Raw genomic sequence first — 48,581 nt, 5'->3', positions numbered from 1 at the left:
CCATGGAAAGCACAGAGCATGGGCTGGCCGCCACCCCCGCGCTCGCCCTATGCGCCGCCGCATTGCGCGCAAGAGCGGAGGCTGGGGATGAGTGAAGTCCAGCCAACACCCCGCCACTTCCATAGCTGGGCCGAAGAGGATGGTGATGTGCTTTGGTATCGTCATCCGATCAGCGAGCCGCCTTATTTCGGTTCGCCGGTCTGTCTCGGCCGGACGATGCTGGTGGAGATCTACATCGGTCGCGAGCAGTTCGAATTTCCGGCGCAGCAGACTGGTGGTTGGCCGTTTGACGAGGATGATGAGCAGTATCTTTGGTGGATACCGGCCCCGAACGGCAACGCTGTACAAGCTGCGATCGACGCCGCTTTGAAAGGGGAGGGGTGAGATGGGCGTCCCAGCGCGCTTCAAGCAGTCGGACATCAAGCGAGCCGCCGCGGGGATGCGTGCTGCTGGCTTTGAGCAAATCCGTGTCGAGATAGACCCGAATGGAAAAATCGTGATCCTGACCGAGCAGACGATTCGGCGCAGGGATGGCGAGGGATGGGAAGACCTAGAGTGACGAAGGGGCTACCCCCATTTGTGACCGAGTTTCGTGACCGGCATGGCAAGGTTCGCTTGCGGTTCCGTCGCACAGGATTCCCGTCCAAATATATCAGCCACCCAGTCGGTAGCGATGATTTCTGGAAAGAATATCTCGCCCTCAAGAATGGCGAGAAGCTCACTGTTGGCGTCGATCGGCTCATGCCTGGCACCTTCAATGACCTGATCGCGCAATATTATCGCAGCACGACTTGGGCCAATATCCCGAAGGAAAGCACCCGGCGCGTCTATCGCGGCACCTATGAACGGTTCCGCTCAGAATATGGCGATCGACCAGTAGCCACGATGTCTGCGAAGAATATCGCCCGGCTCATGGAAAAGATGCACGAAACGCCAACAGCCGGCGCGATCTTGCTCAAGCGCCTGCGCCAGCTATTCGATTACGCTATTCTGATGGGCATGCGGAAAGATAACCCGGCCAAGGCCGTCAAGCCGCCCAAATCGAAAGGCACTGGCTTCCACACATGGGAAGAGGAAGAGATCGACGCTTTTGTTGCCCAGCATCCTGTTGGCTCTAAGGCGCACCTTGCCCTCTGCCTTCTGCTATACACCGCGCAACGTCGCTCAGACGTGGTGACGATGGGGCCGCAGCACGTCAAGAACGGCCGCATCCGTGTGAAGCAGATGAAGACCGGGAAAGAGCTTTTCATCCCAATCCACCCGCGCCTATCTTCGGCAATTGCCGCTTGCCCATCCGGCCAGCTTGCATATCTGGTTACTGAGTTCGGGAAGCCTTTCACCGCGAATGGGTTTGGTAACTGGTTCCGCAAGCGCTGCGATGAGGCCGGGCTGGAAAAGTGCGCTGCGCACGGGCTGCGCAAAGCCGCCTCTCGGCGCATGGCAGAGATCGGTATGTCGAACCAGTCGATCAAATCGATAACCGGCCACACGACCGATTCGGAGATATCGCGTTACACGCGCGATGCCGATCAAGTCTTGCTGGCTGACCAGACCATGGCGGCGATGATCCGGGCTGATTTGTCTAACCAAGAAACCGGGTTAGACAAACTTGCTTCGAAAACGCCAGAAAATAAGGGCTAAAAATGGCTTGTGGTGCACCCAAGTGGATTCGAACCACTGGCCTTTGCCTTCGGAGGGCAACGCTCTATCCAGCTGAGCTATGGGTGCATGACGCTGGTCAGGAAGCGCGGTTAGCAAAGTCCTTTGTCCCGCGCCAGCGTCAAATTGGCTTGCACCCAATCTTATTTTGCCGGTTTTTCCATCGGCTGGAATTTGCCAAGGCCGCAACTGGCACCCGGTTGCAGCCCGGGGCCGGCATTCCACAGCACGGTGATGATATCGACCGAGCAAAGCTGCGACATGCTGGTGCGATAGGAAAAGCGCTTTTCAAAGCCCAGGCTGGGGCAACTATTGGGCAGGCTGTTGCGATACACCTTCTTGCCATTCATCACGAAATCGATCGTGCTGTCGTCGCGGACATTGGTCGATTGGATGGAGCGGATCTGGATGCAGTCCACCGGCTTGCCCACGGCGACATAGGGATCGGCAGGTTTGTCCTTGGCGATGGCGGGGAAGGCAATGCAGGCCAGGCCAAGGCCCAGCGCAAAACGGACGGGACGACGAACGATCATGTCTCTCTCCTCATATCGTACCGAATCGACGGCACGCATCGGGGGCTTCCGTCTGTTCATAGCCCGGATCAGCTTAACCGCACGAAAACGGATCTGCGCGTTCAGGCGGCTTTGGATGCCGAGGGGGCTGGTGTCTTCGGCTTGAACCGGCACAGGTCGGGCACGATGCAGCGCCAGCATTCGGGTTTGCGCGCCTTGCACACATAGCGGCCATGCAGGATCAGCCAGTGATGCGCATCGCGGCGGAACGGGCCGGGGACGTGCTTCTCCAGCTTCTCCTCGACCGCCAGCACCGTCTTGCCCGGCGCCAGTCCGGTGCGGTTGCCGACGCGGAAGATATGGGTGTCGACCGCGAACGTCTCCTGCCCGAAGGCGGTGTTGACCACGACATTGGCGGTCTTGCGCCCGACGCCGGGCAGGGTGGTCAGCGTGTCGCGATCCTGCGGCACTTCCCCGCCGAAGTCGCGGACCAGTATCTCGGACAGGCCGATGACATTCTTCGCCTTCGTATTGAACAGGCCGATCGTCTTGATGTGCTGCTTCAACCCTTCTTCGCCCAGATCGACCATCTGCTGCGGCGTCGTCACCTCGCGGAACAGCGCGCGGGTCGCCTTGTTCACGCCGACGTCGGTGGCCTGCGCAGATAGCGTCACTGCCACCAGCAACTGGTAGGGGTTGCCATATTCCAACTCCGTCACCGGCGCTGGATTGGCCTCCGCCAGCCGACTGAAAAAGTCGAAGATCTGGGCCTTGTTCACAGGCCCAGCACGCCCTTCATGTCGTAACGCCCCGCCGGCTGTCCAGCCAGCCAGCGCGCGCCCTTCACCGCGCCGCGCGCGAAGATGACGCGGTTCTCCGCGCGATGACCGATCTCGATCCGCTCGCCTTCCGCCGCGAAGATCACCTGATGATCCCCCGGAACCGATCCGCCACGCAGGGCGGCAAAGCCGATCGCGCCCTTCGCCCGCGCGCCGGTAATGCCGTCGCGCCCGCGCTCGCTATGCTCGGCCAGCTTTATGCCACGTCCGCGCGCCGCCGCTTCGCCCAGCAGCAGGGCGGTGCCTGATGGCGCATCGACCTTGTGCCGGTGGTGCATTTCCACGATCTCAATGTCCCAATCATCGCCCAGACCCGCCGCGGCCTTCTCCACCAGCGCCGCGAGCAGGTTGACGCCCAGCGACGTGTTGCCCGTCTGAAGCACCGGGATCACCCGCGCCGCTTCGTCGATCAGCGCATGATGCACGGCTTCCAGTCCGGTGGTGCCGATCAGGATCGGCTTGCGCGCGGCAATGCAGGCATCCAGATGCGCCGCCAGCGCGCCGGGGACCGAAAAGTCGATCAGCACGTCGCTCGCTTCGGCCAGCGCCAGCGGATCGCTGCCGATCGCGATGCCGGGCGCGATTTCGCCGCCGTCCTTATGATCGGCGCCACCCGCAATCGGCAGGCCCGCTTCGGTCGCCACCTGGGCGATCGCCCGTCCCATGCGGCCCGCCGCGCCGAAAATGCCGATGCTTGTCATGTCCGTCCCGTCATCCTGCTGTGATGACCGGCCGATGCCAGAGCGCACGGCCTTTGTCATCCCTTGGCGCGCGGTCGTTCAAGTCGACCTTCGCAAAGATGTGTAATTTTTTACATCAATTCTAAAAGATAATATCAAGTAATTCCGTAAATTACGTGCCGGAATTATCAATTTTTTAACTATCTTTTACAAGGAACATAATGATTAGTTTGATTATTGGTGGTTTTCGGGGAGCGGTAAGTCAAAGGAGAGAAGTATGACTCATGTTAAAAAGACCGTAGCTATTTGCCTTGTGGCTTTTGGTCTTTCCTTGCCCGGCGCTGCGTTGGCGCAGGGACTTTTGGCGAACCTGCCGGTCAAGATCAGCGTCGGTAACGGCACGCAGCTCACCGGTTCGGACAGTTCGCTGATCGGCGTGGGCGTTCTGACCCCGGAACGCAACAAGACCCCCATCAGCCTGCGCCTGCTGGGCACGGACAAGGCGGCCGGCGTCTATGTGAAGAATGATCTGCTGGGCAAGGACCCGCTGTACATTCTGCTCCAGTCGCCGCTGGATGGTAAGGTCAACAGCCAGTTGCCGAAATGAAGGATCAGGGCGGCGAGCATCCCTCGCCGCCCTGCTTCTAGTGCTCGCGTGGCGCGCCGATCGATTGCAGCACGCTGTCGCGCAATTGCGGATCGCTCAGGTGCCGCGCATTATACAGCCGCAGCTTGGCCGCCGCCTCATCATAGAGGAAGGGCAGAACCGCGAACCGACGACCCTTCGTCACCGGCAGCGCTTCATGCAGCAGCGAACAGGAAAAGACGATCGCCCCGCCGGTCGTCGGCCGATAGGTGCGCGGGCCAAATTCAGGGAAGCGCAGGTCGCCGCCCTCATATTCCTCGGCATTCAGGCCGATCGAGACCGCGAAGCGGCGGTGCGCCGTGCCGAGCGTGCTATTGTCGGTGTGCGGCCGGAAATAGCCGCCCGTCCCGGCATCATAGCAACAGATGATATGCCGCTCGATCCGCGTGGCCGTGAACTGGAAGGCGCGCTGGACCTGCGGCACCAGCCGGCGGTGGATGCGCGCCTGCACCGCATCGCGCAACGCTTGGTCCTCGATCCCGCAATCGGTGCGCCGCTTATGGCGATGATCGACCTTCAGCACCGTGCCGCCGGTCACGGGATCGGTGTTCATATAGCCGCTTTCCTCCAGCCCCTGACTATCGGCATAGGCCATCAGATCGCGGCACAGCGCCGGTTCGAAGATATGGGGCACCGCCAGCACCGGCGCCCAGCCGTCGGTGACCTCGCTCGCGGGCGTCAATGTCTCCATCACGGCGCGGATCTGCGCATGATGGGTCGCCATGTCGGTGATGGGGATGGTTTGGATCACGCGCATGCCCGGATCGAGTATCCATGTCGTCAGGCTGATCGACGGCGATCCATCGGCGCCTTTTCCGGCGCATCCGAACAATTCCGCCATCTTCCGGTCCAGATCCAGGAAGATGCGCAACCCCGGATAACGCTCCTGAAACAGGGATGATTGCTGATCGCGCGGATCGTTGGTGACGATGAAGGCGCAGGCGAATTCATCGTCGAACGGCCCGATATCGTCCTGCATCTGCCGAAAGAAGGATGCGGCGCCGGGCGCGGCCGAACTCGCCAGAAAGGTGACGGCGATATAACGTCCGGCCGCACTGCCAAAGGCATAGCGCGGGTTCGAAAGGCTGCGAACATGAAAGGCGGGAACGGGATCACCGGGTGTCAACATCGAGGATAAGCTCCGAAATGTGCGACCCATTTTCAAGCCATGCTATTGCGCGTCATTCTTTCTTGGCTTGCCCATGGCGTCAAGCATTCGCTTTCGGGTGACTGTTATTCCAGATGGCTTGCGCTAAGCTGCTGAACCATGAGCGAATTGCAGAAAACATCGAAAACGCTTTCCTACTGGCTTCGGCATAGCCCCGAAGCGGCGAACCTGAAAATGGATGGGGAAGGGTGGGTAGCCACGAAAGCGGTTCTGGAGGCATTGAAGGCTGAAGGATTGCCTGACGCATTTGAACATTTGTCGATGGTTGTCATGGGCAGTGATAAGAAACGCTTTGAATTTTCGGCTGACCTGGAATGCATCAGGGCGCGGCAAGGGCATTCGGTAACAGTTGTAGCCGATTGGGAACCTGCTGATCCGCCACCGACGCTGTTTCATGGGACGGTGGATCGCTTTGTGGAATCGATTCTTGTTCAGGGACTTTTACCGCAGGCCCGGCATCATGTGCATTTGTCGCCAGACATAGAAACGGCTCGAAATGTCGGCATTCGTCGAGGCAAGCCAGTCATCCTGCAAGTGAACACCGGAAAACTTGTTGAAGATGGCGCTGCCTTCTTCCTGTCGGGCAATGGTGTATGGCTGACGGCCCATGTCCCGCCATCAGCGCTCCGGCGCATCGATTGAAAGCCGCGCCATGACTGACATCTACAACATCGTCATCCTCACCGGCGCCGGCATTTCCGCTGAAAGCGGCCTCGCCACCTTTCGTGGGCCGGATGGCTTATGGGAGGGGCACCGCGTCGAGGATGTCTGCACGCCCGAAGCGCTCGCGCGCGATCCGGTGCTCGTGCATCGCTTCTATGACGAGCGGCGCGCGAAGCTGGCGCAGGTGCAGCCCAATGCCGCGCATCAGGCGCTGGCCGCGCTCGATGCCGCATGGTCCGGCGAATTGATGATCGTCACGCAGAATGTCGATGACCTGCATGAACGAGCCGGGGCGAGGCGGCTGATCCATATGCATGGCGAACTCAAATCGGCGCTCTGCGCGGGCTGCGGCAAGGCCGTCGGCTGGGCCGATCCGCTGCCGCCCGGCTCGGTCTGTGGCGGATGCGGGCAGCACGCCCTGCGGCCCGACATCGTCTTCTTCGGAGAGATGCCCTATCATATGGAGGCTATCGACGCGGCGATCAGCGATGCGGACCTGTTCGTGTCGATCGGCACGTCGGGCGCGGTCTATCCGGCCGCCGGGTTCGTGCAACTGGCGCGCCATGCCGGGGCGCAGACGCTGGAACTCAATCTCGATCCGTCTGCCGGTAGCAGTTATTTTGATGAAACGCGCCTTGGCCCGGCCAGCGAACTGGTGCCGGCGCTGGTGCGGGATCTGCTCGGCTGATTGCTGCACATGCCCCCTCGCATATCGCGGCGCATATAGTATAGCGCGCGCTTCACGATCCCGCTTTGATCGGAGCAATAGGTGATTACTGTCCAGCGGGTGGCCAAGGCCGCCGGCAAGCATCTGACCAGAACCGCGCTCAAGCTGCGCAAGGCATTGGGCGCGCGCGCCACGCGCGGTTGCCCTGCCTGCGGCCTGACCGTGGTGGGCTTCTTCCGCTATGGCGACAATGGCGAATGGGGCTGCCCGGAATGTGGCGCGTCGCCGCGCGAGCGGCTGATGAACTGGCTGATCGGACAGGGCGTGCTGACCGTCCCGGCGCAGGGTGCGATCCTGCATATGGCGCCGAACGAAGCCAGTCTGGTCAAGCGCTTCTGTGTCGCTGCCGATTATGTCCCGGCCGATCTCGATCCGTCGCGCTACACGGTGCCCCAAATGCACCGCGTAGACCTGATGGAACTCAGCGACACCGATCGTTTCGACCTGTTCTACGCCAGCCATGTGATGGAGCATGTGCCTGACGACATGGTCGTGCTGCGCAACATCCTGCGCGCGCTCAAGCCCGGCGGCGAAGCCTGGCTGATCGTGCCGCTGTGGGACAAGCCGACCGAGGACGGCAGTTTCGACATTCCCCCGCGCGAACGCGAACGGCGCTTCGGCCAGTGGGACCATGTCCGCCAATATGGCCTGGATTTCGCCGATCGCATCCGCGCCGCCGGTTTCGAACTGGAGGAAATCGACGCCGCATCGATCGATCCCGACACCAGCCATTTCTATGCGCTGGACGACCGGCTGTTCCGCGCCCGCAAACCGGCCGAGGCCGCCGCGCGGTGAGCCGCCTTGCACGGATGGAGGGTTCCGCCCGCATCCTGGCCCTGGTGAAACTCGCCAATGTGGGGCTGGTGCTGGTCTGGGGCTTTGCCGTCACCTTCGTCTTCGTGCGGGCGCTGCCGATCGGGGAATTCCAGTCCTTCCTGCTGCTCGTCGCCTTCGGCAATTTCACCATCTCGGCCGAATTCGGCCTGACCAGCATCATCTATGCGCGGCTGCGCCAGCATTGGCTGGGCAATGGTCAGGCGCAGGCGGATGGCGGTTTCCGGCTGGAGGAAATGGGCGTGCTGTTCCTCTTCCTCGGCCTGCTGGTCGCGGGCGGGACGCTGATCCTGATCGGCGCGCTGGCGATGGGCTGGTTGGCGACGGGCATGCCCTTGCTGTTCCTGCTCTTCTTCCTGTCCGCCTGCCTCAATCTGCCGGCGCTGCTCGCCAAGCGGGCGCTGGCGGCGGTGGACGGCAATTTCCTGTGGGAGGCGGTGGATTGCGCCCGGCGCGTCGTGACGATCGGGCTGTTGCTGGCGATATTGGCGGGCCTCGATCCCCGGCTGTCGCTGGCGCTGCAACTGGTCGTGAGCATCATGGTGATCGGCTATGCCATCGTTCATGTCCATCGCCGGCTGGGGATGGAGCGGCGGCATTGGCTGGCCTTCCGCGTTGGCGGCGGGCATGTCCGCGCCCATTATCTGCGCGATATCGGGGCGTCGGCGGCTTTCACCCTGTCGGACATCATCGCCTATAACGCGCCCTATTTCACCATCGCGGCCGCGACCGCCGATCCGCGCCCGATGCTGGTCTTCGATTTCTTCTTCAAGATGTCGCGTTCGCTGTCCATGCTGGTGCGCGCCATGGTGGAGGCCGCGCTGCCCCGCATCACCCGCGCCTATCATGCGGCGGAAACGGCGCGCCTGCGGCAATTGCTGGGCCGGGCGATCGGCGCGGCGATGGTCTTTGCCGTGGGGCTGGCGGCGGTGCTGCTACTGGCGGGCGACCGGCTGTTCACGATCCTGTTCGATGGTCGCGCTACGATCGACCGGGCGGATCTGGCGCTGATTATACTGGCGCTGGCGGCGCTGACCATCTTGTGCGTGTCGGTCTATGTGCAGGCGGCGCTGGGGCGTTTCGGTGCCTTGCTGACCCGGTCGCTACCGTTCCTCGCCGGATCGCTGGCCAGTGCGCCGCTGGCCATGCTGCTCTGGCCGGACCGGTTCGATCTGGCCTTTCTCGCGCTCTACGCGTTTACTTTGGTGGGCGTGGCGGGGCTGCATCTTCTGTCGCTCAGGGGGCTGGTCCGTCGATGAAGGTCGCCATGCTCGATCCGTCGCTCTTTACCGGGCGCTATGACGACAGCCTGTGCGCGGCGCTGGCGGGGCAGGGGGCATCGGTCAGCCTGCTCGGCCGCCCGATGCGCGCGACCGATGCCATCGCGCCGCAGGGCTATGCGTATCACCCGCATTTCTTCCGCCAGAGTGAAGCGCTGCGCGATCGGCTGGGCGAAGGGCGCGCCTTCCGCCTTGCCAAGGCGGCGGAATATGGCCTTGCCTGCGCGCTGGGCGACCTGTCGCCGCTGACCGCCGCCGATCTGGTCCATGTCCAGTGGTTGCCGCTGGCGCCCGCCGACCGACTGATGCTGAACCGGCTGAAGGGCAAGGTGGGGCTGGTCCACACCGTCCATAATGCCGACGCCTATCATGCCGATGCGGGCTTGCAGGGGCGCGGCTATCGCGCGCTGCTCGATATGTTCGACGCGCTCATCGTCCATGGCGACACGACCCGCGCCGCGCTGGTGGGGCAGGGCGTCGATCCCGCGCGCATCCATGTGACGCCGCATCCCCCGATGCGCCTTGCCAGCGCATCCTCGCAAGACCTTGCTGCCATCACCCTGCCAGCCCTGCCGCGCCTGCTCTTCTTCGGCACGATCCGCCCCTATAAGGGCGTCGACCTGCTGATCGAAGCCTGCTTGCACCTCTGGCGCGCGGGCCATGGCTTCGAACTGGTGCTGGCGGGCAAGCCCTTCATGGACGTCGCGCCCCTGATCGACAGCGTGACGCAGGCGGGCTTTGCCGATCGCCTGATCACCGATTTCGGCTTCCTGACCGAAGGCCGGCTGGACGCGCATATGGCCCGCGCCGACATGCTGGTCTTCCCCTATCGCCACATCGATTCGAGCGGCGCCTTCCTGTCGGCGCTGCACCATGGCAAGGCGATGGTCACGTCGGACGCGGGCATGTTCGGGCAGTTGCCGGACGGAGTTGCGGTGCGCGCGCCGGCGGGAAATGCACCCGCCCTTGCCCAGGCCCTCTTGCCGCTGATCGAAAGCAGGGCCATCAGGCAGGAATATGGCGCCCGCGCGCGGGCTTATGGCGAAGAAATGGGGTCTTGGAAGGATATGGCGGTGGCGACGATCGGCATTTACGAAACCGTGCTGGCCGGGCGCGCATGAACCGCTATCTGCGCGAACTGGCCGACCGCAAGCTGGCGCTGCGCCTCGCTCTGGCGGGCCGCGTCCACCAATATCCCGAAGTGCAGGCGCTCCGCCGCTTCCTGTCGACCTTCGCGGTTGATTGCCTGTTCGATGTCGGCGCCAATCGCGGCCAATATGCGACCATGTTGCGCAAGGATGTGGGCTATAAGGGCCTGATCCTGTCCTTCGAACCGAACCCGGACGTGTTCGCGCTGTTGCAGAAGGCCGCTGCGTCCGACCGCAACTGGCATGTCTTCAACATGGCGCTGTCCGATTTCGATGGCACCGCCAGCTTTAACATCATGGCCGCCGACCAGTTCAGCTCGCTGAAAAAGCCATCGGGCGAACAGGACGCCATCTTCGCCGATCGCAACAAGGTGACGAAGACGGTGGAGATGCAATGCCGCCGCCTCGACACCATGCTCCCCGAACTGGTCGCGCAATATGGCTTTGCCCGGCCATTTCTGAAGATGGACACGCAGGGCCATGACCTGTCGGTCTGCGAAGGCGCGGGTGACGTGCTGGGCAGGATGCTGGGCGTGCAGACGGAACTGGGCGTGCGTCCCATTTACGAAGGCGGCACCGGCTATCGCGCGATGATCGACTGGCTGGAGGCACGCGCCTTCCTGCCGTCCGCCTTCTTCGCCAATAATAAAGGGCATTTCCCGCTGCTCGTCGAAATGGACGGCATCTTCGTCAACCGGGCGCTGGTCGAAGAGTGAGGATGATGTCCGCCGTCGGCTCCGTTCAGGCGCGCCGCCTGTTTCTGGCGGGGGCGATCGGCCTGGCCCTGTGGCTGGGGGTGACATTCGTCTGGCACGTGACCTATCGGCAGGGCGTCAGTCTGGCCGTCATCCTGTTGCTGGATCAGGATTTTCCAGCGCTCATGGGGTCGCTGCTGCTACTGGCGCTGGCAGCGCCCTGGGCGGAAGGGAAGGGCTTTTCGCTTCCCCGGCCCACCGCGCGTATCGTCGTGCCGCTGATCGTCCTGCTGGGCCTTGCCGCCTGGGCCGGCCATTATGCGCTGTTTCAGGATTATGCGATCAGCCGGGATGAGGAAGTCGCCCGCTTCGCCGCGGCCTATATGCGCGAAGGCCTGTTCGCCCGGCCGATCCCGATCGAATGGGAGCCCTATCGCCGGGCGATCATGCCCGAATTTTTCTCGCCCTTCGGCGCGGCTGACTATTGGACCGCCGCCTATCTGCCGGTGAACAGCGCCATTCAGGCGATTTTCTGGCAGTTGGGCGATCCCAACCTGGCCGGGCCCGTCCTGCTGATGGCCGGGCTGTTCGCGCTGTGGCGCGTGGCGTTGCGCCTGATGCCGGATCGGCCGGACGCGGTATGGCTGACGGTGCTGCTGGGCATGTCCTCCAGCCAGCTCTGGGTCACGGCGATGACGCCCTATGCCATGACCGGCCATTTCGCGCTCAACATGGTCTGGCTGGCGCTGGTGCTGCGCGGCGGTGTGGCCGGCCATCTGAGCGCCGGCGTCGTCGCGCTGGTCGCGGCGGGGCTGCACCAATGGCATTTCCCGCCGATCTTCATCGCGCCCTTCATTTTGTGGATGTTGCTGGCGCGCCGCTGGAGCGTGGCGATCTTCCACGCGCTGACTTTGGTTGCCGTCGTCATCCTCTGGGCCAAGATTTGGCCGGAATTCCTGCTCCATGCGCTGGGCGCGCCAACCGATGTTCGCCCCTCGGCGGGGGTGGCGGACAAGGTGGGCAGTCTGTTCCAGCGCCTCGGCGATCGGTGGCAGCCGCTGGTGAATATCAGCCGTTATGTCGCCTGGAACAATATCCTGATGGTGCCGCTGGCGGCCCTTGGCATCGCGGCGATGCGCTGGCGACGCGCGCTGGCCGGGCAGGAAATCGCCCTGCCGCTGGCGCTGGGCTGTCTGGCGGGGTGCATGCTGGCGCTGGCGCAGGGCTATGGCTGGGGCTTCCGCTATGCCCATGGCTTTATCGGTCCCTTCTGCCTGCTTGCGGGTCTGGGCTGGGCGCGCTTCCGACCGGAAGGCGCCTTGCGCCCCCTGTTCATTGGCCTCGCCATCACTATGCTGTCGAGCGCCTTTCTGGTCTGGCGCACACATGAATTCGTCGCGCCCTATGCCGCCAGCCATAAGCTGATCGATTCGAGCCAGGCGGATGTCGTGCTGATCGATCCGCGCGGCGGCCTGTATGTCACCGATCTGGTGCGCGGCCGCAACGGGGTTCCCGGCAAGCCGATGGTCATGAATCTGGGGATGCTGACCCTCGATCAGGTGGACAGCCTGTGCCAGTCCTATGTCGTCGAACTGTTCGATCGTGCCGAATTTCGGCCTTTGGGCGTGCCGCTGGCCCGCTGGAACCTGGGCCGCATGGATGCCCTGCGCGCCCATATGAAGGAATTTGGCTGCGACAAGCCGGTGCAACCGCCGCTGCCCGAAACCTTCGAAGACGCCCTGAACGCCGCCGATAACGCGATGTAATGCGGTAACTCCGTTCGTTCAGAGCCTATCGAAGGACGCGCGCAATTCGGGACGAACGGAAGTGAACCCATGCCGTCATTGCGAGCGCAGCGAAGCAATCCACTGGCGCACCCATGGATTGCTTTGCTGCGCTCGCAATGACGATTCAAGATGAAGTCACTCCGCTTTAGCGGCCTCGCTTTGCCCGATCAGCCTTCGTCGTTGCTTTCGGCCACAGGTTCGTCATCGCGATACAGCAGCATGACTGAACCATCCTCGCCATCCACGGCGCGGATCGGCAGGCTCATTTGCAGCGCCGAGAGGAATTCCCGGCTGTCCGTCGTGCGGAAACGGCCGCCGATCCGCAGCGCGGATACCCGCGCGTCGCCGATCAGGATCGGCGTCTTGCGATAGCGGTTGAATTCGCCCGCCGCCTGCTCGATCGTTTCGCCGTCCAGTTCCAGCATCTGCGAACGCCATGCTGTGCGCTGGTCGATCAGCTTGGGGCCAAGCCGGGTCAGATCGATGCTGCGGGGCTGGATCACCGCGCCGCTGCCGGCCGCGACCTTCCGTCCCATGCTGCCGCCCGAATGGACGGTGACAGTGCCCTGGGTCACGGTCAGTTCGATGATCGAAGGACGCATCCGTACATTGAAGGCAGTGCCGACGGCGCGAATGATGGCCGATCGGGCCTCGACATCGAAGGGGCGACTCTTATCATGCGCCACATCAAAGGACGCCTCGCCCTTCAAGACGCGCACCTTGCGGCCATTGTCGGTGAAGCGGACTTCCGCTTCGCTGTCGCTGTTGAGATGGAGGATCGATCCGTCGCTCAGCGCGATGTCGCGCATCTGGCCGACCTGCGTTTCGTAACGGTCGACGCCGCTGAATGTGCGGACGGTCACGATCGCGGCGACGATGAATAGCATCACGGCGACGGCGGCGGCAACCATGATGTTGCGCGACAGGCGGCGTTGCTGTTCTTCGCTGACAATCTGTTGCAGCGGGGGCAGGGTGATCTCGGCCGCAGCGCTCTTCAGGCGCTCGGCCGCTTCCCAGGCAAACTCGGCCTGGGCGAAAGCCACGGCATGGCGTGGATCGGATTCGATCCACTCGCAAATTTCGGCTTCTTCTTCGGGGCTGGGGTCGCTGTTAAGCTTGGCCAGCAGGCGCGCGGCTTCCGCTTCGATCGCGTCCCTGATCCCGCAGCTTGAACTTGGTTCCGACGCCCGCACGTTCGAAGTCCGTTTCCTCACGTTCCGCCCAGGCTCGCATAACTATTGCGATCGCTTTGGCCAGATGTTTTTCAACAGTAGAAACGGACAGAGACATCTCCTCCGCTATTTCCAGCATCGATTTTTCGTGGATGCGGCGAAGAATGAAGACGCGGCGGCATTGGGTGGGCAGCGACTCGACGATCGCCTCGACCTGACGCAGGGCTTCGCGGGCGTGCAACTGGGCCTCGATATTATTCTCGCCACCCAGCAATTCCAGGTCGGCGATGGTCTCGAAGCTCACCACCTTGTTGCGGCGGGCGGTGTCGATCACCAGGTTGCGTGCGATGGTGAACAGATAGGCTCGACCCGTCGTCACATTCTCCCAGTTTTCCGTGGCATAGGCGCGAGCCAATACCTCGGCGACCATGTCCTCCAGTTCATGCGTAGACGGTAATATGCGGCGCAGGCGACCGCGTAGCGCAGCTTCCTGTGGCAAAATTACCGTCTTGAACCATTCCAGTTTAGCGCGAACCCGTTGCACGTTGACCCCCTTATTTGTCAGCCGCGCCTCTCCCGACTTCTTTTCTTTGTCATATTTCAATCATGGATGCAGGGGCCTGTCCAGACGCGCGGGAGCCATAATTTGTAACGCTAATAAAAATGTTCCGATTGACGTAAAATAATTGTGGATATGTCACACTCCACGCACGGATCATGTGCCATCCGCTTCAGTCTGGAGGGGGCGGCAGTTCGGCAGGGGCTGAATCGGGCTGATCATAATCCGGGCCGACCGGCGTGATTTCATCGGGCTGGGTCATCGGCGTTTCGACCGGTTGGTCGGGCGTGGGGATCTCGTCGGGCGATTGCGGCATGATCCGGTCGGGCGGCGGCACGCCATCGGGGCCGGTATCTGGGCGGGTGGCCATCTCTGTCTCTCCTGCTACTATAGATATGGGCTACGCATGGCCGGGCAGGGCGGTTCCGTGCGCTGCACCAGTATGTCTTGCCTATGACTGCGCTTTTCTCTATGCCGCGCCGACCGGCGACCGATGCGGGCGTGGCGAAACTGGTAGACGCGCCAGATTTAGGTTCTGGTATCGTAAGATGTGGGGGTTCGAGTCCCTTCGCCCGCACCAGTATGCCGACCGCGGCAGCGCCACCGAAATTCAGCTGAAGAAAGCGTTTGAGAGAAGAGATGCAGACTGTCGAGACGTTGAACGAGGGCCTGAAGCGCGCCTACACCGTAACCATCACGTCGAAGGATATCGACGCCCGCGTGGAAAAGGAAGTGAAGGCGATCGCACCGCAGGTGCGTATGCCCGGCTTCCGCGCTGGCAAGGTGCCTGCCAACCTGGTGAAGAAGATGCACGGCGAATCGCTTCAGCGCGACGCGCTCAACAACAGCATTCAGGAAAGCATCCAGAAGCTGATCGCCGACCAGAAGCTGCGCCCCGCTATGCAGCCTTCGGTCGAGCTGGACGAAGCTTTTGAATTCGGCAAGGACGCCGAGATCAAGGTTGCGCTCGAAGTGCTGCCCGATATCGCAGCGCCCAGCATCGAAGGCATCACGCTGGAACGCCTGACTGTCGAAGTCGCCGATGCACAGGTCGATGAGGCCGCCGGCCGCATCGCCACCCAGCAGGGCGCGCTGGAAGAATATGCCGACAGCCACAAGGCGAAGGACGGCGATACGCTGACCATCGACTTCGTCGGCAAGGTCGATGGCGAAGTGTTCGAAGGCGGTTCGGCCGAAGGCGTGAAGCTCAAGATCGGTGCTGGTCAGTTCATTCCGGGCTTCGAAGAGCAACTCGCTGGCGTGAAGAAGGGCGACGAGAAGACCATCGAAGTCACCTTCCCCGAAGATTATGGCGCCGCTCATCTGGCCGGCAAGCCCGCGACCTTCGACATCACCGTTCAGTCGATCCTGGACGCCGACAAGCCCAAGCTGGACGACGAGTTCGCCAAGTCGCTGGGTCTAGAAGGTCTGGACCAGCTCAAGGAACTGCTCAAGGGGCAGATCGAGCAGGAACATAACGGCCTGACCCGCACCTATATGAAGCGCAAGCTGCTCGACCAGCTCGCCGCTGCCCATGATTTCGACGTGCCGCCCAGCATGGTGGAAGCCGAATTCGAACAAATCTGGCAGCAGCTTCAGCATGAAGCCGGTCACGAGGAAGATCCCGCCGCGGCCCTCGCCGAAATGGAAGCCGAGAAGGAAGACTATCGCGCCATCGCCGTGCGTCGTGTCCGCCTTGGCCTGCTCCTCTCGGAAATCGGCCAGGCCAATGGCGTCGTGGTCAACGATCAGGAGATGAACCGTCTGATCATGCAGGCTGCCCAGCAGTACAGCCCGCAGGACCGCGAACGCTTCGTCCAGTATGTCCGTCAGGACCCGATGGCCGCCGCCCAACTGCGCGCCCCGCTCTATGAGGACAAGGTCGTCGACTTCCTGTTCGAAAAGGCTGAAATCACCGACCGCGCCGTCAGCCGTGAAGAGCTGGAAGCCGCGATCGAAGCCGAAGATGGCGATCTGAAGCCCCACGTTCATGGTCCGAACTGTGGCTACGACCATCATGACGAAAAGCCTGTCCTGAGCGGGGCCGAAGGGCCTAAGGCGAAGAAGGCAGCCAAGAAGGCTGAAGCTGAGCCGGCTGCTGAAGAGGTGAAGGCCGAGGAAGCCGAAGAGGCCCCCGCCAAGAAGCCTGCTGCCAAGAAGGCTGCGAAGAAGGAAGAAGCCGTCGCCGAAACGGCTGACGAAGCGGCCGCTGAAGAGAAGCCCAAGAAGAAGGCTGCTCCCAAGAAGGCTGCTGCCAAGGCCGAATAAGCCTTATCCTTGCCGATATGATGAGCGCCCGGCTTCCCTGTGAAGCGCGGGCGCTTTTCATGTCGGCGAAGGCATGGCAGATGAAATATTAAGGATGATGCGCCATGTCTGTGCCGAAACCGGGCAGGGCATGAAAAGGCGATGAAGGAATTTCCCGCAGTGAATAGCGAAGCCGCCATGGTCGCCCCGCGCGTCGCGGTGATCCTGCCCTGTTACAATGAGGCGGGCGCGATCGTGCAGACGGTCGAGGATTTCCGCCGCGCACTGCCCGCCGCCGACATTTATGTCTTCGACAATAACAGCAGCGACGGCAGTCGCGAACTGGCTGCCGGTGCGGGCGCCATCGTCCGCCGCGTCGGCCAGCAGGGCAAGGGCCATGTCGTGCGCCGCATGTTCGCCGACGTCGATGCCGACATCTATATCATGGCCGATGGCGACGCGACCTATGAGGCCGCCGCCGCGCCGAAGATGGTTGCCGCCATGCTGGAGGACAATCTCGACATGGTCGTGGGCTGTCGCCGGGACGAGGTGGAAGCGGCCTATCGCCGTGGCCATCGCTTCGGCAACTGGGCGCTCACCAGCCTCCTGAAGCAATTGTTCGGCCGCAGCTTCACCGACATCCTCTCGGGCTATCGCGTCTTTTCCCGCCGCTTCGTCAAGAGCTTCCCGGTCCTGTCCGCCGGTTTCGAGATCGAGACGGAAATCAGCGTCCACGCGCTCGAACTCGCCATGCCGGTGTCGGAAGTCATGACGACCTATGGCGCCCGCCCCGAGGGGTCGGTCAGCAAGCTCAGCACCTATCGCGACGGCTGGCGCATCCTGCGCACCATCATCACCCTCTATCGCATCGAGCGGCCGATCCTGTTCTTTGGCATCATCGCCGCCTTCCTTGCGGCGCTGGGGCTGGGGCTGGCGGTGCCGCTGATCGTTACCTATCTCAAGACTGGCCTCGTGCCGCGCTTCCCGACCGCGATCCTGGTGACGGGTCTGATGATTCTCGCCACCCTGTCCGGCATGTGCGGCCTCATCCTCGATACCGTTGTGCGCGGGCGTCGAGAGGTGCGTCGTCTGGCTTATCTGGCCTTCCGCGCGCCGTCCGATTTCGCCCGCCGCGATTAAGCACGCCGGGGGACGTCCGTTCCCCCTTGAACCATTCGCTTTTTGTCCCGATGTAGGGACTGGGCAAAAGCAACTACCCGGAAAAGAGCAAAATGACTGATATCATGTCCGATCCCATGGCCGCGTTGGTCCCCATCGTCATTGAACAGTCGAACCGCGGCGAGCGCAGCTTCGACATCTATTCGCGGCTTCTGCGTGAACGGATCATCTTCGTGACCGGCCAGGTCGAAGACCATATGGCCTCGCTCATCGTTGCCCAGCTTCTGTTCCTCGAATCGGAAAATCCGAAGAAGGACATCTGGATGTACATCAACTCGCCCGGCGGCGTGGTGACGGCCGGCATGGCGATCCATGACACGATGAAATATATCCGTCCGCAGGTCGGCACCGTCTGCATCGGCCAGGCCGCCTCTATGGGCAGCTTCCTGCTGGCCGCCGGTGAGCCGGGCAAGCGGATCGCGCTCGGCAATGCCCGCATCATGGTGCACCAGCCCTCGGGCGGCGCACAGGGCATGGCGTCGGATATCGAGATCCAGGCCAAGGAAATCCTGCGCATCCGTCGCCGTCTGAACGACCTGTACGTCAAATATACCGGCCAGACGCTGGAAGCAGTCGAGAAGGCAATGGACCGCGACACTTTCCTCGAAGCGGACGAAGCCAAGGCGTTCGGTCTGGTCGACGAAGTGTTCGATCGCCGCCCGGCCGCGGCGGAAACGACAGAGGCTTAAAGACTATCTTTACCGTGGTGCGTCACTTTCACCTCTTGTGGAACGGGCGTGCCACGGTCTAGAGTGGCCTTTGGACCAGAAAATCCCTCACCGAATGCGTCTCTGGTGACTGTAAAGCGGGGGGGAAGAGAGAATGGCGAATGACTAAGCTTACCGGTTCGGATTCGAAAAGCACGCTTTACTGCTCCTTCTGCGGCAAGTCGCAGCATGAAGTGCGCAAGCTGATCGCAGGACCGACCGTGTTCATATGCGACGAATGCGTGGAACTGTGCAACGACATCATCCGCGAGGAGACCAAGGGCGGTCTCGTCGGCAAAAAGGATGGCGGCGTGCCAACCCCGCAGGAAATCTGCGATGTGCTGGACGATTATGTGATTGGCCAGAAGCGCGCCAAGCGCGTGCTGTCGGTGGCGGTCCACAATCATTACAAGCGCCTGAACCATGGCTCCAAGCCGGGCGACGTGGAACTGGCCAAGTCGAACATCCTGCTCGTCGGCCCGACCGGTTGCGGCAAGACCTTGCTGGCGCAGACGCTGGCGAAGACCTTCGACGTGCCCTTCACCATGGCCGATGCCACCACGCTGACCGAAGCCGGCTATGTCGGTGAGGACGTGGAAAACATCATCCTCAAGCTGCTTCAGGCCTCCGACTATAATGTCGAGAAGGCGCAGCGCGGCATCGTCTATATCGACGAAATCGACAAGATCAGCCGCAAGGCGGAAAACCCCTCCATCACGCGCGACGTGTCGGGCGAGGGGGTGCAGCAGGCGCTGCTCAAGCTGATGGAAGGCACCACCGCTTCGGTTCCGCCGCAGGGCGGCCGCAAGCATCCGCAGCAGGAATTCCTTCAGGTCGACACGACCAATATCCTGTTCATCTGCGGCGGCGCCTTTGCGGGCCTCGAAAAGATCATCGGCGACCGTCTGGAAGCCAAGTCGATCGGCTTTGGCGCCCATGTCGCGGCGCCTGAAGAGCGCAAGACTGGCGAACTGCTCAAGTCCAGCGAACCGGAAGATTTGCTCAAATTCGGCCTGATCCCCGAATTTGTCGGTCGTCTGCCCGTCATCGCGACGCTGGAAGACCTCGACGTTTCGGCCCTGGTCAAGATTTTGGGCGAACCGAAGAACGCGCTGGTCAAGCAGTACGGCAAGCTGTTCGACATGGAGAATGTCGAGCTGAGCTTCACTGACGATGCACTGGTGGCGATTGCCAAGAAGGCGATCGAGCGTAAGACCGGTGCGCGTGGCCTTCGCTCCATCCTGGAAGCGATCCTGCTCGACACCATGTTCGACCTGCCTTCGATGGAGGGTGTGGGCGAAGTCGTGGTCGACAAGGATGTCGTCGCCGGCACCAAGGAACCGATTCGCGTGTTCAGCGAAAAGAAACGAGCCGAAGACGCGGCCTGATCTTTTTCGCGAAAAGCGCTTGATTAACAAAGGGGCTGGCGAGCGATCGCCAGCCCCTTTTTCGTTATGTCTGCGTGCGGTGCACAAAAAATCTCGCTGCGTTGCAAAATTGCACCACCGTTAAATTATGCGCTACTCGGCAAAATAAGTCATTAAAATTCAATATATTACCGACAGATGCAGCGCGTCCCGAAAGGCAGATTCACGGGGCGGGAGAGGAATGTGACGGTCCCGTGCATGCATTGTAACAAATATGCAATCAGAGCATCACAGGGCCTTCGCCAGACGCCGCCAATGGGTGGCTCCGGCTTGAAAGAGCATCACACTACAGGGCGCTGCTCGCGCCACTCTTGAAAAGGGACAAGGGTCACATGAAGAATTTTCTGATGGGCAGCGTCGCATTCGCCGCCATCGCGCTTCCGGGCGCCGCATTCGCGCAGTCGACCGGTTCGCAGGATTTCGAAGACACGATCGTCGTGACCGGTGCGAAGGCCGCTAACGGCATCGGCGGGGTTGTCCTGCCTGATGTTACCAAGGCCAAGGGTGTGCTCACCCAGGAAATCATCTCGAAGCAGGGTTCGGGCAACACCATCCTGAACGCAATCAACCTGATCCCGGGCGTCAGCTTCCAGAATAACGATCCTTATGGTTCGGCTGGTGGTACGCTGAACATTCGCGGTTTCGGCCCGGATCGCGTTTCGCTGACCTTCGACGGCATGCCGCTGAACGACACCGGCAACTATGCCATCTACTCCAACCAGCAGCTCGACCCCGAACTGATTGAGGAAGTGAACGTTAATCTGGGTTCGACCGACGTCGACAGCCCGACCGCTGCGGCCTCGGGTGGTACGGTCAACTATCGTTCGATGAATGGTTCGGACGATTTCAAGGTGACGATGGTCGGCGCCGCCGGCGAATATAACATGTTCCGTATGTTCGGTCTGGTTGAAACGGGTGTGTTCACGCCGTTCGGCACCAAGGCCTGGTTCTCGGCCTCGACCACGCGCAACGATGTGCCGTTCAACAATCTCGGCAAGATCGACAAGCAGCAGTATAACGGCAAAATCTATCAGCCGATCGGCAGCAATGGCGATTTCGTGTCGATCGCCGGTCACTGGAACGCCAACCGCAACAACTTCTTCGGCTCGCTGCCGCTGCGCACCGACACCGATCAGGGTCGCGTTGCTGGATCGGCCTCGTCGAACCGCTTCCCGATCACGAAGGACGAGCGCTTCTACAGCCTGTCCTGCACCGCACCGACGGCAAATGCCGGCGTCGCCGATGCCGCTGGTTCGTGCGGCACCCTGTTCGACTATCGCTACAATCCGTCGGACACGGGCAACATCCGTATCAACTCGCGTTTCACCCTGGCCGATGGCCTGGTGCTGACGGTTGACCCCAGCTATCAATATGTGAAGGCTAATGGCGGGGGCACCGCGACCGCCCGTGAAGGCTATTACGACATCAACCCGGCTTCGGGTGCTGCTAATGTCCAGAACATGGTCGGTTATTTCGGTGGCGCTCCCTATTTCGGGCGTGACCTCAATGGCGACGGCGACATGCTGGACCAGGTCAATGTGCTGGCACCCAGCCAGACCACGACTGATCGCTTCGCCGTGATCAGTTCGCTGCGTTATGACATTAACGAGCATCATCGCATTCGTGTTGCCTATACCTTCGATCATGGCCGCCATCGCCAGACCGGCGAAGTCGGTCTCGTCGCTCCTTCGGGCATCGGTACGGCCTACTTCCCGGTCGATGATCCGCAGCTCGACGCTGCCGGCAACATCCTCCAGAAGCGTGATCGTCTGTCCTACGCGATCCTGAACCAGTTCTCGGCCGAATATCTGGGCGAATTCCTGGACGAAAGCCTGACCGTTCAGGCTGGCCTGCGTGCGCCGTTCTTCAAGCGCAAGCTGCAAAACAACTGCTTCACCAGCAGCGCTTCGGGCTTTGTCGAATGTTTCGGCACCGGCGCCGATATCCCGAGCAACATTGGCACGCTGAACCCTGCCTGGGCGGCACCGCAGAAGCGCACCTACAAATATGACAAGCTGCTGCCGAGCGTTGGTCTGAACTTCAAGATCACGCCGGAAGCCAGCATATTCGCGAACTACAGCAAAGGCCTCTCGGTGCCTGGCACTGACTCGCTCTACAATGCTTTCTACTTCGCTCGCGGTTCGGAAGGCGCCAACCCGGCACCGGAAACCACCGACAGCTTCGATCTGGGTGCGCGCTACACCACCAGCAAGTTCCAGGCTCAGGGCTCCTTCTGGTACACCAACTACAAGAACCGTCTGGCCTCGTCCTATGATCCGGAACTGAACGCCGCCGTTTATCGTAACCTGGGCACTGTCGAGAAATATGGCTTCGACGGCAGCATCAGCTACACGCCGGTGCAGTATTTCACGATGTATGTCTTCGGTTCGTACCTGAAGTCGAAGATCAAGGATGACATTCAGGTTGGCGTTTGCCCGGCCAATGTATCGCTCGTTGCGGGCTGTGCTACAGCCGGTGATCCGGTCTATGCGGCGACTGCTGGCAAGCGCGAATCCGGTGCGCCGGTCTACACGCTGGGTGCTCGTGGCGAAGTGAACGTCGAAGGCGTGACGCTGGGTATCCAGGCGAAGCGCACCGGCAAGCGTTATGTCTATGACACCAATCTGCCGACTTATCGCAACACTCTTGCTGCGCTGACTCCGGTGCAGATCTACGGCGCCGCAGCTCCGGCCTACACGCTGGTTGATCTCGATGCTCGCTTCTCGCTCGAACATTTCGGCGCTCCCGGCACCTGGTTCCAGCTGAACGTCAGCAACCTGTTCGACAAATTCTATGTCGGTGGGTTCGGCGGCAACCTGAACCAGACCGTCAATCTGACGGGTTCTTCGACTGGCACCTATGCCAATCCGGGCTTCGTTCAGATCGGCTCGCCGCGAGCCGTGTCGGGTTCGCTGCACGTCAGCTTCTGATCCTTACCGATCCGCGCCAAACAGAAAGGGCGGGGAGCAATCCCCGCCCTTTTTCGTTGCGTGTCGGTCGTGCCCGGCGGGCTATGATGTCCTATCGGAAGGCCCGGCCCTATGATGGGGCATGTCCAGCCACCACTTTCCGATAGGATCAATGCTACGTAATATTATGTCAAAATCTGCGGGAAATATGCGAAGTTAAGGGGAAGGCTTATCGCAAGCAGCTATCCAGTCCGTCGCGCTGGACCACCCCGATCCGCGCCGCGATCGTGTTGCCATAGCGCCGGGTGAACCCGCTGGGCGCCACCGCTGCGCGCTTCTTGGGCAGCGGCAGGACGGCAGCGATGCGACCGGCTTCCGGGCGGCTCAGTTTGCCCGCGCCATGATGGAAATAGCGGATCGCGCCCGCCTGCACACCATAGGTGCCGATGCCGGTCTCCGCGACGTTCAGATAGACTTCCATGATGCGCTTCTTGCCCCAGATCGCTTCGATCAGGACAGTGAACCAGGCCTCCAGCCCCTTGCGGACGAAGCCGCCGCCTTGAAACAGAAAGACATTCTTGGCCGTCTGCTGGCTGATGGTCGATCCGCCACGAATGCGTCCGCCGCTGGCATTGTGGATCGCCGCCTTGGCGATGGCATCCACATCAAAGCCGTGATGGCTGCAAAATTTGCCGTCTTCCCCGGCGATTGCCGCGCGGGCCATGTCCGGATCGATGTCGTCCAGGCTGGTCCAGTCCTTGGTGATGCCATTGAGGTCGAGCAGCATCGTCCAGGTCACGGGCGGCGGCACGAAGCGATAGACCACGACCATGAATATCGACAGGGCGACGAAGCCCAGGACGATCTTGATCGGAATGCTGATCCAGCGGGACCGGCGCTTGGCGGTAAAGGCAGAAGGTGCGTTCATGCCGCCAGCGTAACGCGCTGGCGGCAAGGTTCAAGCAGGCGAAAGCACAGGCTGTCGTCCGCGATTAATCAGTAGCACCAGACCGGCGCCGATCAGGCAGAGAATGCCCGCGCCAATGAAGGCCGGCATATAGCTGTGCCACAGGGTACGCGACAGGCCGCCGCCCAGCGCCGCGCTGGCCGCGCCCAGTTGATGCCCGGCAAAGATCCAGCCGAAAACGATATTCGCTCTTTCAGGTCCGAAGCGCTGGGCGGTCAGCTTCACCGTCGGCGGCACCGTCGCCACCCAGTCGAGGCCATAGAAGACCGCGAAGAGCGACAGGCTGTAGAGCGAGAAGTCGCTGAACGGCAGATAGAGCAGCGACAGGCCCCGCAAGCCATAATACCAGAAGAGCAGCCAGCGATTGTCGAACCGGTCGCTCAGCCAGCCCGACGCTAACGTACCGCCGAAATCGAACAGCCCCATCATCGCCAGCATCGATGCCGCACCGACCGCCGCCAGCCCATAATCGCCGCAAAGCGAGATGAAATGCGTCTGGACAAGCCCATTGGTGCTGGCGCCGCAAATATAGAAGGACAGGAAAAGAATCCAGAAAGTCGGCACCCGCGCCGCGTCGCGCAGGACGATCAGCGGCGTCGCCAGCAGGGCGCCAAGGCTGGCGGGCTGGGACGGGGCGGGCTGGATGGCGGTGCCGCCATAAGGCGGCATGCCGATATCGGCAGGCCGATCGCGCATCAGCAGCAGGATGACCAGCGCCGCGACCACTATCCCGCCGCACACCAGCAGCATCGCCGTGCGCCAGCCATGGCTTTCCGTAAGACCTGCGAGCAGCGGCAGGAAAGCCAGCTGGCCAGTCGCGGTGCTGGCGGACAGCAATCCCATCACCAGCCCGCGCCGCTGACTGAACCAGCGCGTTGCCACGGTCGCGCCCAGCACCATGGCGGTCAGCCCGGTGCCCACGCCGATCACTACACCCCACAGCAGCACCAGTTGCCACAGATGCTTCATCCCCAGCGACAGCAACAGCCCAGCGATGACGATGGAAAGAGAAATCAGCATCATCCGCTGCACGCCGAACCGGTTCATGAAGGCGGCTGCAAATGGCCCCATGCCGCCGAACAACAGGAAACGGATTGCCAGCGCCCCGCTGATGTCGGCCGCGCTCCAGCCAAACTCCTTCTGCAATGGAATGATGAAGACGCCGGGCGCCCCGACGGCGCCCGCGACCACCAGCATGGTGAGGAAAGTGGTGCCTGCGACCACCCAGCCATAGTGAATGTTGCGCGCAGACAGGCGAGCGACAAGTGCGGTCGACAACATCTATTCCCCCGGGACCAGGATCGGACTGGCGTTAAATGATCTATGTCATATATAAGGTCAAGAGGCCAATGATGGGACACGGGATATGAAGGTCAGTCGGGAACAGGCAGCACGTAATCGCGCCCAAGTGGTGGACACAGCATCCCGCCTGTTCCGTGCGCGGGGCGTGGAGGGGGTCGCCATTGGTGAGGTGATGCGCGAATGCGGCCTGACCCATGGCGGTTTCTATAATCAGTTCGAATCGAAGGAGGCCCTTGCGGCCGAAGCCTGCGCTGCGTCGCTGGAGAAGGGTGTCGCACGTTGGCATGATGTTGTGGCGGTTGCGCCGGAGGAGGGGGCCGCCGTCGCGATCGCCGCCAATTATCTCAGCCCCCGCAATCGCGATGCGCCCGAAACCGGCTGCGCACTGATCGCGCTTGGGCCGGATGCGGCGCGTCGTGGCGGCGATCTGGCCAAGGCATTTCGTCAGGGTTTGGAGGCGTTGACCGCTATATTGCAGCAGGCTGGACCCGGAATGGATCGGCAGGACGCTTTAGCGCGTATGGCGCAGATGGTTGGGGCGATGGTGCTGGCGCGTGGGGTTTCAAATACCGATTTGTCGGATGAGATATTGGCGGCGACACGGGAGGCGATGGGCGTGTGCGACTGACTATCCGGCCTATATAGTAGCGTTCGATCGCTTTGCTAATATAGAAAACTGGCTCCCCGAGTAGGATTCGAACCTACGGCCATTCGATTAACAGTCGAATGCTCTACCGCTGAGCTATCGGGGAGCGACCCGGCTTTCGCCGGGCAGGCCGCGCCTATGCAACGGCTCTTCCTGAATAACAACCCCCCCCTGCGGCCGGGGAGCAAAAAATAAGTTACGCGAATGTCCGGACAATATATCGCTGCGCGGGGCAGATGGCATCGAAATGAACTGAGGCGATATAAGGTCGGGCCTGCCGCGCTTGCCTTGGCAGGGCGGGTTGCGGGCATGTAAGTCGGCACATCGATGTCTGGAAGAATTTGGCTCCCCGGATTAGACACATTCCCACCGGCTTTGTGGCTTTCTTCACAAGAGGCCCGAAAGACGATTTCCTTCTATCGGGCTTTGAATTCTGGGGAATCTACCGCAGAAAAGGTGGAGGAGGAGGTTTTCGCTAAAGACGCTCCGTTGGCTCCGCCAAGGCCGCCAACTTATGGAATTCGGAAAAGTGTTCGCGACCGTGCTGAGCGGATTCGCTTGGCTGGTGGCCCGACGCCTTCGCTGAGGGATCGCGCCCTAGCGTTTGCTCAAGGAAAAGACGAAGTGCGCGCCAAGGAGTTCACGGATATCGGTGTCCCACGTCAATATTTGGCATGGATGTGCGAGGAGGGCATGCTCGAAAAAAGTGGCGTGGCAGGTACCGTGCCAAACAGCCGGACCGGGCTACCTGAGATAGGCAGCTTGGGCTTAACCGGCTGGTATGGGAGGAGGGTTCTGGGACCTTCCGCTCAGTCTGGTCTTGATCCGTAAGGGCGGTGAAGCGGACCACCCAAATTTGCCCTACGAAGCCGCTACAGGCGATTTTGATGCTTTGGGTGCGTCCGCTTCTGGCGAGGCGTCATAAGCCTCTCAGCGTCGCCTTTGGGTCGACACCAGCCCGCGACTTAAACCGGTGGTAGGTGGCGACCCATGCGGATCTTGAGCAATTCCACCAGATCTGGGTCCATGAAAGCATAGTCGTCAGGGATATCAAGGCAGATCACGCGTTGGCCACGCAAGGCGGAGCGAAAGCGCCTCTGCAGCTTGGTGCGATGCTGTTTTTCCATCACCACGATGATATCTGCCCAGGACACCAGTTCGGCTGTCAGCGGATTTTCGGCATCGTGATTGGTCCCCGCCGAGGAGACCTCAAGCCCCGGATAACTGGCAAAGACGTGCTCTGCCGTTGCGCTACGCAGTCGGTTCTGACTGCAAATGAATAGAACGGTTTTCAAACCTCGCCTCGTAGGAAGATGCTGCGTCGATAGGTGGGCCTTGCGCCTATGGTCAATCTGAGTTAGGTCGATGCCAGCCAATATTGGCCTGTTTTTGAACGAGGAAAGGAGAAGACCATGCGCGCAGCATTTGACCGCGACGAAAACAACTTCTCATTTCCCTGTTTTCAGGAACAGATTGCATGGGCAATTGCTACACGGGCGACGCTCCTCGCCTGATTGCTTTTCGCGGCCCTCGCGCCGCTGAGTTTTCCATACTTACCGTCGTTGCCACTCCTCTGTTTGGGGAGGCCCGTCATGCGTGATGACATGTTCAAGGTGATAGTCGAACGCCCCCGCTGGGGCGCGAGCCACGCCGCATCTCCCAAATTGAAAAGGATGCCTCAGACCGAGGCAATCCATATCGGGCTCAAGCGCCATGCCCGCATCGGTGCGCCCTACACCAAGTCATTGAACGAGAACCTCGCTCCCTTGGTTCGCTACTTGCGGCGCCAACGCGGGCGCCGGTGGGACGCCGTCTTTAGCGAGATCTGTGCGAAGCTCGACACGGGTAGCACGGTCAAAATGCACGTACGCGAACATATCGACGATTTCGTACTGACCCGCATTTCTATCGGGCGTTATGGCGAGTGGATGTTCGAAGGCCAGGTTCTAGGGTCAGGACTCGTTGATTAGAGCCAGAAGATGACGGTGGCAGCGAGGGCGATGGCGGAAAAGAAGGCGATTGGGCACCTGTCGTAGCGTGTGGCGACCCGCCGCCAGTCTTTCAGGCGTCCGAACATGATCTCGATCCGGTTGCGGCGCTTGTAGCGACGTTTGTCGTATTTGACGGCCTTGTTTCGGGATTTCCGACCCGGAATGCAGGGGTTATGCCTTTTTTCTGCAAGGCATCGCGGAACCAGTCGGCGTCGTAACCACGATCCGCCAGCAGCCATTGGGCTTTGGGAAGTTCGTCCAGCAATGCCGCCGCGCCAATATAATCGCTGACCTGACCTGCGGTCATGAAGAAGCTGATTGGCCGACCATTGGTGTCCGTCACGGCATGAAGCTTGGTGTTCAAGCCGCCTTTCGTGCGGCCAATCAGGCGGCCCGAATCCCCTTTTTTACCGCAAGGCTCGATGCCGTGCGGTGCGCCTTGAGATAGGTCGCGTCGATCATCACCGTCTTGCGTTCGGATGCCTGGGGCGCAGCCAGACCTTCCATTATCCGCAGGAATACGCCTTTATCGCCCCACCGCTTCCAACGATTGTACAGCGTCTTGTGTGGCCCATAGTCTTTCGGTGCATCGCGCCAGCGCAGCCCATTGCGGTTCACAAAAATGATCCCGCTCAACACCCGGCGATCGTCAACCCGAGGCTTGCCGTGGCTCTTAGGGAAATATGGCTCAAGCCGTGCCATCTGCTCGTCCGTCAGCCAATATAGGTCGCTCAAATCCAGTCTCCTCACGGAGCCTGAATCACACAAACCCAATTATATCAATGGGTCCTGACCCTAGGATATTGCTGGTCGAGAAGGTTGATCGTCTTTATCGTAACATGACAGATTATCTGGAAATTGAGAATCTGGATATAGAAATACACTTGGTTAAAGAGGGTGTTGTTATATCCAAAGAATCGAAATATTCGGAGAAATTCATTCATGGCATCAAAGTTTTGATAGCCAAGAATTACGTAGACAATCTATCTGAAAAAACAAAAAAGGGTCTTCTGGAAAAGGCAAGTCAAGGTATTTGGCCGACGCACGCGCCGACGGGATATATTAACGTTCTCGGCTCCGCAGGGAAAAGGATTATCATTCCTGACCCTGAAGCTGCACCACTTGTCATCAGACTCTTTGAATGGATGGAGACAGGCGAATATTCGCTTGCTGAAGTTACCGAGAAAATCCGCAATGCTGGCTTGCGAAGTAAGCTGACCAAGCAGATTGTTGGGCGCAGCTCAATTCATCACATGTTACGAAATCCGATTTACATCGGCCGGATCGAATGGCGAGGCGAAAGCTTCCGAGGCGTCCACCAGCCTCTCGTCAGTTCCCAGACATGGAACAACGTTCAAGAGCTGCTGGATCGCCGAAGTGTAAAAAACACTCATGGCGACCAGCTGCGTTTCGCGTTCACAGGCCTCATAACCTGTGGTCATTGCGGGTGCGCAGTCGTCGCCCAAATGCAGAAGAAGCGCTATGTCTATTATCACTGTTCTGGGTTTAGGCAGAAGTGCCCGGAAAAATATGTCCGGGAAGAAGCGCTAACCGAAGCTATCGCTCAGCAACTCGCCCGCCTGCAAGTCGATGACGAGATATTCTCGTTGATCGAACGTGCGATCGTTGACGCTCAATGCGACAAGGACAAGGAGCGCAATGAAGAAATTATGCGGCTGAAGGCGGAGGCCGATCGCCTACAGGTCCGCATAGATAAGCTGTATGTTGACCACCTCGAGGGCAGGATTCCTGCGGACATGTACGACCGACTAGCCTCTGAATGGCGGGGCGAGCGTATGCAGAGCTTGGAGCGGCTGGAAGGATTTCGCGAGGTTGACAATGCCTTGATAGGCGATGGCATCGAACTGCTGGATTTGGCGCGAAAGGCTCATCGCACCTTCGTTTTGCAGTCTCCAAGTGACAAAATCAGCGTTCTGAAATTGCTACTTTCGAACTGTACATGGGCCAACGGCGAACTCACCGTCGAGTTCCGTGAACCTTTTGCAATGCTTGAGAAAATTTCCCCTGGAGCACCCGCTCTCAGCGCCCCCTCCGGAGGCTCTGAAGCAGAGTGTCCAAATTGGCTCCCCGAGTAGGATTCGAACCTACGGCCATTCGATTAACAGTCGAATGCTCTACCGCTGAGCTATCGGGGAGCAGCCCGGCTTTCGCTGGGCAGGCCGCGCCTATAGCAGTGGTTTTCCGAAGATGGCAAGCGCCAAATGAGGGAAATTTATGCGATGAACTGTTCGGCGGCGATGCGGTCGTCCAGCGTATGTTCGGGGTCGAACAACAAGGTCAGCGGCGTCGCGCGGTCGATGCCGACATCCACCTGCGCCACGTCGCGCACTTCGCGCTGATCGGCCACGGCGCTGACTGGGCGCTTGACCGGATCGAGCACGGTGAAGCGAATAGCGGTATTTTCTGGCAGGATCGCGCCGCGCCAGCGGCGGGGGCGGAAGGGGCTGATCGGCGTCAGCGCCACCAGCGCCGACCCTAGTGGCAGGATCGGTCCATGGGCGGACAGATTATAAGCGGTTGATCCAGCCGGGGTGGCAACCAGCACGCCGTCGCACACCAGTTCCGGCAAGACCGGACGGCCATTGACCTGCACTTCCAGCTTGGCGGTCTGGCGGGTTTCACGCAGCAGCGACACTTCGTTGATCGCGGGGATAGAGAAGCGCTCGCCATCGACCGTGTCCACAGTCATGCGCAGCGGATTGACCTTGAAACTCTTGGCCTTTTCCAGCCGCTGTTCCAGTCGCTCCAGCCGCCATTCGTTCATCAGAAAGCCGACGGTGCCCAGGTTCATGCCAAAGATCGGGACGATCCGTCGTCCCTCCAGCATGGAATGGAGTGTCTGGAGCATGAAACCGTCGCCGCCCAGCGCTATGATCATGTCCGCCTGATCGACAGGCACGAAATCATAGGAGGCGCGCAGCCGCTCTTCAGCCGCCCGTGCGGCCTGGGTGGGGGACGCGACCAGCGCGCGCCGGGGTTCTTCGGTCATCCGCCGGTAACACTCATATGACGATGGGTGGCGGCGCGGGCGCCCGCGCCGATGCGGAAATCATGGGCGGCAGGTTTCAGGCGCAACGCCCGGTCGATCAATGGTTGAACAGCCGGCAAGCCGCCGTCACGGAGCGCTGTTTTGAAATCGACATGATCCTCATGGCCCAGGCACATGAAAATCTTGCCCTCGCAGGTCATGCGGATGCGATTGCAGTCCGCACAGAAATTCCGGGTCAGTGGGGTGATCAGTCCCAGTTTCGTTTCCATGCCTTCGACCGCAAAGTAACGGGAAGGGCCGCCGGTGCGATAGTCGATCGGCGTCAGAGCATGGAGGGGGGCGATCTGCGCGGCGACGTCCGTCAGCGGCAGATAATGATCGGTGCGATCCTCGCCGGTTTCGCCCAGTGGCATGGTTTCGATCAGGGTGAGGTCGAAGCCCTGATCATTGCACCAGTACAGCATGGGGAGGATTTCATCCTCGTTCACGCCTTTGAGCGCTACCATGTTGATTTTGACCGCGAGGCCGGCTTTCTGCGCGGAGTCGAGGCCATGGCGTACCTGATCGATCTGGCCGCCTCGGGTGATATGCGCGAAGCGATCGGCATCGCGGCTGTCCAGGCTGACATTGATCCGGCGGACACCGGCATCGGCCAGCATCTCGGCATGATCGGTCAGACGGGTGCCGTTGGTGGTGAGCGTGAGTTCGCGCAGCCCGTTGCCCAGATGGCGACCGATCCGGTGAACCAGATCGCCGATATCGCGACGGACAAGCGGTTCGCCGCCGGTCAGGCGGATTTTGTCGATACCCCGTGCGACGAAGAGATCGGCTAGCAACGCGATCTCTTCCAGCGTCAGAACCTGATTCTTCGGCAGGAACTGCATCCGTTCGGCCATGCAATAGCGGCAGCGCAGATCGCATCGGTCCGTGACCGATATGCGCAGGTAGCTGATCCGGCGGCCCAGGCCGTCGGTCATCAGCATATGCTCAGGATCGGCCATGACCATGGAGCTTAGCTAGGCGATGGACATGGTCTGTGCAAGCACCCCCGTTGCAGCGAAGGCAAGAGGTCGGTAACGCCTTGTTGTTAAGGCGATGCAATGCGCCGCGCCGGGGAACGAAATTTGTGAGTGGGGATCAGAGCGCCGATGGGCAGCGGAGCCTGTTCATCCTGTCGCCGGGGGACCGGGACGGGCTGCGTCAGGCTGCGCAGCGCGTGGGCTGGCGGGCTATCGGTGCGCGGCGTGCCAAGGATGCGCCGCAACGCTATCTGAACAGCGAAGCGCAGGTGGCGCTGGTCGATCTGCGCAAGGGCGGCGCGGCGGAATTGCTGGCGCCTTTGGTGCCTGCCATGGAGGCGGGCGGCGGCGCCTTGCTGGTGCTGATCGATCCGCAGGATGAGGCGCATATCCCCACGCTGATGACGGCCGGGGCGACCCATTATCTGGTCGCGCCGGTCAGCGATGCGCGTTTGGGGGCAGCGCTGGCCTCTGCCTATCGGCTGGTGGAGCGATTGGGCGGCGGCGCCCAGCATAGCCAGCGGGCGCAGCGTATCCGGCGCGGTGATGCGCTGTATTGGGATCTTGCACGCGGTCATCGCCTGTTGCGGTTGAGTGACAATCTGGCGCGGCATCTGGGGCTTGCGAATGTCCAGGTTGCGCCATCGACGCTGTTGCGGCGTTTGCCACGGTCCGAGCGGCGCAGCATATTGACCGCGTTGAAGGCGATGCGGAGCACCGGCCATCCTGCCGCACTGGCGCATAGCGTGCCGGGCCGTCCGGGTCAGCGACTGGTCCATCATCTGCGGGCTGGGACGGGGGCCATCGCCGCCGATGTAGAGTGGCTGTCCGACGGGCATGAGCAGGAAGGCGCGAACCGGGATTATCTGACCGGCCTGCGATCGCGGCAGGCGGCGCTCGACTGGCTGGATCGACGGGCGGGATTGCCGACCACCATCCTGCTTCTGTCGATCAGCCAGTTCGACCGGATGAATGCGGCCTATGGGCAGGTTGTGGGCGACGCGCTGCTGGGCCGGATCGCCCGGCGGATCGAGCGGATGGTCGACGATGTCGCGCCGGGCGCCATGGTCGCGCGGATCGCCGGGACGGAATTTCTGATCGGCCTGACGGGGGAGGCCGCAGGCAGCGACCGGGCGACCTTCCTGGCGCGGCAATTGATCGGTGCGGTGGGGCAACCGTTCAGCGCGGGGGATCATCTGATTCGTCTGACCGCCCGCTGTGGCATTGCGCAGGCGCGGGCTGAGGATGACGCCACCCAATTGCTGCGGCGGGCGGGGACGGCTTTGTCCGATGCACGGCAAGGAGGTGGGGAGGGTATCCGCATTCTTTCCGCCGAGCGGCAGAGTCGGCAGGTCGATGGCGACCGGCTGGAAACCGACCTGCGTCTCGCGCTGGATCGGGGCGAGATCGGGATTGTGTTCCAACCGCAATATCCGGTCGATAGCGACAAGATCAGTGGGGTCGAGGCGCTCGCCCGGTGGAATCATCCCCATTATGGGCCGCTGGGCGCGGGCATATTGTTCGCCACGGCCGAGCGGTCCGACTATATGCTGCCGCTGTCGGCGCATATTCAGGCAGAGGCTTTGCGGCAGGCGGCAGCCTGGCCGGGTGCATTGTCCGACCTGCGCCTGTCGATCAACGTTACGGCGGCGGATATTGCCCAGCCCGGTTTCATGGGCAATTTGCTCGGGCTGGTCGACGGCAGCGGCTTTCCCCGGTCGCGCCTGACGGTGGAGATTACCGAGAGCGGTCTGATCGAGGATGTCGGCGCGGCCGGTGCGCTGTTGACGGCGCTGCGGGCCGAGGGGCTGGCGGTGGCGATCGACGATTTCGGCACGGGCTATTCCAGTCTCGCCTATCTGAAAAGCCTGCCGCTCGACTATCTCAAGATCGACAGCGGGCTGGCGCAGGATATTGCCGGGACGGCGCGGGACCGGATCATCGTGCGCGGCGTCATCCACATGGCCAAGTCACTGGGCCTGAAGGTGATTGCCGAGGGGGTCGAGACGGAAGAGCAACTCGACCTGCTGGCGCGGGAAGGATGCGATTATTATCAGGGTTTCCTGAGGTCGGCGGGTGTCGCTTCCGCCGATCTCATCAATCTGGTGCTGCGGGGTTAGAAAACCAGCAGCGGCCAGAGTGCGATGAGGAGGCCGACGAGGCTGACCATGAACATGATCGTGCGGACGACGGGCACACCAACCGCATAGAGCGGCAGGTAGACGATCCGTGCGCCCAGCCAGATCCAGCCGCCCAGCGCCGTCAACTCGCTTGCCTTTCCGGTCAGCACTACGCCGATCAGCGCGACGATGGCGATCGGCAGCGTTTCCTTGAAATTGGCTTCCGCACGGGACAGGCGTCCGGCGAGCGGATTGAGCGGCGGCAGATGCGCGTCGCGCGCACCCATATTCCATTTCGCGCCATATTGTTTCGTCTTCACATGAGCGGCGGCGAAGATGTGAACGAGGAGCAGGATCATGCCCCAGGCCAGGATTTTGAGTTCGACGGGCATGATCATGTCCTCCCCTTTGTCAGGCTGATTAGCAAATCTGCATGGGATAGGACAGGGCCGCCTATAGGGTAAAACCGATCCGCGCGATCAGGCTGGCGCCGGCATGGGCGCTGTCGGCGGCATCGATATCCGTGTCGGCATAGCGCAGGCCTGCGGACCAGCGCCCCCGATACCAGTCGATCGCGACGCCATGGTCCCAATAGCTGCCGCCGGGACGCAGCCGGGCTGCCTGGACGGGATCGCTTACGTCGCCCGACGAATGACCGACATGGGCGGACACAGTGAAGGGCGTGGCGGGGATGGCAAAGGCGCCGCTGGCCGAGAGATAGAGATTGTCGCCGCCGATTGCGGACTGGCGCGGGGCATAGCGGGCGCCAAGATCGACATTGGCCGGGCCGAGGGCAAAACCGGCAATGGCGCCGACCTCTCCATAACCCTGTCCCGAGGCACCGGGGAAGAGATGGTAGCGGCCCTCTGCGGTCAGGCGCCAGCTGCCCAGTTGTTTCGCATAGGTGGCGCCCAGATCGAGCACGGCGTCCGCGCCGCTATGGCGGTTGTTGCCCCAAAGGGTGGTAGCCGTGCCGTCGAGGCTGAGGCCGTCGGTTACGGGCACGGACAGGCTGCCGCGCAGGACGGGATCGCCATCGCTCCAGCTCAGGCCACGGCGGCGTTCGTCGCTGGCGGCTTCGAGCATGACGGTCGTGCCGGCGGCATATTGGGCGGTGGCCGGAACGGCATGGCCGGCGAGCAGCAATGCTCCCAGCCATGCCACGCGGCAGAGACGATCAGTTGGATGCAAGATTACGTACCGAGTCCAGTTCAGCCAGAAGAGGCGCGCGGTCGGCCTGAGCGACTGCGACCAGATGCGCTTCTATCTTTTCCTGATGCTGGGCAAGGTTGCGCGCGCCCGAATTGCGACCGGGCGTGCAGGCGCCGGCTTCGCTGCCCGAAAAACGCTTGTCGGTGGCGATGGTGCGGGCGAGCGCCGGGCCATGATCCAGCTTGCGGTCGACGACGACGGTCGCGGTCCACTGGCAACGCTGGCCATCCATGCGGTTGGGCGTCTTGGCGCCGATCGTCTTCGTGCGCATTTCGGTGCGGGCGGTGTAGGTGGCGCCGAGTTGCTGGCCGTGATGCTCGACAGTGACGCTGTGCGACGCGGCGGCCGCCGCGAGGGCGATGATCAAACTCATTTGCATTCTCCTGCTTGCGACGCCGGACTTTGCTGCCCGGTCGTCTTCGCTGGATTTAGGTTTCCACTATTGCTGTTGCGTTTCCCGACGATGAGGAATGGCGACATGGAGGTCGGATCGGAAGGTCATCGTGGCGTGTCACCGGCGAAGTTCACACCGTCGCTGGGCCAGTGTTTTCGGCGCTTTTCAGGGCAAGTGCGACAGGCGTGCGACGGTGATGCGTCTGTGGCGCGGCATCGAGGCGTCGGTTGGATCATCCAGACGCGGCCCCTGCGCGCCGGATAGGTCGCAGGAAGGTCACGGCTTTGGCTGGGGCGGCGGGTGAGGGCGGGGCTATGGCGGGACTGGTCCATCTTGCAGGATAGATCAGAGACATGTCGAGTAGGACAGGGGAAGATGTCTGCGCTCGAATAGCTACACGCTATCGGCTTGCCTCCTATGGAGCGTTCCCCAGCTCAGACCGTGGAACTGGGCCCCGGCCTTCGCCGGGGAACAGGGAGCGATAGCATCCCACCATCGCTAGCTGGTCAAGCCTCTCACTAAAGAGGAGGGGGACAATGTGGCGTTATCCTGCCGCCTTCATCAGGCCCTTCGACAATTGCAGCGCGCCGTTCAAGCGCGCCTGCGGGTCGGGCCAGGCGCGCTCGACGACGATCTTGCTGTCGGGGCGCAGGCGGGCGACGCCGTTGAGTTTCTGGACATAAGCGACGAGGCCGGCGGGCTTGGGGAAGCGATCCTCGAAGAAACTGACCAGCGCACCCTTTGGCCCGACGTCGATTTTGGAAATGTTCGCGACCAGGCAGTTCTGCTTGATTTCGATAATCTTGAGCAGGTTCTGCGTGGGGAGCGGCAGCTTGCCGAAGCGGTCGATCAGTTCGGCGGCGAAGGATTCCAGACCATTGCGATCCTCCAACTCGTTGATGCGGCGGTAGAGGCCCATGCGCAAGTCGAGGTCGGGCACATAATCGTCGGGGATCAGGATGGGCGCGTCGACCGTGATCTGGGGCGAGAAGCTGTCGCTGCGCCGTTCGATTGCCCCAAGACCATTGGCGCCGCCGGCCTTGGCGTCCATGATCGCGTCTTCCAGCATCGACTGGTAGAGTTCGAAGCCGACTTCCTTGATATGGCCCGATTGTTCGTCGCCGACGAGATTGCCCGCGCCGCGAATGTCGAGATCGTGGGACGCCAACTGGAAGCCCGCGCCGAGCGTGTCGAGGTCGGACAAGACCTTGAGCCGCTTTTCCGCCGTTTCGGTGATGATGCGGTTGGCGGGCGTGGTGAAATAGGCATAGGCGCGGGTTTTGGAGCGACCCACGCGGCCGCGCAATTGGTAGAGTTGCGCGAGGCCGAAGCGGTCGGCGCGGTGGATGATGAGCGTGTTGGCGCTGGGAATGTCGAGGCCGGATTCCACGATCGTCGTCGATAGCAGCACGTCGTAGCGCTTGTCGTAGAAGGCGGACATGCGTTCCTCGACATCGGTGGCGCTCATCTGGCCATGGGCGACGATGGGTTTGATTTCGGGGACTTCGGTGCGCAGGAACTCCTCGACTTCGGTGAGGTCGGCGATGCGGGGGACGACGAAGAAGCTCTGGCCGCCGCGATAATGTTCGCGCAGTAGGGCTTCGCGGATCACCACGCCGTCCCAGGGCATGATGTAGGTGCGCACCGCCAGGCGATCGACCGGCGGTGTTTGTATGACGGAGAGTTCGCGCAGGCCCGACATGGCCATTTGCAGCGTGCGCGGGATCGGCGTGGCGGTGAGCGTCAGGACATGCACGTCGGTCTTGAGCGACTTCAGCCGTTCCTTGTGGGTGACGCCGAACCGCTGTTCCTCATCCACGATGACGAGGCCGAGGCGCTTGAATTCCAGCCCCTTGGCCAGCAGGGCGTGGGTGCCGACGACGATATCGATGGTGCCGTCGGCCAGACCCGCCTTGGTCGCTTTCGCTTCCTTGTCGGGGACGAGGCGGGAGAGGCGGCCGATATTGACGGGGAAGCCGCGGGAACGCTCCTCGAAATTCATGTGATGCTGGCGCGCGAGCAGGGTGGTGGGGCAGATGACCACGACCTGCATGCCCGCCATCGCCGCGACGAAGGCGGCGCGCAGGGCCACTTCGGTCTTGCCGAAGCCGACGTCGCCGCAGACGAGCCGGTCCATCGGCTTGCCCGATCCCAGATCCTCCACCACGTCGGTGATGGCGCGGTCCTGATCCTCGGTTTCCTGATAGGGGAAGCGATCGACGAAGGCGGGGTAGCCGGCATGATCGGGTTCCGCGACAGTGGCGGCGCGCAGGGCGCGTTCGGCGGCGGTCTTGAGCAATTCACCCGCGATTTCGCGGATGCGCTCCTTCATCTTGGCCTTGCGCCGCTGCCAGGCTTCGCCGCCCAGCTTGTCGAGGGTTACGCCTTCATTTTCGGAGCCGTAGCGGGAGAGGACTTCGAGATTTTCTACGGGGACGTAGAGCTTGTCGCCACCTGCATAGGTAAGGGCGACGCAATCATGCGGGGCCTTCGCCACCGGGATCTGGGTCAGCCCTTCATAGCGGCCAATGCCATGGTCCATATGGACGACGAGATCGCCGGGCGACAGGGTGGCCAGTTCCTGCAAGAAGGCATCGGCGCTTTTCTTGCGCTTGGCGCGGCGGACGAGGCGGTCGCCCAGCATGTCCTGTTCGGTGAGGACGGCGACGTCTGGCGCGGTGAAGCCATGGTCGAGCGGCAGGACGGTGAGCGTCACGCTGCCATTTGCGGCGATGCCAAGCGCTTCCTGCCAGTTGTCGGCGGCGGCGAGGCGGGCGACGCCATGGTCGGCGAGCAGGCCCGACAGGCGCTCACGCGCGCCGCCGGAATAGCTGGCGATGACGATTTTTTTCTTGTCGCGGCGCAGGGTGGCGATGTGCTTGCCGACGGCTTCGTAGATGTTGGTATTCTGCGCGCGTTCGGGGGCGAAATCGCGGGGGCCGTCTACGGAAAAGTCGAGGACGGTCGCGCTGTCGGGTTCGTGAAAGGGGGTCGTGCCGTGCATCGGCAGGGTGGCGACGGCGGCGTCCCATTCGGCGGCGTTCAGGTAAAGGGCGTCGGGCTTTAGCGGGCGATAGGAGCCGGGGTCGGAGGATTTCGCCTGAACGCGATTGGCGTGATAGTCGCGGATCGCCTCGAACCGGCTCTCCGCTGCGCCGGCGACGCCATGGTCGCGGATGAGGACGGTGCCTTCGCCGAGGTGATCGGTCAGGGGAACCAGCTTTTCCTCGAACAAAGGCAGCCAATGTTCCATGCCGGCCAGGCGGCGGCCGTCGCTGACCGCCTGATAGAGCGGGTCGCCGGTCGCGGTCGCGCCGAAACTTTCGCGGTAGCGGCCACGGAAGCGCTTGATCGTGTCTTCGTCCAGCAGGGCTTCGGACGCGGGGAGGAGGGTGAAGCCGTCCACATTCTCGATCGTGCGCTGATCGGACGGGTCGAAGCGGCGGACGGTTTCGATCTCATCACCGAAGAAATCGAGGCGCAGCGGCATCTCCTCGCCGCCGGGGAAGAGGTCGACGATGCCGCCGCGAATGGCGAATTCGCCCCGGTCATGCACCGTGTCGGTGCGGACATAGCCGTTCGCTTGCAGCATTTCGGCCAGCTTCTGGATGGCGATCCGTTCCTTGGGCGCGAGTTTGGCGACCAGTTGGCGGACGCGGAAGGGCGTCAGGGTGCGCTGGGTCATGGCGGCCAGCGTGGTGACGACCAGTTGCGGGCCTTTGGGCTTGGCCTGCAACGCATGGAGGCCGGCGAGTCGGGCGGAGGCGGCGCGCAGCGAGGGGCTGGCGCGGTCGTAGGGCAGGCAGTCCCAGGCGGGGATTTCGATGATCTCGATCTCCGGCGCGAAATAATGCGCCGTGTCCGCGACGGCGCGCATCAACTGTTCGTCGGACGCGATGAAGACGGCGCGGCCACCCGCAGCCCCGGCTGCGCGGGCGATGTCGGCTAGCAGCCAGGGCTGGAACCCCGCGGGCACGCCCGACAAGGTGAGCGGCGCTTTCGCCTTCAGGATTTTCTGGAGATCGGTCATAGATTTAAAAGCCGTTCGCACTGAGCTTGTCGAAGTGCCTGCCTGAGCGAAGGCGAAGGCTGTGGGCGAAGATATCGCTTCGCTCGATCATGGGCTTCGACTTCGCTCAGCCCGAACGGATTGCTTAATTCTCGATCTTCACGAAATCGAGTTTCAGGAATTTGTCCATCATCGGGCCTTTCCATTCTTCGGGAACGGGGATGGTGCCGAGCGCCCAGCCGATGATGTCCGCGTCCTGCTCATCCATGAAGCGTTCGAACCAGGCGATTTCTTGCGGGTTCCATTCGGCATGGTAACGCTCGAAGAACCCGCCGACCGTATAGTCCGCTTCCCGCGTGCCGCGATGCCAGGCCCGGAATTTGATGCGGCGCATCTGGGGATTTTCGTTCACAATTTGTTCCTTTAACGGGCATGGCACAGCCTGCCGATCGGGTATGGATCATACCGTCCCGGCTGGCCTGGATGGTGATCTGCCCCGATAAGGCGCTCGTCATTGCGAGCGTAGCGAAGCAATCCCAGTGTCGTGCAGATGGATTGCTTCGCTACGCTCGCAATGACGTTCCCACAGGAGCGATCACGCGTTACAGCCCGTCAGATAGCCATGCGACCCGATATTCTCAATCCGCTCTTTGCCGAAATATCCCTGTTCAAGGGGATCGGCCCCGCGCTTGCCCGTCCGCTGGAGCGGCTGGGGCTGGCGCGCGCGGTCGATGTCGCCTTTCATATCCCGGTTAGTTGGGTGGACCGGCACCTGACCGACGAACTGGACATGGCCGATGCGGGGCGGGTGATCGGCACGATGCTGACGCCGGTGGATTATAAGGCCAGCAGCAGCCCGCGTGCGCCGTTCCGGGTGCAGGCGATCGACAAGAGAGCCAATGTCGTATCCCTCGTCTATTTCGGGAAGAATAGCGGCTGGCCGCGCAAGCTGTTGCCTTTGAATGAACCCAAATTCGTGTCGGGCAAGCTGGAGGCCTATGGCGACAACCTTCAGATGGTACACCCGGACTATGTGCTGCCGCCCGAGGAAGCGGACACGGTGCCGGCGCGCGAATCGGTCTATGGCCTGTCCGAAGGGCTGACCAACAACCGGATGCGCGACATTGCGGGGCAGGCTTTGACGCGGGCGCCCGAACTGCCCGAGTGGATCGAGCCGAGCCTGCTGGCGCGCAAGCAATGGCCTGCATGGCGCGAGGCGCTGGGGCGGGTCCATGCCGATCCGTCGGACGCGAAGGCGCGGGAGCGGTTGGCCTATGACGAGATTTTCGCGGGACAACTGGCGCTGATGCTGGTGCGGCAATCGTCGCGGCGGCGGCGCGGGGTGTCGATCCAGGGCGACGGACGGCTGCGCGACATGCTGAAGTTGCCCTTTGCGCCCACGGGTGCGCAGCGCCGGGCCATCGGAGAGATCCAGGGCGACATGGCGCAGGCGACGCCGATGCTGCGCCTGCTTCAGGGCGATGTGGGGTCGGGCAAGACGCTGGTGGCGCTGATGGCGCTGCTGAACGCGGTCGAGGCCGGGATGCAGGGCGCGATGCTGGCGCCGACCGAAATATTGGCGCGGCAACATTATGAGACGTTGCGGAAAATGGCGTCGGGCCTGCCGATCGAGATTGCGATCCTGACCGGGCGTGAGAAGGGCAAGGTGCGCGAAGCGACGTTGATGGGGCTGGCGGATGGGAGCATCGACATTCTCGTCGGTACGCACGCCATCTTTCAGGAAGCGGTACAATATAAGGCGCTGGGGCTGGCGGTGATCGACGAGCAGCATCGGTTCGGCGTGGCGCAGCGGATGATGCTGGCGAGCAAGGCGGAGCGGTCGCCGCATCTGCTGGTGATGACCGCGACGCCGATCCCGCGCACGCTGACGCTGACCTATTATGGCGAGATGGAAGTCTCGCGGCTGGACGAGATGCCGCCGGGGCGCCAGCCGATCCAGACCCTAGTGATGGCCGCCACGCGGCTGGACGAGGTGGTGGAGGCGCTGGCCCGCCATGTCGAGGGCGGGGGGCAGGCCTATTGGGTGTGCCCGCTGGTCGAGGAAAGCGAAACCAGCGATCAGGCGGCGGCCGAGATGCGGGCCGAGACGCTGCGCCAGCGCTTCGGCGACCGGGTCGGGCTGGTGCATGGCAAGATGAAGGGGGTGGACAAGGATGCGGCGATGGAGGCGTTTGCCGCCAATCGCACGCAGATACTGGTCGCGACCACGGTGATCGAAGTGGGCGTGGACGTGCCCAACTCCAGCCTGATCATCATCGAGGGGGCTGACCGGTTCGGCCTCGCGCAATTGCACCAGTTGCGCGGGCGCGTGGGGCGCGGCGACAAGCCGTCGACCTGCCTGCTGCTGCGTGGCAATGCGCTGGGCGAGACGTCGCGGGCGCGGCTGGCGCTGATGCGGGAGACGAATGACGGGTTTCGGATTGCCGAGGAGGATCTGAAACTGCGCGGCGCAGGCGAGGTGCTGGGTACGCGCCAGTCGGGCGAGGCGGAACTCAAGGTCGCGACGCCTGAACATGTCGCGGCGCTGGTGGATGCGGCGCGGGATGACGCGCATCTGCTGATCGAGCGGGACGGCGGGCTGGACAGCGCGCGCGGGCAGGCGGCGCGGACATGTTTGTATTTGTTCGAGAAGGATGCCGCGGTGGGGCTGTTGAGGGGGGGATAGGCTGAATCGCAATCAGCCTCGTTTTATATCTACTGAACACCTCTTCGCTGCGGACCTGTATTGGAGATGAAATTCAATTGATATCTTTGTCGGTCAGGTAGAATGCAATTGCAAGTCGTGCATGAAGTGCTTGATTGCTGGAATTTATTTTTATGTTGCCCGCTAATGACCGGCATTTTTTGCCGCTATTTTTTAGAATTTTCAATGACGCATTTTTATCGGGTCCGTTCGGTTTTATCATGAAAATTCTGAATATTTTCTCTGAATTATTTCGTGCTTCACATTCACTGTAAACGTTCAGTAGCATGCTTTCCCGTCCGTCATTATTCCCCCACGCCAAAGCCATTTCTATGTCAGTGACGGGCTTCGCATTCTCCAAGTCTGGAATCGGACCGGAAGAGTATTTCTTCTTCAGCAAAGCTTCGGATAGAGCGCCTCGAAAGTTCCAATAATCCCAATGCCCGGATTGGTAGCAACCGGATTGGTTCACGGCAGATGCCAGCTCTTTGTAGATCAGGCCCGGTCCATCCCAATCGACCCAGGCCTTCATCCGCTCCGTATCATATTGAACGAGGCATTCTGCAAAATTTGCCAATGAAGGGGCAGCATGTACTGCATTGCTGGAAACGCAAAGTGCGAACATAGCGGAAAGCATAAATAGAGCAGTCTTCATTACGCAGTCTCCTCCATTGCCTGATGTCTCGCAAAAGAGACTGTATAGGAAAGTAAATATTTCCCCAACCTTCTCCGGTGAACATGGGGGGAAGTGTCGTATTTTACACCGCCGCCAGAAAACGTGCTGCACCTGCGAAACAAAACGCCGCTTGCCCGCGTTGCCCCCGCATGTCCGATATCAGCCTGACTCACATCACGCCGATGGCGGTGATGTCGATCGCCATTTCGGTGGCTGCCGCTTTCCTGATCCACTGGGCGCTTTACTGGATTGCGCTGCGGGTCGCGAAACATTCGAAGATCGAGCCTGTGCTGCTGCCGGCCCTCTATCAGCCGACGCGATGGCTGGTGGTGTTGCTGTCGCTGGGGGCTGGCCTCAAATCCATCGAACTGGGCGATCGGGTCGAGGATATATGGTCGATCGGGGCGCGGATGATCTTCGCGCTGCTGGTCGGCTGGCTGATCCTGCGGGCGATGCATGCGGGCAAGGCGATGATGGAGGCGCGGGCCGACATCAGTGTCGAGGATAATCTGAAGGCCCGGCGGCATCGCACCCGGATCAGCATCCTCTATCGCATCTGCCAGTGCATCGTCGGCTTTCTGGTGATCGCGATGATGCTGATCGCCATTCCGGGCGTGCGGACGATCGGCGTGTCGCTGATGGCGTCGGCCGGTCTGGCAGCGCTGGCCGTGGGTGCGGCGGCGCAGCCTGCGCTCAAAAATCTGATCGCGGGCATCCAGATGGCCTTTTCCGAGCCGATCCGGCTGGACGATGTCGTCATCATCGAAGGCGAGTGGGGGCGGATCGAGGAGATCAAGCTGACCTATGTGATCGTGCGCATCTGGGACGATCGGCGGATGGTGGTGCCGGTATCCTATTTTCTGGAAAAGCCCTTTCAGAACTGGACCACGAAGACGTCGGACCTTCTGGGCACCGTTTTCTTCCATGTCGATCCGGCCGCTGATGTGGCGCGTATCCGGGCCAAATTTGTCGAGGCAGTGAAGGCCAATAGCCGCTGGGACGGGCGGGTGGCGATATTGCAGGTGACGGAGCATCGGCCCGAGGCGCTGGAACTGCGCGGGCTGCTGTCTGCGCGCAATGCGGGCATCGCCTTCGACCTGCGCTGCGAAGTGCGTGAGGTGGTGATGGATTTCCTGCGTACCGACATGCCCGATGCGCTGGTGCGCGTGCGGCAGCGTCTGGAGGCGGGAGAGGGACTTACCAGACTGTCGGGCGCGGCGGAATGAGGGTCAGCATCGCATCATAGACATGGCCCGTGATCGGTTCGGCAAATTCCATGCCGATGCGGCCATCCTGCACCCAGCGGATATCGGCCCCATAGTCCTGCACGACCGGCAGCCAGATGCTGACCCGCGTGCCGGGCGTCAGCGGCGCATCGCTGCGGCACATGAGGCCGAGGATGGAAATGTTGATGATCTGCGCGGCGTGGCTGTGACCCTGCGCGCTGATGTGGCTCACCATGTCGACCAGATCGCGGCGCGCGCGGCGCTGTTCGACCGAAGGATCGCGGGAGCGCAGGACATGGCCGAGATTGGCGAAGACCGAAGGGGACATGGCCCCGAGTCTAAAGGGCTAAAGATGGACGCTGTGTTAGGAGGGAGCGTTAACCGGTCGCTAACGCTCCCTCCTAGGATCAGTCGATGACCAGACCGTGCTTCTTCGCGCCGAAGCTCAGCTTGTCGCCGGGCTTGAGCGTGACGTTGGGATCGGTGACGGTTTCGCCATTCACCTTGATCGCGCCTTCGGTCAGCTTGCGACGCACTTCCTTGTTGGAGGTGGCGAAGCCGAGGCCAGTGGTGGCCTGCACCACGGTGAGGCCTTCGGCGCCCAGGCTGACGGTCGGCAGGTTGGCGTCGGACGCGCCTTCCTCGAACGTCCGGCGGGCGGTTTCGGCCGATGCCGTCGCCGCGTCCAGGCCACGGCAAAGCGCCGTCGCTTCGTTGGCGAGGATTTTCTTCGCTTCGTTGATCTCCGCGCCTTCCAGCGCAGCGAGGCGGGCCACTTCGTCCATCGGCAGATCGGTGAACAGGCGCAGGCGATTGGCGACGTCGGCATCCGCCGTGTTCCGCCAGAATTGCCAATAATCGTAATGCGACAACTGGTCTTCGTTCAGCCAGACGGCGCCGCCCACGGTCTTGCCCATCTTCGTGCCGTCGGCATTGGTGAGCAGAGGCGTGGTGAGGCCGAAGACCTGCTGGCCGTCGACCCGGCGGGCGAGTTCGACGCCGTTGACGATATTGCCCCACTGGTCCGATCCGCCCATCTGAAGACGGCAGGCCGAACGGCGCGACAATTCCAGAAAGTCGTAGGCCTGAAGGATCATGTAGTTGAATTCGAGGAAGCTCAATGACTGCTCGCGGTCGAGGCGCAGCTTCACCGAATCGAAACTCAGCATCCGGTTGACCGAGAAATGCTGGCCGATGTCGCGCAGGAAGGGGATATATTCCAGCTTGTCGAGCCATTCGGCATTGTCGAGCATGATCGCGTCCGACGGGCCATCGCCGAAGGTCAGGAAACGTTCGAACACGCGCTTGATGCTCGCCACATTCTCCTGAATGAGGTCGTGGGTCAGCAGCTTGCGCGCTTCATCCTTGAAGCTGGGATCGCCGATCTTGCCGGTGCCGCCGCCCATCAGGACGATCGGCTTGTGCCCGGCCTTCTGCAACTGGCGCAGCATCATGATCGACACAAGATGACCGACATGCAGCGAGGGCGCCGTCGGATCAAAGCCGATATAGCCCGGCACCACCTGGCTTTTGGCGAGGGTGTCGAGACCCTCCGCATCGGTAAGCTGGTGGATGAAGCCGCGCGCTTCGAGCAGGCGCAGGAGATCGGACTGATAGTTGCTCATGGCGCGCGCCTGTAGCATTGGGACAGCGACTGTAAAAGAGGTGGAGTTTTCGATCATGCTAGCAATCGGCCTGATGTCCGGCACATCGCGCGACGGGATCGACGCGGCCCTGATCGAGACGGATGGCGAGGGGCAGGTCGAGGCGGTCGCTTTCCATGCCATGGAATATGATGATGGCTTTCGCCTGCGGCTGGCCGAGGCGTGCCAGCGGGCGATGGCGATGGACAAGTCGGGGTTCGAGCCGCTGATCGCATCTGTGGAGGCGGAACTGACCGAACGGCATGTGCAGGCGGTGGCGGACCTGCTGGGGCGCAGCGGGCATATTGCCGAGGATGTGGGGGTGATCGGCTTTCATGGCCATACGGTGGCGCATCGGCCCGAATGGGGGTGGACCTGGCAGATTGGCGATGGCGCGGGGCTGGCGGGCGCGTTCGGGATCGATGTCGTCGCGGACCTGCGCAGCGCGGATGTGGCGGCGGGCGGACAGGGCGCGCCGCTGCTGCCGGTCTATCATCGCGCGCTGGCCGATGGGCTGGCGAAGCCGGCGGCGATACTCAATCTGGGCGGCGTGGCGAACATCACCTTCATCGGGGCGGACGAAACGCTGATTGCGTTCGACACCGGCATGGCGAGCGGGCTGATCGACAACTGGATGCAGGCGCATGGGGATGCGGCCTATGATGCCGGGGGCGCCTGTGCCGCGCGGGGGGTAGTGGACGACGCGCGGCTGGCGGCGATGATGGCTGATCCCTGGTTTGCCGCGCCGCCGCCCAAGAGCATCGATCGCGAGCAGTTCAGCATCGAGGCGGTACGGGGGCTAAGTCTGGAGGATGGCGCGGCGACGCTGACGGCCTTCACGGCGGCGGCGGTGGCGCGGGGCGTGGATCATTTGTCGGAGCGGCCGGCGCAGATCCATGTCGCGGGCGGCGGTCGGCATAATGGGACGCTGATGGCGATGCTGGCGGAGCGGACCGGGGCGGAAGTGCTGAGCGTCGACGCGCTGGGCTGGGACGGCGATGCGCTGGAGGCGCAGGGTTTCGCCTATATGGCGGTGCGGCATCTGAAGCGGCTGCCGATCAGCTTTCCGGGGACGACCGGGGTGCCGGAGGCGATGACGGGCGGCGTGCTGTTCCGCGCTTAACTTCGCATATTTCCCGCAAGTTTCGACATTTTATTGCGCTTGCCTGATCCTATCCTAAAGCTGTGCGCCGATCATAATAGGAGATCGGCATATAGGACAGGCCGTCGCTTCGCTGGAGCAAGCGGAGGCATAACGGCGCTTCCTGCCGCAATCAGATCAGGCATTCGAGTACGGCGATCCATGGCAACTGGCTCCCGCTCTTTACCCTCTTTTTGAGGTGTCCCGAGGCATCAAGTGCGAGAAATTTATCGTCGACATTATCGTTCACTGAAGCGGCCCAAAAGCTTTTTTAAGCGGAGACAAGAGCTTTTTTAACACTTTCCTCCGCCGATCCTGCGCCCTTCAAAGGGTCTTTAAAGGATGGTTCAGACCCATTCAATGACCGATCCCGCCCAGCGCGTATAGGCGGGGTTTACCCGCTCGTAGGCCTGGAACCTTTCGAAGACGCCATAGTGGATCGCGTCATTCATGCCGGTCGCCAGATCAGCATCCTCGACCAGTAACACTGGGCGGCTCAGGCCCCTGTCCTTCTTGATAGACCAAAGGGCATTACGCTCGGCGATGGTCAGGTCAGCGAAGGTGAAGGCGAACTGCGCTTTCACGACGCCTTCGCCAATCCCGAACCCTCCGCCCGGCAGGTCCTGGCGCGTGCCGGTGTCAATCGGCGTCCGGCCCTCTCCAAACTCCCGATGCTTTTCGAAGGCCACGCCAAGGATCAGTGCGCCAGCATAGAGTGGCTGGCCCCCGGCCTGGGAAAGGATCAGGCGAAAGAAGCGCGACGTTGCCGGCGCAGCGAGGCGCGCAAAACAATGATGGCGTGGTCCGTCGCTGTCGGACGCGCGCATGGCACCGGAAGGCTTGATGGTGACCAGTCCGCCGCCCAGCGTGATCCCGCGCTGGATGGCCCAGGTCGCGGCGGCATCGGCATTGGTATAGCCAAGATAGAAACTGTCGACCGTCACCGCCGCGCCCATGTCGATGTCGATGGTGAGCGATGCGGCAGAGGGCGCGATCCACGCCTCGTTGGGATCAACAGTCAAAAGATTGGCGGCGCCGGTGCCGGTGACCGTGGGCGTCGCGGCGATCGGCAGCGGCTTGATGATCAAAACGCCGCTCATGCCAGCTTCCTCAATACGGTCAGATTGGTGCGCTCGACCTGCTCGACCTCCCGCGCACCGATCACAAAGACATTCGCGCCATTGGCATAGCCGGTACGGGATGCGCGCAGCGTCACCGGCTTTCCGATCAGATCGATGCGGAGGCCATCGACCTGAAGCACTTCTAGGACCATCGGCGCGCCGAACAGGGTGAGCTGCCGATTGGCCTCGGTTTCCGCGTCGGCCTTCTCCGCCAGCGCTGATACCAGTTCGGCCTTGGCGGCGAGGTCGCCCCATGCTGCCGCCAGCGCATCCGAACTGGCGACAGCAATAAGCGAGGCCGACTTCAGCCACGCGCCGAAATCAGCCTCTACGCTCACTGGGCGACCTCGGCCGCCAGCAGCTTCTCCATGCGCGCCTGCTCATGGCCCAGCAGGGTCAAAGCATTCTCGCGCATCTTGGCGAGGCCAGCGATGGCCTTGCCCACCGGCAGATCGCCCAGCGTGTCGGCCAGCGCCACCAGTTCGGCGAAGGCGGTGGCCAGGACATCGCTGCTGATCAGGGCAGCGGCTTTCTGCACATCGTCAATCAGGTCGGCGGCCAG

At 61.8% G+C, this 48,581-nt stretch carries 46 protein-coding genes, 4 tRNA genes and 1 pseudogene; 24 read left to right on the top strand and 27 right to left on the bottom strand.

The window, feature by feature from the left end; translation table 11 throughout:
- The first annotated feature begins 87 nt into the window (after positions 1–87).
- Genes BMX92_RS27045 through BMX92_RS22460 form a run of 3 tightly spaced genes read left to right on the top strand, consistent with a single transcriptional unit; the run spans position 88 to position 1,641 of the window.
- Positions 88–384, top strand: a complete 297-nt coding sequence (locus tag BMX92_RS27045) for a hypothetical protein (RefSeq protein WP_143066846.1) — start codon at positions 88–90, stop codon at positions 382–384.
- Between the two features lies 1 nt (position 385).
- The gene (locus tag BMX92_RS27510; protein WP_177185208.1) at positions 386–559 is read left to right on the top strand and encodes a hypothetical protein; all 174 of its coding nucleotides are present in this window, start codon (positions 386–388) and stop codon (positions 557–559) included.
- Between the two features lie 20 nt (positions 560–579).
- Positions 580–1,641: a tyrosine-type recombinase/integrase gene (locus tag BMX92_RS22460; protein ID WP_256213555.1), complete on the top strand. Its 1,062-nt coding sequence runs from the start codon at positions 580–582 to the stop codon at positions 1,639–1,641.
- 10 nt (positions 1,642–1,651) lie between these two features.
- Here BMX92_RS22460 and BMX92_RS22455 read toward each other — a convergent pair.
- The 4 genes from BMX92_RS22455 to dapB form a co-directional block, all read right to left on the bottom strand.
- Positions 1,652–1,728 (bottom strand) — tRNA-Arg (locus BMX92_RS22455).
- A gap of 74 nt (positions 1,729–1,802) precedes the next feature.
- On the bottom strand, positions 1,803–2,192 hold the full coding sequence (locus BMX92_RS22450) for a hypothetical protein (RefSeq protein WP_177185207.1): 390 nt from the start codon (positions 2,190–2,192) through the stop codon (positions 1,803–1,805).
- 101 nt (positions 2,193–2,293) lie between these two features.
- The gene (gene nth, locus BMX92_RS22445; RefSeq protein ID WP_093020687.1) at positions 2,294–2,950 is read right to left on the bottom strand and encodes an endonuclease III; all 657 of its coding nucleotides are present in this window, start codon (positions 2,948–2,950) and stop codon (positions 2,294–2,296) included.
- Entirely contained in the window at positions 2,947–3,711 is a 765-nt protein-coding gene (dapB, locus tag BMX92_RS22440) for a 4-hydroxy-tetrahydrodipicolinate reductase (protein WP_093020699.1), read from the bottom strand. The genes nth and dapB overlap by 4 nt, the downstream gene beginning before the upstream one ends.
- A gap of 256 nt (positions 3,712–3,967) precedes the next feature.
- On the opposite strand from dapB, the gene BMX92_RS22435 reads away from it, so the two are divergent.
- Entirely contained in the window at positions 3,968–4,297 is a 330-nt protein-coding gene (locus BMX92_RS22435) for a hypothetical protein (protein ID WP_143066845.1), read from the top strand.
- Between the two features lie 37 nt (positions 4,298–4,334).
- On the opposite strand, the gene BMX92_RS22430 is transcribed toward BMX92_RS22435, so the two are convergent.
- On the bottom strand, positions 4,335–5,465 hold the full coding sequence (locus tag BMX92_RS22430; RefSeq protein WP_093020685.1) for a 2OG-Fe(II) oxygenase family protein: 1,131 nt from the start codon (positions 5,463–5,465) through the stop codon (positions 4,335–4,337).
- A gap of 138 nt (positions 5,466–5,603) precedes the next feature.
- Between BMX92_RS22430 and BMX92_RS22425 the strand changes: the two genes are divergently transcribed.
- From BMX92_RS22425 to BMX92_RS22395, 7 genes are all read left to right on the top strand, one after another.
- The gene (locus BMX92_RS22425) at positions 5,604–6,146 is read left to right on the top strand and encodes an RNA 2'-phosphotransferase (protein WP_093020684.1); all 543 of its coding nucleotides are present in this window, start codon (positions 5,604–5,606) and stop codon (positions 6,144–6,146) included.
- A gap of 10 nt (positions 6,147–6,156) precedes the next feature.
- Positions 6,157–6,855, top strand: coding sequence for an NAD-dependent deacylase (locus tag BMX92_RS22420; RefSeq protein ID WP_093020697.1), 699 nt, complete (start codon positions 6,157–6,159; stop codon positions 6,853–6,855).
- A gap of 81 nt (positions 6,856–6,936) precedes the next feature.
- Positions 6,937–7,689 (top strand): methyltransferase domain-containing protein, encoded by a 753-nt coding sequence (locus tag BMX92_RS22415; protein WP_093020683.1) that lies wholly within the window; start codon positions 6,937–6,939, stop codon positions 7,687–7,689.
- Between the two features lie 14 nt (positions 7,690–7,703).
- Positions 7,704–8,987: a hypothetical protein gene (locus BMX92_RS22410; protein WP_093020682.1), complete on the top strand. Its 1,284-nt coding sequence runs from the start codon at positions 7,704–7,706 to the stop codon at positions 8,985–8,987.
- The gene (locus BMX92_RS22405; protein WP_093020681.1) at positions 8,984–10,129 is read left to right on the top strand and encodes a glycosyltransferase family 4 protein; all 1,146 of its coding nucleotides are present in this window, start codon (positions 8,984–8,986) and stop codon (positions 10,127–10,129) included. Before BMX92_RS22410 ends, BMX92_RS22405 begins: the two co-directional genes overlap by 4 nt.
- The gene (locus tag BMX92_RS22400) at positions 10,126–10,872 is read left to right on the top strand and encodes an FkbM family methyltransferase (RefSeq protein WP_093020680.1); all 747 of its coding nucleotides are present in this window, start codon (positions 10,126–10,128) and stop codon (positions 10,870–10,872) included. Before BMX92_RS22405 ends, BMX92_RS22400 begins: the two co-directional genes overlap by 4 nt.
- Before the next feature lie 2 nt (positions 10,873–10,874).
- Positions 10,875–12,617 carry an MFS transporter gene (locus BMX92_RS22395; RefSeq protein ID WP_093020678.1) on the top strand — a complete coding sequence of 581 codons (1,743 nt, stop codon included), beginning with the start codon at positions 10,875–10,877 and terminating at the stop codon, positions 12,615–12,617.
- Between the two features lie 188 nt (positions 12,618–12,805).
- Here BMX92_RS22395 and BMX92_RS22390 read toward each other — a convergent pair whose 3' ends face one another.
- The 3 genes from BMX92_RS22390 to BMX92_RS22380 form a co-directional block, all read right to left on the bottom strand.
- Entirely contained in the window at positions 12,806–13,831 is a 1,026-nt protein-coding gene (locus BMX92_RS22390) for a FecR family protein (RefSeq protein WP_093020677.1), read from the bottom strand.
- Positions 13,749–14,354 (bottom strand): RNA polymerase sigma factor, encoded by a 606-nt coding sequence (locus tag BMX92_RS22385; RefSeq protein WP_093020695.1) that lies wholly within the window; start codon positions 14,352–14,354, stop codon positions 13,749–13,751. The genes BMX92_RS22390 and BMX92_RS22385 overlap by 83 nt, the downstream gene beginning before the upstream one ends.
- 187 nt (positions 14,355–14,541) lie before the next feature.
- Positions 14,542–14,739 (bottom strand): hypothetical protein, encoded by a 198-nt coding sequence (locus tag BMX92_RS22380; protein WP_093020676.1) that lies wholly within the window; start codon positions 14,737–14,739, stop codon positions 14,542–14,544.
- 125 nt (positions 14,740–14,864) lie between these two features.
- Here BMX92_RS22380 and BMX92_RS22375 point away from each other — a divergent pair.
- The 6 genes from BMX92_RS22375 to BMX92_RS22350 all read left to right on the top strand — a co-directional run bounded on the left by BMX92_RS22375 (position 14,865) and on the right by BMX92_RS22350 (position 22,859).
- Positions 14,865–14,949 (top strand) — tRNA-Leu (locus BMX92_RS22375).
- Positions 14,950–15,008: 59 nt separating this feature from the next.
- Entirely contained in the window at positions 15,009–16,637 is a 1,629-nt protein-coding gene (gene tig, locus BMX92_RS22370; protein WP_093020675.1) for a trigger factor, read from the top strand.
- Between the two features lie 141 nt (positions 16,638–16,778).
- Positions 16,779–17,756, top strand: a complete 978-nt coding sequence (locus tag BMX92_RS22365) for a glycosyltransferase family 2 protein (protein ID WP_093020674.1) — start codon at positions 16,779–16,781, stop codon at positions 17,754–17,756.
- Between the two features lie 92 nt (positions 17,757–17,848).
- Positions 17,849–18,484, top strand: a complete 636-nt coding sequence (clpP, locus tag BMX92_RS22360; protein ID WP_093020673.1) for an ATP-dependent Clp endopeptidase proteolytic subunit ClpP — start codon at positions 17,849–17,851, stop codon at positions 18,482–18,484.
- A gap of 140 nt (positions 18,485–18,624) precedes the next feature.
- Positions 18,625–19,890, top strand: a complete 1,266-nt coding sequence (gene clpX / locus BMX92_RS22355; RefSeq protein WP_093020672.1) for an ATP-dependent Clp protease ATP-binding subunit ClpX — start codon at positions 18,625–18,627, stop codon at positions 19,888–19,890.
- A 371-nt stretch (positions 19,891–20,261) separates the two neighbouring features.
- Positions 20,262–22,859, top strand: coding sequence for a TonB-dependent receptor (locus BMX92_RS22350; RefSeq protein WP_093020671.1), 2,598 nt, complete (start codon positions 20,262–20,264; stop codon positions 22,857–22,859).
- 208 nt (positions 22,860–23,067) lie between these two features.
- Here the strand turns inward: BMX92_RS22350 and mtgA are convergent, their stop codons facing one another.
- Both mtgA and BMX92_RS22340 read right to left on the bottom strand, forming a co-directional pair.
- On the bottom strand, positions 23,068–23,766 hold the full coding sequence (mtgA, locus tag BMX92_RS22345; RefSeq protein WP_093020670.1) for a monofunctional biosynthetic peptidoglycan transglycosylase: 699 nt from the start codon (positions 23,764–23,766) through the stop codon (positions 23,068–23,070).
- Between the two features lie 30 nt (positions 23,767–23,796).
- The gene (locus BMX92_RS22340; protein WP_093020669.1) at positions 23,797–25,086 is read right to left on the bottom strand and encodes an MFS transporter; all 1,290 of its coding nucleotides are present in this window, start codon (positions 25,084–25,086) and stop codon (positions 23,797–23,799) included.
- Positions 25,087–25,171: 85 nt separating this feature from the next.
- On the opposite strand from BMX92_RS22340, the gene BMX92_RS22335 reads away from it, so the two are divergent.
- A complete protein-coding gene (locus BMX92_RS22335) occupies positions 25,172–25,735 on the top strand; it encodes a TetR/AcrR family transcriptional regulator (RefSeq protein ID WP_093020668.1) in 564 nt (187 codons plus the stop codon).
- Positions 25,736–25,784: 49 nt separating this feature from the next.
- Here BMX92_RS22335 and BMX92_RS22330 read toward each other — a convergent pair.
- Together BMX92_RS22330 and BMX92_RS22320 are read right to left on the bottom strand one after the other, a co-directional pair.
- Positions 25,785–25,859 (bottom strand) — tRNA-Asn (locus BMX92_RS22330).
- A gap of 859 nt (positions 25,860–26,718) precedes the next feature.
- Positions 26,719–27,048, bottom strand: coding sequence for a low molecular weight protein tyrosine phosphatase family protein (locus BMX92_RS22320; protein ID WP_093020666.1), 330 nt, complete (start codon positions 27,046–27,048; stop codon positions 26,719–26,721).
- Positions 27,049–27,345: 297 nt separating this feature from the next.
- Between BMX92_RS22320 and BMX92_RS22315 the strand changes: the two genes are divergently transcribed.
- The gene (locus tag BMX92_RS22315) at positions 27,346–27,723 is read left to right on the top strand and encodes a hypothetical protein (protein ID WP_177185206.1); all 378 of its coding nucleotides are present in this window, start codon (positions 27,346–27,348) and stop codon (positions 27,721–27,723) included.
- Here BMX92_RS22315 and BMX92_RS22310 read toward each other — a convergent pair.
- Positions 27,720–28,479 (bottom strand): annotated as a pseudogene (locus tag BMX92_RS22310) (IS5 family transposase). The gene BMX92_RS22315 and the pseudogene BMX92_RS22310 overlap by 4 nt on opposite strands.
- Before the next feature lie 68 nt (positions 28,480–28,547).
- Between BMX92_RS22310 and BMX92_RS22305 the strand changes: the two are divergent.
- Complete coding sequence (locus BMX92_RS22305; RefSeq protein WP_177185205.1) at positions 28,548–29,840, top strand: recombinase family protein; 1,293 nt, start codon at positions 28,548–28,550, stop codon at positions 29,838–29,840.
- Here the strand turns inward: BMX92_RS22305 and BMX92_RS22300 are convergent.
- From BMX92_RS22300 to moaA, 3 genes are all read right to left on the bottom strand, one after another.
- Positions 29,826–29,900 (bottom strand) — tRNA-Asn (locus BMX92_RS22300). The two genes, BMX92_RS22305 and BMX92_RS22300, sit on opposite strands and share 15 nt — an antisense overlap.
- Before the next feature lie 77 nt (positions 29,901–29,977).
- Complete coding sequence (locus tag BMX92_RS22295; RefSeq protein WP_093020662.1) at positions 29,978–30,754, bottom strand: NAD kinase; 777 nt, start codon at positions 30,752–30,754, stop codon at positions 29,978–29,980.
- Positions 30,751–31,761 (bottom strand): GTP 3',8-cyclase MoaA, encoded by a 1,011-nt coding sequence (gene moaA / locus BMX92_RS22290; protein WP_093020660.1) that lies wholly within the window; start codon positions 31,759–31,761, stop codon positions 30,751–30,753. Before moaA ends, BMX92_RS22295 begins: the two co-directional genes overlap by 4 nt.
- A gap of 119 nt (positions 31,762–31,880) precedes the next feature.
- On the opposite strand from moaA, the gene BMX92_RS22285 reads away from it, so the two are divergent.
- Positions 31,881–33,893 carry a putative bifunctional diguanylate cyclase/phosphodiesterase gene (locus BMX92_RS22285; RefSeq protein WP_093020658.1) on the top strand — a complete coding sequence of 671 codons (2,013 nt, stop codon included), beginning with the start codon at positions 31,881–31,883 and terminating at the stop codon, positions 33,891–33,893.
- Here the strand turns inward: BMX92_RS22285 and BMX92_RS22280 are convergent.
- From BMX92_RS22280 to BMX92_RS22260, 5 genes are all read right to left on the bottom strand, one after another.
- Complete coding sequence (locus BMX92_RS22280) at positions 33,890–34,285, bottom strand: MAPEG family protein (protein WP_093020693.1); 396 nt, start codon at positions 34,283–34,285, stop codon at positions 33,890–33,892. The genes BMX92_RS22285 and BMX92_RS22280 overlap by 4 nt on opposite strands.
- A gap of 61 nt (positions 34,286–34,346) precedes the next feature.
- A complete protein-coding gene (locus BMX92_RS22275; RefSeq protein WP_305728192.1) occupies positions 34,347–35,057 on the bottom strand; it encodes a TorF family putative porin in 711 nt (236 codons plus the stop codon).
- Between the two features lie 13 nt (positions 35,058–35,070).
- Positions 35,071–35,478, bottom strand: a complete 408-nt coding sequence (locus BMX92_RS22270; RefSeq protein WP_093020655.1) for a hypothetical protein — start codon at positions 35,476–35,478, stop codon at positions 35,071–35,073.
- A 565-nt stretch (positions 35,479–36,043) separates the two neighbouring features.
- Complete coding sequence (gene mfd / locus BMX92_RS22265; protein WP_093020653.1) at positions 36,044–39,529, bottom strand: transcription-repair coupling factor; 3,486 nt, start codon at positions 39,527–39,529, stop codon at positions 36,044–36,046.
- A gap of 124 nt (positions 39,530–39,653) precedes the next feature.
- The gene (locus BMX92_RS22260; RefSeq protein WP_093020651.1) at positions 39,654–39,920 is read right to left on the bottom strand and encodes an FAD assembly factor SdhE; all 267 of its coding nucleotides are present in this window, start codon (positions 39,918–39,920) and stop codon (positions 39,654–39,656) included.
- A 210-nt stretch (positions 39,921–40,130) separates the two neighbouring features.
- Between BMX92_RS22260 and recG the strand changes: the two genes are divergently transcribed.
- On the top strand, positions 40,131–42,194 hold the full coding sequence (gene recG, locus BMX92_RS22255; RefSeq protein WP_093020649.1) for an ATP-dependent DNA helicase RecG: 2,064 nt from the start codon (positions 40,131–40,133) through the stop codon (positions 42,192–42,194).
- Between the two features lie 73 nt (positions 42,195–42,267).
- On the opposite strand, the gene BMX92_RS27040 is transcribed toward recG, so the two are convergent.
- A complete protein-coding gene (locus BMX92_RS27040; protein WP_143066844.1) occupies positions 42,268–42,867 on the bottom strand; it encodes a hypothetical protein in 600 nt (199 codons plus the stop codon).
- A 170-nt stretch (positions 42,868–43,037) separates the two neighbouring features.
- On the opposite strand from BMX92_RS27040, the gene BMX92_RS22250 reads away from it, so the two are divergent.
- Complete coding sequence (locus tag BMX92_RS22250) at positions 43,038–44,114, top strand: mechanosensitive ion channel family protein (protein ID WP_093020648.1); 1,077 nt, start codon at positions 43,038–43,040, stop codon at positions 44,112–44,114.
- On the opposite strand, the gene BMX92_RS22245 is transcribed toward BMX92_RS22250, so the two are convergent.
- Together BMX92_RS22245 and tyrS are read right to left on the bottom strand one after the other, a co-directional pair.
- Positions 44,086–44,442, bottom strand: coding sequence for a PilZ domain-containing protein (locus BMX92_RS22245; protein WP_093020647.1), 357 nt, complete (start codon positions 44,440–44,442; stop codon positions 44,086–44,088). The genes BMX92_RS22250 and BMX92_RS22245 overlap by 29 nt on opposite strands.
- Positions 44,443–44,521: 79 nt before the next feature.
- Positions 44,522–45,739 carry a tyrosine--tRNA ligase gene (gene tyrS / locus BMX92_RS22240; protein WP_093020690.1) on the bottom strand — a complete coding sequence of 406 codons (1,218 nt, stop codon included), beginning with the start codon at positions 45,737–45,739 and terminating at the stop codon, positions 44,522–44,524.
- 55 nt (positions 45,740–45,794) lie between these two features.
- On the opposite strand from tyrS, the gene BMX92_RS22235 reads away from it, so the two are divergent.
- On the top strand, positions 45,795–46,880 hold the full coding sequence (locus tag BMX92_RS22235; protein ID WP_093020689.1) for an anhydro-N-acetylmuramic acid kinase: 1,086 nt from the start codon (positions 45,795–45,797) through the stop codon (positions 46,878–46,880).
- A gap of 365 nt (positions 46,881–47,245) precedes the next feature.
- Here BMX92_RS22235 and BMX92_RS22230 read toward each other — a convergent pair whose 3' ends face one another.
- From BMX92_RS22230 to BMX92_RS27505, 3 genes are all read right to left on the bottom strand, one after another.
- The gene (locus tag BMX92_RS22230; protein WP_093020646.1) at positions 47,246–47,998 is read right to left on the bottom strand and encodes a hypothetical protein; all 753 of its coding nucleotides are present in this window, start codon (positions 47,996–47,998) and stop codon (positions 47,246–47,248) included.
- Entirely contained in the window at positions 47,995–48,357 is a 363-nt protein-coding gene (locus BMX92_RS22225) for a hypothetical protein (protein WP_093020645.1), read from the bottom strand. Before BMX92_RS22225 ends, BMX92_RS22230 begins: the two co-directional genes overlap by 4 nt.
- Positions 48,354–48,581: hypothetical protein (locus BMX92_RS27505; protein WP_177185204.1), on the bottom strand; the 228-nt coding region annotated here is incomplete at its 5' end. The genes BMX92_RS22225 and BMX92_RS27505, both read right to left, overlap by 4 nt.

It is taken from the genome of Sphingobium sp. YR768, assembly GCF_900111125.1.
In the GTDB taxonomy this organism is placed as follows: domain Bacteria; phylum Pseudomonadota; class Alphaproteobacteria; order Sphingomonadales; family Sphingomonadaceae; genus Sphingobium.
This window is presented reverse-complemented; position numbering and strand designations above follow the sequence as displayed.

Coding starts and splice junctions, on each gene's coding strand:
- BMX92_RS27045 (WP_143066846.1), top strand. CDS start 88: ATGAGTGAAGTCCAGCCAACACCCCGCCACTTCCATAGCTGGGCCGAA.
- BMX92_RS27510 (WP_177185208.1), top strand. CDS start 386: ATGGGCGTCCCAGCGCGCTTCAAGCAGTCGGACATCAAGCGAGCCGCC.
- BMX92_RS22450 (WP_177185207.1), bottom strand. CDS start 2,192: ATGATCGTTCGTCGTCCCGTCCGTTTTGCGCTGGGCCTTGGCCTGGCC.
- dapB (WP_093020699.1), bottom strand. CDS start 3,711: ATGACAAGCATCGGCATTTTCGGCGCGGCGGGCCGCATGGGACGGGCG.
- BMX92_RS22435 (WP_143066845.1), top strand. CDS start 3,968: ATGACTCATGTTAAAAAGACCGTAGCTATTTGCCTTGTGGCTTTTGGT.
- BMX92_RS22430 (WP_093020685.1), bottom strand. CDS start 5,465: ATGTTGACACCCGGTGATCCCGTTCCCGCCTTTCATGTTCGCAGCCTT.
- BMX92_RS22425 (WP_093020684.1), top strand. CDS start 5,604: ATGAGCGAATTGCAGAAAACATCGAAAACGCTTTCCTACTGGCTTCGG.
- BMX92_RS22420 (WP_093020697.1), top strand. CDS start 6,157: ATGACTGACATCTACAACATCGTCATCCTCACCGGCGCCGGCATTTCC.
- BMX92_RS22410 (WP_093020682.1), top strand. CDS start 7,704: ATGGAGGGTTCCGCCCGCATCCTGGCCCTGGTGAAACTCGCCAATGTG.
- BMX92_RS22405 (WP_093020681.1), top strand. CDS start 8,984: ATGAAGGTCGCCATGCTCGATCCGTCGCTCTTTACCGGGCGCTATGAC.
- BMX92_RS22400 (WP_093020680.1), top strand. CDS start 10,126: ATGAACCGCTATCTGCGCGAACTGGCCGACCGCAAGCTGGCGCTGCGC.
- BMX92_RS22395 (WP_093020678.1), top strand. CDS start 10,875: ATGATGTCCGCCGTCGGCTCCGTTCAGGCGCGCCGCCTGTTTCTGGCG.
- BMX92_RS22380 (WP_093020676.1), bottom strand. CDS start 14,739: ATGGCCACCCGCCCAGATACCGGCCCCGATGGCGTGCCGCCGCCCGAC.
- tig (WP_093020675.1), top strand. CDS start 15,009: ATGCAGACTGTCGAGACGTTGAACGAGGGCCTGAAGCGCGCCTACACC.
- BMX92_RS22365 (WP_093020674.1), top strand. CDS start 16,779: ATGAAGGAATTTCCCGCAGTGAATAGCGAAGCCGCCATGGTCGCCCCG.
- clpP (WP_093020673.1), top strand. CDS start 17,849: ATGACTGATATCATGTCCGATCCCATGGCCGCGTTGGTCCCCATCGTC.
- clpX (WP_093020672.1), top strand. CDS start 18,625: ATGACTAAGCTTACCGGTTCGGATTCGAAAAGCACGCTTTACTGCTCC.
- BMX92_RS22350 (WP_093020671.1), top strand. CDS start 20,262: ATGAAGAATTTTCTGATGGGCAGCGTCGCATTCGCCGCCATCGCGCTT.
- mtgA (WP_093020670.1), bottom strand. CDS start 23,766: ATGAACGCACCTTCTGCCTTTACCGCCAAGCGCCGGTCCCGCTGGATC.
- BMX92_RS22340 (WP_093020669.1), bottom strand. CDS start 25,086: ATGTTGTCGACCGCACTTGTCGCTCGCCTGTCTGCGCGCAACATTCAC.
- BMX92_RS22335 (WP_093020668.1), top strand. CDS start 25,172: ATGAAGGTCAGTCGGGAACAGGCAGCACGTAATCGCGCCCAAGTGGTG.
- BMX92_RS22315 (WP_177185206.1), top strand. CDS start 27,346: ATGCGTGATGACATGTTCAAGGTGATAGTCGAACGCCCCCGCTGGGGC.
- BMX92_RS22295 (WP_093020662.1), bottom strand. CDS start 30,754: ATGACCGAAGAACCCCGGCGCGCGCTGGTCGCGTCCCCCACCCAGGCC.
- moaA (WP_093020660.1), bottom strand. CDS start 31,761: ATGGTCATGGCCGATCCTGAGCATATGCTGATGACCGACGGCCTGGGC.
- BMX92_RS22280 (WP_093020693.1), bottom strand. CDS start 34,285: ATGCCCGTCGAACTCAAAATCCTGGCCTGGGGCATGATCCTGCTCCTC.
- BMX92_RS22270 (WP_093020655.1), bottom strand. CDS start 35,478: ATGAGTTTGATCATCGCCCTCGCGGCGGCCGCCGCGTCGCACAGCGTC.
- mfd (WP_093020653.1), bottom strand. CDS start 39,529: ATGACCGATCTCCAGAAAATCCTGAAGGCGAAAGCGCCGCTCACCTTG.
- recG (WP_093020649.1), top strand. CDS start 40,131: ATGCGACCCGATATTCTCAATCCGCTCTTTGCCGAAATATCCCTGTTC.
- BMX92_RS27040 (WP_143066844.1), bottom strand. CDS start 42,867: ATGAAGACTGCTCTATTTATGCTTTCCGCTATGTTCGCACTTTGCGTT.
- BMX92_RS22250 (WP_093020648.1), top strand. CDS start 43,038: ATGTCCGATATCAGCCTGACTCACATCACGCCGATGGCGGTGATGTCG.
- BMX92_RS22245 (WP_093020647.1), bottom strand. CDS start 44,442: ATGTCCCCTTCGGTCTTCGCCAATCTCGGCCATGTCCTGCGCTCCCGC.
- tyrS (WP_093020690.1), bottom strand. CDS start 45,739: ATGAGCAACTATCAGTCCGATCTCCTGCGCCTGCTCGAAGCGCGCGGC.
- BMX92_RS22235 (WP_093020689.1), top strand. CDS start 45,795: ATGCTAGCAATCGGCCTGATGTCCGGCACATCGCGCGACGGGATCGAC.
- BMX92_RS22230 (WP_093020646.1), bottom strand. CDS start 47,998: ATGAGCGGCGTTTTGATCATCAAGCCGCTGCCGATCGCCGCGACGCCC.